The sequence below is a fragment of the Acinetobacter beijerinckii CIP 110307 genome, assembly GCF_000369005.1.
Classification (GTDB): domain Bacteria; phylum Pseudomonadota; class Gammaproteobacteria; order Pseudomonadales; family Moraxellaceae; genus Acinetobacter; species Acinetobacter beijerinckii.
Map to the genome: position 1 here is coordinate 1,545,006 of NZ_KB849765.1, position 57,671 is coordinate 1,602,676.

Annotated in this window: 53 protein-coding genes (2 of these 53 cut by a window edge); 25 read left to right on the plus strand and 28 right to left on the minus strand. The window is 38.8% G+C overall.

Going from position 1 to position 57,671, the window contains the following annotated elements:
• From F933_RS12835 to F933_RS12845, 3 genes are all read right to left on the minus strand, one after another.
• Positions 1–382: the 5' portion of an RIO1 family regulatory kinase/ATPase domain-containing protein gene (locus tag F933_RS12835; RefSeq protein ID WP_005055747.1), read on the minus strand. Its footprint begins 428 nt before the window's first position; 382 of the gene's 810 nt are visible here — the first part of the coding sequence; its start codon is at positions 380–382; the stop codon falls past the left edge of the window.
• A gap of 46 nt (positions 383–428) precedes the next feature.
• The gene (locus F933_RS12840; protein WP_005061767.1) at positions 429–1,145 is read right to left on the minus strand and encodes a phosphatase PAP2 family protein; all 717 of its coding nucleotides are present in this window, start codon (positions 1,143–1,145) and stop codon (positions 429–431) included.
• A gap of 115 nt (positions 1,146–1,260) precedes the next feature.
• Positions 1,261–2,448 carry an ammonium transporter gene (locus F933_RS12845; protein WP_005061768.1) on the minus strand — a complete coding sequence of 396 codons (1,188 nt, stop codon included), beginning with the start codon at positions 2,446–2,448 and terminating at the stop codon, positions 1,261–1,263.
• A 393-nt stretch (positions 2,449–2,841) separates the two neighbouring features.
• Here F933_RS12845 and F933_RS12850 point away from each other — a divergent pair, with 393 nt between their 5' ends.
• A complete protein-coding gene (locus tag F933_RS12850) occupies positions 2,842–3,861 on the plus strand; it encodes a hypothetical protein (RefSeq protein WP_005061772.1) in 1,020 nt (339 codons plus the stop codon).
• 53 nt (positions 3,862–3,914) lie between these two features.
• On the opposite strand, the gene F933_RS12855 is transcribed toward F933_RS12850, so the two are convergent.
• Both F933_RS12855 and F933_RS12860 read right to left on the minus strand, forming a co-directional pair.
• On the minus strand, positions 3,915–6,026 hold the full coding sequence (locus F933_RS12855; protein ID WP_005061773.1) for an ATP-dependent nuclease: 2,112 nt from the start codon (positions 6,024–6,026) through the stop codon (positions 3,915–3,917).
• A 97-nt stretch (positions 6,027–6,123) separates the two neighbouring features.
• On the minus strand, positions 6,124–9,024 hold the full coding sequence (locus tag F933_RS12860; RefSeq protein WP_034710870.1) for a valine--tRNA ligase: 2,901 nt from the start codon (positions 9,022–9,024) through the stop codon (positions 6,124–6,126).
• A 377-nt stretch (positions 9,025–9,401) separates the two neighbouring features.
• Between F933_RS12860 and F933_RS12865 the strand changes: the two genes are divergently transcribed.
• From F933_RS12865 to F933_RS12880, 4 genes are all read left to right on the plus strand, one after another.
• On the plus strand, positions 9,402–10,082 hold the full coding sequence (locus F933_RS12865) for a hypothetical protein (RefSeq protein ID WP_005061777.1): 681 nt from the start codon (positions 9,402–9,404) through the stop codon (positions 10,080–10,082).
• Positions 10,083–10,200: 118 nt separating this feature from the next.
• The gene (locus F933_RS12870; RefSeq protein ID WP_005061779.1) at positions 10,201–10,863 is read left to right on the plus strand and encodes a hypothetical protein; all 663 of its coding nucleotides are present in this window, start codon (positions 10,201–10,203) and stop codon (positions 10,861–10,863) included.
• Positions 10,864–10,876: 13 nt separating this feature from the next.
• Entirely contained in the window at positions 10,877–11,683 is an 807-nt protein-coding gene (locus F933_RS12875) for an SDR family NAD(P)-dependent oxidoreductase (protein ID WP_005061781.1), read from the plus strand.
• On the plus strand, positions 11,680–12,387 hold the full coding sequence (locus tag F933_RS12880; RefSeq protein ID WP_034710872.1) for a Dph6-related ATP pyrophosphatase: 708 nt from the start codon (positions 11,680–11,682) through the stop codon (positions 12,385–12,387). Before F933_RS12875 ends, F933_RS12880 begins: the two co-directional genes overlap by 4 nt.
• A 42-nt stretch (positions 12,388–12,429) precedes the next feature.
• Here the strand turns inward: F933_RS12880 and F933_RS12885 are convergent, their stop codons facing one another.
• The 8 genes from F933_RS12885 to sdsA all read right to left on the minus strand — a co-directional run bounded on the left by F933_RS12885 (position 12,430) and on the right by sdsA (position 23,078).
• Positions 12,430–12,870: a YbjQ family protein gene (locus F933_RS12885; RefSeq protein ID WP_005061783.1), complete on the minus strand. Its 441-nt coding sequence runs from the start codon at positions 12,868–12,870 to the stop codon at positions 12,430–12,432.
• A gap of 8 nt (positions 12,871–12,878) precedes the next feature.
• Positions 12,879–13,229 (minus strand): YbjQ family protein, encoded by a 351-nt coding sequence (locus F933_RS12890; protein WP_034711019.1) that lies wholly within the window; start codon positions 13,227–13,229, stop codon positions 12,879–12,881.
• A gap of 109 nt (positions 13,230–13,338) precedes the next feature.
• A complete protein-coding gene (adeK, locus tag F933_RS12895) occupies positions 13,339–14,796 on the minus strand; it encodes a multidrug efflux RND transporter AdeIJK outer membrane channel subunit AdeK (RefSeq protein ID WP_005061786.1) in 1,458 nt (485 codons plus the stop codon).
• A gap of 5 nt (positions 14,797–14,801) precedes the next feature.
• Positions 14,802–17,975 carry a multidrug efflux RND transporter permease subunit AdeJ gene (adeJ, locus tag F933_RS12900; RefSeq protein WP_005055713.1) on the minus strand — a complete coding sequence of 1,058 codons (3,174 nt, stop codon included), beginning with the start codon at positions 17,973–17,975 and terminating at the stop codon, positions 14,802–14,804.
• Positions 17,976–17,987: 12 nt separating this feature from the next.
• Positions 17,988–19,244, minus strand: coding sequence for an efflux RND transporter periplasmic adaptor subunit (locus tag F933_RS12905; protein ID WP_005061788.1), 1,257 nt, complete (start codon positions 19,242–19,244; stop codon positions 17,988–17,990).
• Positions 19,231–19,881: a phosphatase PAP2 family protein gene (locus F933_RS12910; protein ID WP_005061790.1), complete on the minus strand. Its 651-nt coding sequence runs from the start codon at positions 19,879–19,881 to the stop codon at positions 19,231–19,233. Before F933_RS12910 ends, F933_RS12905 begins: the two co-directional genes overlap by 14 nt.
• A 153-nt stretch (positions 19,882–20,034) precedes the next feature.
• A complete protein-coding gene (locus F933_RS12915; RefSeq protein ID WP_005061792.1) occupies positions 20,035–22,086 on the minus strand; it encodes a site-specific recombinase in 2,052 nt (683 codons plus the stop codon).
• A gap of 14 nt (positions 22,087–22,100) precedes the next feature.
• Positions 22,101–23,078, minus strand: a complete 978-nt coding sequence (gene sdsA, locus F933_RS12920; RefSeq protein ID WP_005061794.1) for an All-trans-nonaprenyl-diphosphate synthase — start codon at positions 23,076–23,078, stop codon at positions 22,101–22,103.
• Between the two features lie 447 nt (positions 23,079–23,525).
• Here sdsA and rplU point away from each other — a divergent pair, with 447 nt between their 5' ends.
• Both rplU and rpmA read left to right on the plus strand, forming a co-directional pair.
• A complete protein-coding gene (gene rplU, locus F933_RS12925) occupies positions 23,526–23,837 on the plus strand; it encodes a 50S ribosomal protein L21 (RefSeq protein ID WP_005055701.1) in 312 nt (103 codons plus the stop codon).
• 17 nt (positions 23,838–23,854) lie between these two features.
• Positions 23,855–24,109: a 50S ribosomal protein L27 gene (gene rpmA / locus F933_RS12930; protein WP_004640422.1), complete on the plus strand. Its 255-nt coding sequence runs from the start codon at positions 23,855–23,857 to the stop codon at positions 24,107–24,109.
• A 68-nt stretch (positions 24,110–24,177) separates the two neighbouring features.
• On the opposite strand, the gene F933_RS12935 is transcribed toward rpmA, so the two are convergent.
• Entirely contained in the window at positions 24,178–25,047 is an 870-nt protein-coding gene (locus tag F933_RS12935) for a pirin family protein (RefSeq protein WP_005061796.1), read from the minus strand.
• Between the two features lie 297 nt (positions 25,048–25,344).
• On the opposite strand from F933_RS12935, the gene lolA reads away from it, so the two are divergent.
• The 5 genes from lolA to F933_RS12960 all read left to right on the plus strand — a co-directional run bounded on the left by lolA (position 25,345) and on the right by F933_RS12960 (position 30,294).
• Complete coding sequence (gene lolA / locus F933_RS12940; RefSeq protein ID WP_005061799.1) at positions 25,345–26,043, plus strand: outer membrane lipoprotein periplasmic chaperone LolA; 699 nt, start codon at positions 25,345–25,347, stop codon at positions 26,041–26,043.
• 118 nt (positions 26,044–26,161) lie between these two features.
• Complete coding sequence (locus F933_RS12945; RefSeq protein ID WP_005061800.1) at positions 26,162–26,926, plus strand: RsiV family protein; 765 nt, start codon at positions 26,162–26,164, stop codon at positions 26,924–26,926.
• A gap of 116 nt (positions 26,927–27,042) precedes the next feature.
• Positions 27,043–28,314 carry a serine--tRNA ligase gene (serS, locus tag F933_RS12950; protein ID WP_005061802.1) on the plus strand — a complete coding sequence of 424 codons (1,272 nt, stop codon included), beginning with the start codon at positions 27,043–27,045 and terminating at the stop codon, positions 28,312–28,314.
• A 67-nt stretch (positions 28,315–28,381) separates the two neighbouring features.
• Entirely contained in the window at positions 28,382–29,755 is a 1,374-nt protein-coding gene (cysG, locus tag F933_RS12955) for a siroheme synthase CysG (RefSeq protein ID WP_005061804.1), read from the plus strand.
• Between the two features lie 65 nt (positions 29,756–29,820).
• On the plus strand, positions 29,821–30,294 hold the full coding sequence (locus F933_RS12960) for a tRNA (cytidine(34)-2'-O)-methyltransferase (protein WP_005061806.1): 474 nt from the start codon (positions 29,821–29,823) through the stop codon (positions 30,292–30,294).
• A gap of 36 nt (positions 30,295–30,330) precedes the next feature.
• Here F933_RS12960 and F933_RS12965 read toward each other — a convergent pair whose 3' ends face one another.
• Positions 30,331–30,720, minus strand: a complete 390-nt coding sequence (locus F933_RS12965) for a winged helix-turn-helix transcriptional regulator (protein WP_005061809.1) — start codon at positions 30,718–30,720, stop codon at positions 30,331–30,333.
• Positions 30,721–30,836: 116 nt separating this feature from the next.
• Here F933_RS12965 and F933_RS12970 point away from each other — a divergent pair, with 116 nt between their 5' ends.
• Positions 30,837–31,391, plus strand: coding sequence for a flavodoxin family protein (locus F933_RS12970; RefSeq protein ID WP_005061810.1), 555 nt, complete (start codon positions 30,837–30,839; stop codon positions 31,389–31,391).
• A 51-nt stretch (positions 31,392–31,442) separates the two neighbouring features.
• Here F933_RS12970 and F933_RS12975 read toward each other — a convergent pair whose 3' ends face one another.
• The 7 genes from F933_RS12975 to rpoD form a co-directional block, all read right to left on the minus strand.
• On the minus strand, positions 31,443–32,837 hold the full coding sequence (locus F933_RS12975; RefSeq protein WP_005055685.1) for an APC family permease: 1,395 nt from the start codon (positions 32,835–32,837) through the stop codon (positions 31,443–31,445).
• A gap of 266 nt (positions 32,838–33,103) precedes the next feature.
• Entirely contained in the window at positions 33,104–34,288 is a 1,185-nt protein-coding gene (locus tag F933_RS12980; protein ID WP_005055684.1) for an iron-containing alcohol dehydrogenase, read from the minus strand.
• Between the two features lies 1 nt (position 34,289).
• Entirely contained in the window at positions 34,290–34,823 is a 534-nt protein-coding gene (locus F933_RS12985) for a hypothetical protein (RefSeq protein WP_005055681.1), read from the minus strand.
• Positions 34,824–34,904: 81 nt separating this feature from the next.
• Complete coding sequence (gene lipB / locus F933_RS12990) at positions 34,905–35,561, minus strand: lipoyl(octanoyl) transferase LipB (RefSeq protein WP_005061812.1); 657 nt, start codon at positions 35,559–35,561, stop codon at positions 34,905–34,907.
• Entirely contained in the window at positions 35,548–36,261 is a 714-nt protein-coding gene (locus F933_RS12995; RefSeq protein WP_005061815.1) for a hypothetical protein, read from the minus strand. Before F933_RS12995 ends, lipB begins: the two co-directional genes overlap by 14 nt.
• Positions 36,262–36,417: 156 nt before the next feature.
• The gene (locus F933_RS13000) at positions 36,418–36,705 is read right to left on the minus strand and encodes a YbeD family protein (RefSeq protein WP_004664473.1); all 288 of its coding nucleotides are present in this window, start codon (positions 36,703–36,705) and stop codon (positions 36,418–36,420) included.
• Between the two features lie 129 nt (positions 36,706–36,834).
• Complete coding sequence (gene rpoD / locus F933_RS13005; RefSeq protein WP_005061816.1) at positions 36,835–38,712, minus strand: RNA polymerase sigma factor RpoD; 1,878 nt, start codon at positions 38,710–38,712, stop codon at positions 36,835–36,837.
• A 353-nt stretch (positions 38,713–39,065) separates the two neighbouring features.
• Here rpoD and F933_RS13010 point away from each other — a divergent pair, with 353 nt between their 5' ends.
• Together F933_RS13010 and F933_RS13015 are read left to right on the plus strand one after the other, a co-directional pair.
• Complete coding sequence (locus F933_RS13010) at positions 39,066–39,272, plus strand: PA3496 family putative envelope integrity protein (RefSeq protein ID WP_005055674.1); 207 nt, start codon at positions 39,066–39,068, stop codon at positions 39,270–39,272.
• Positions 39,273–39,343: 71 nt separating this feature from the next.
• Positions 39,344–39,868: a YecA/YgfB family protein gene (locus tag F933_RS13015; protein WP_005055671.1), complete on the plus strand. Its 525-nt coding sequence runs from the start codon at positions 39,344–39,346 to the stop codon at positions 39,866–39,868.
• 138 nt (positions 39,869–40,006) lie between these two features.
• Here F933_RS13015 and F933_RS13020 read toward each other — a convergent pair whose 3' ends face one another.
• The gene (locus F933_RS13020; protein ID WP_005061817.1) at positions 40,007–40,612 is read right to left on the minus strand and encodes a LysE family translocator; all 606 of its coding nucleotides are present in this window, start codon (positions 40,610–40,612) and stop codon (positions 40,007–40,009) included.
• A 102-nt stretch (positions 40,613–40,714) separates the two neighbouring features.
• Here F933_RS13020 and F933_RS13025 point away from each other — a divergent pair, with 102 nt between their 5' ends.
• Positions 40,715–41,614, plus strand: coding sequence for a LysR family transcriptional regulator (locus F933_RS13025; protein WP_005061818.1), 900 nt, complete (start codon positions 40,715–40,717; stop codon positions 41,612–41,614).
• 111 nt (positions 41,615–41,725) lie between these two features.
• Here the strand turns inward: F933_RS13025 and tmpT are convergent, their stop codons facing one another.
• The 3 genes from tmpT to trhO form a co-directional block, all read right to left on the minus strand.
• Complete coding sequence (tmpT, locus tag F933_RS13030; protein ID WP_005061820.1) at positions 41,726–42,364, minus strand: thiopurine S-methyltransferase; 639 nt, start codon at positions 42,362–42,364, stop codon at positions 41,726–41,728.
• A 46-nt stretch (positions 42,365–42,410) separates the two neighbouring features.
• Positions 42,411–43,028 (minus strand): DedA family protein, encoded by a 618-nt coding sequence (locus F933_RS13035; protein WP_005061822.1) that lies wholly within the window; start codon positions 43,026–43,028, stop codon positions 42,411–42,413.
• Positions 43,029–43,172: 144 nt separating this feature from the next.
• Positions 43,173–44,105, minus strand: a complete 933-nt coding sequence (trhO, locus tag F933_RS13040) for an oxygen-dependent tRNA uridine(34) hydroxylase TrhO (protein WP_005061826.1) — start codon at positions 44,103–44,105, stop codon at positions 43,173–43,175.
• A 110-nt stretch (positions 44,106–44,215) separates the two neighbouring features.
• Between trhO and F933_RS13045 the strand changes: the two genes are divergently transcribed.
• Positions 44,216–44,707, plus strand: coding sequence for a DUF1289 domain-containing protein (locus F933_RS13045; protein ID WP_005061829.1), 492 nt, complete (start codon positions 44,216–44,218; stop codon positions 44,705–44,707).
• On the opposite strand, the gene F933_RS13050 is transcribed toward F933_RS13045, so the two are convergent.
• Positions 44,704–45,360, minus strand: coding sequence for a DUF2306 domain-containing protein (locus F933_RS13050; RefSeq protein WP_005061833.1), 657 nt, complete (start codon positions 45,358–45,360; stop codon positions 44,704–44,706). The two genes, F933_RS13045 and F933_RS13050, sit on opposite strands and share 4 nt — an antisense overlap.
• A 70-nt stretch (positions 45,361–45,430) precedes the next feature.
• On the opposite strand from F933_RS13050, the gene F933_RS13055 reads away from it, so the two are divergent.
• The gene (locus tag F933_RS13055) at positions 45,431–46,096 is read left to right on the plus strand and encodes a YARHG domain-containing protein (RefSeq protein ID WP_005061835.1); all 666 of its coding nucleotides are present in this window, start codon (positions 45,431–45,433) and stop codon (positions 46,094–46,096) included.
• Positions 46,097–46,169: 73 nt separating this feature from the next.
• On the opposite strand, the gene gltA is transcribed toward F933_RS13055, so the two are convergent.
• On the minus strand, positions 46,170–47,444 hold the full coding sequence (gene gltA / locus F933_RS13060; protein WP_005061836.1) for a citrate synthase: 1,275 nt from the start codon (positions 47,442–47,444) through the stop codon (positions 46,170–46,172).
• 900 nt (positions 47,445–48,344) lie between these two features.
• Here gltA and sdhC point away from each other — a divergent pair.
• From sdhC to lpdA, 7 genes are all read left to right on the plus strand, one after another.
• Positions 48,345–48,746 (plus strand): succinate dehydrogenase, cytochrome b556 subunit, encoded by a 402-nt coding sequence (sdhC, locus tag F933_RS13065; protein ID WP_045505219.1) that lies wholly within the window; start codon positions 48,345–48,347, stop codon positions 48,744–48,746.
• Positions 48,746–49,111 carry a succinate dehydrogenase, hydrophobic membrane anchor protein gene (sdhD, locus tag F933_RS13070; protein WP_005055658.1) on the plus strand — a complete coding sequence of 122 codons (366 nt, stop codon included), beginning with the start codon at positions 48,746–48,748 and terminating at the stop codon, positions 49,109–49,111. Before sdhC ends, sdhD begins: the two co-directional genes overlap by 1 nt.
• Before the next feature lie 12 nt (positions 49,112–49,123).
• The gene (gene sdhA, locus F933_RS13075) at positions 49,124–51,019 is read left to right on the plus strand and encodes a succinate dehydrogenase flavoprotein subunit (protein ID WP_005055655.1); all 1,896 of its coding nucleotides are present in this window, start codon (positions 49,124–49,126) and stop codon (positions 51,017–51,019) included.
• A 14-nt stretch (positions 51,020–51,033) separates the two neighbouring features.
• Positions 51,034–51,744 carry a succinate dehydrogenase iron-sulfur subunit gene (locus F933_RS13080; RefSeq protein ID WP_004664446.1) on the plus strand — a complete coding sequence of 237 codons (711 nt, stop codon included), beginning with the start codon at positions 51,034–51,036 and terminating at the stop codon, positions 51,742–51,744.
• 696 nt (positions 51,745–52,440) lie between these two features.
• Positions 52,441–55,281: a 2-oxoglutarate dehydrogenase E1 component gene (locus F933_RS13085; RefSeq protein ID WP_005061839.1), complete on the plus strand. Its 2,841-nt coding sequence runs from the start codon at positions 52,441–52,443 to the stop codon at positions 55,279–55,281.
• Positions 55,281–56,489 (plus strand): 2-oxoglutarate dehydrogenase complex dihydrolipoyllysine-residue succinyltransferase, encoded by a 1,209-nt coding sequence (gene odhB / locus F933_RS13090; protein ID WP_005055651.1) that lies wholly within the window; start codon positions 55,281–55,283, stop codon positions 56,487–56,489. Before F933_RS13085 ends, odhB begins: the two co-directional genes overlap by 1 nt.
• Before the next feature lie 97 nt (positions 56,490–56,586).
• Positions 56,587–57,671: the 5' portion of a dihydrolipoyl dehydrogenase gene (lpdA, locus tag F933_RS13095; protein WP_005061841.1), read on the plus strand. The gene runs 349 nt beyond the window's last position; only the first 1,085 of its 1,434 coding nucleotides appear in the window; the start codon lies at positions 56,587–56,589; the stop codon falls past the right edge of the window.

The window sequence follows — 57,671 nt, forward strand, 5'->3', positions numbered from 1 at the left end:
TTGCTTCAGGATTATCTTTATAACTCCCTAGTAGTTGATCAAGTTGGCTGACGTGGCTGTTGCGTTGTACGCCAATATCTTCAAGCAGAATTCCTTGATCAGATATAGCCAAGACATTTGGAGTGGAAATCCCGAGTTGTTTTAGCTGATTGATACGGCGAAATTCACATTGAATTGCTTTTGAACCACCCTGATTAGGCACAGGCATAATTGCGCCTAAATTAAATATTTTCGCAAGCCATTTCAGTGGGGTATATAACCATAGACCATGACGTTCAGAAGCTTTCTTTAACCATACTTTACCAGTACTTAATTCATATGCTTGGATAGAATCGTGTTGTGTAGTAACTGTGGTTTCTAAAAATTTTTGAAAATCATCCATTCGTCGTCATCAGTCCTAAGTGATTTTACCCTTTTACAATTGAGGCTCACTTTACCACATTCGCAGGAATTGGGGGAAAGCAATTACGCTTGGCGAAGCGTAGATGATATTGATAGCTAAGGATATAAACAGCAAAATTGATTGCTAAACAAATCCAACCTGTCCATAGATTATGACTGATAAAATGAGCCCCACGCATCATTTGTGCCCATCCCATTGCGAAGCCTAAAATCAAGCTTGCGCATAAATAAAACCATGCTCGATTTTTATGATTTAAGCGGTAGACAAAGAAACCAGTGATGAGGGCAAAGCCTGTACTAGCATGTCCGCCTGGAAAGCAATGACCAGCCGTTGAGCTAAAATCCCAAACAAAACCAGTCGTCGTTTGCTGTGTCATATCCCAAGGACAAGCATGCGATGAATGAGCTTTCATGAGTCCAATGACACATGTACATAGCATACTGACCCAAAACATATAGCCATACTGCCAGCGCTTAGCTTTGATTTTTTCGACTTTAAAAGACAAAATCCATAGTGCAAAAAAACTGATATATACAGCAGTAATTAGTTGTTTGACATAAGTATGATTCAGTTTAGCTAAGTACCAATTATTCTTTAATGCGAAATCACCAAACGTTCCGACCCAAGGTTGAATGAGAGATAAGTCAATCGCTCCATCAACAGGGAACACCCAAACTAAGATAAAAAAACTTAGCAGTAAAATGCATGCAGTGATTACAAAAAAAGGTGTTTTCAACATCATAATATCTACGAGGTAAGGCGGAACAATATACTTTTTATTAAACTGTTTTATTCTTAAACATCGCTTAAAAAATAAAAAAAAGCGGCATCATAGCCGCTTGAAAAATAAATAAAAACTAGAACATCGACTCTTCAGAATTTGCTGAAATTTTATGAATTGAAAGATCCGCACCACGATATTCATCTTCTTGCGAAAGACGAATGCCCATAGTTGCCTTTAAAATGCCATAAACAATAAATCCACCTGCAAGCGCAATAAAAATGCCTAAGCCTGTACCAATAATTTGAGAAATAATCGATACACCACCTAAACCGCCAAGCGCTTGTTGACCAAAAATACCTGCTGCAATACCACCAAAAGCACCACATACTCCATGTAAGGGCCAAACACCAAGTACATCATCAACTTTGAGTTTATTTTGAGTATAAGTAAACAGATAAACAAACATCGCTCCAGCAGCGCTACCGATGACCAGTGCGCCAATTGGGTGCACAATATCGGAGCCAGCACAAATAGCAACTAAACCTGCAAGCGGACCATTATGTAAGAAGCCTGGGTCATTTTTACCCATAAAGTTTGCAGCTAAAGTTCCGCCAACCATTGCCATAAGCGAGTTAATGGCAACTAAGCCCGAAATTGCTTCAACACGTTGCGCACTCATGACATTAAAGCCAAACCAACCGACGATTAAGATCCATGAGCCTAAAGCGAGAAATGGAATTGAAGACGGTGGATGCGCACTAACACGTCCATCTTTTTTATATCGACCATTTCGAGCACCAAGCAAAATCACCGCAGCCAATGCGATCCAACCACCCATGGCATGTACAACCACTGAGCCTGCAAAGTCATGGAAACTTGCACCAAATGAGCTTTCAAGCCACTTTTGGAAACCATAGTTGCCATTCCAAATCATTCCTTCAAAGAAAGGATAGATCAGTGCTACCAACAGCAATGTTGCGATGGCTTGCGAACGCATTTTGGCACGCTCTGCAATACCACCTGAAACAATTGCGGGAATCGCAGCTGCAAAGGTCAGTAAAAAGAAACAACGCATTAAGTTGTAACCATGATCAGCAGCTAAGGCTTCTCCTGCATGGAAAAAATTTTGTCCATAGGCAATCCAATAGCCCACAAAGAAGTAGGCAATTGCTGAGATTGCAAAGTCAGTCAAAATTTTACTGAGTGCATTGACTTGGTTTTTATGGCGCACTGTGCCCAGTTCCAAGAATGCAAAGCCAGCGTGCATTGCCAATACGAGTACTGCACCGAGCAGTAAGAAAAATAGATCTACGTTTTGCATAGTGGTGCTCAAAAAAAGTGCTAAATTATATTTCAGTGCAAATATTTGATTCGTTTTCTGCACCAAAATAGATTTAGTAAATCTAAAAACTAGAGCAATCTTAAAAATGCTCATTTTGATATGATTTAATAAGCAAAAAACGCACCAATTTAGAAAATAAATTGTAATTTTGGTGAAAAGTGGTGCATTTCGAATAAAAATAGCGCAGTTTAAGCTTTAGATTGCATGAAATATTGAAACTGATTGATCAACTTACTTAGTCATCCAGATATAAACAGCATTATGAATCTTATTGATTTAGCAAAAATAACAAATTGCTTTATGCTCAATAGAAGTTTAATTCCTTCCTTATTTGATTATTGCTACACTTTTTCTTTTTCGGGTGGGTGAAGTATGTCCTTTGATCTCAAAGTCAGTTTAAAGCAAAGGGCTGAATCTTCCTCACAGCATAAAAAGCTGAATCGTCTGATTGATCAAATAGAACAGCAAAAAATCAGCCTTGCCACATGGCTAAATGCGCAAGCTGAGATTCAACAGCACACACGGCAAAAGCTGATGCCTGTGTATAGTGAGTTGCATGAAATCTTGTTTCAGCAATTGCAACAGCTCTGGAATTTGTTGCACAGCCATGAATTTTCTAAATCTGATATGCAACAACTCGATGAAAAAATTGCTCAGCTTGCCCAATTGTTAAAGCGTTCCAAAATGCTGAAGGATGAACAGTTAAAGCTGGTACAGCAGATTGATATCTTTTATCAGCAACATGCACAGCAATCATCGAAAAAGAATAAAAAAGTACAGTCTGCCAAGTTCGAACTTAATGAAAACTTTGATCAAAATATAGAATTAGATGAAGATGACTTTGAACAATATGCTGCTGAGCAGCAACAAGCTCGTGAACAAGCCAAACAGTTAAGACAGCAACAAAAGCGAGAACAAGCTGAGCAGATGGCAGCGCAATCGTTGAAAACCGTGTATTTAAAAATTGCTGCCATGATTCATCCTGACCGTGAGCAAGATGAAACCAAGAAAGAGGAAAAAACTGAATTGTTTCAACAGGCGAGTCAGGCATATGAACAGCAGGATTTGTTTTATTTACTCAAACTTCAATTACAGCTTGAACAAAATAAAGGTGTCGGGACGAAAGAGTTATCGGCGGAGCAAGTGAAGTTTTATAAACTGGCTTTGGATGCACAGAGTCAGCAGTTGGAAAGCCAAATTGAAGAAATTTTTGATTCTTTTCAGTTGGCTAAGAAAGTAAAGGCTGAGCATCTGCATATTAGTGATGTATATAAAGCCATAGATGCGGACTGTGCTGAGTTAAAGCAGCAATTGAAGTGGGAAAAAGAGCGTTTAAAGCATATGAAAAAGCTGAGTGGGGTAGAGAAGTTGTTGGAGCATGGGGTTTTGTAATTTTATCTCACTCCAACCTTCTTCCTGAGGGAGGGGTTGGAGTGAAAAGTATATTATGAGAAAATTTTATGCATCATTCTGCTTATTTCACAGTTTTCACCATTAAGGTAAAGTATTTTAGGTAGGTAATTAATATTACTTGTTTTTAATATTTCTAGTGCATTCAATGCTTTAGATGGTTTGTCTGTACCTGTATAACCTGAAGGATAGTAGCTTTCTATAGCTCCATTATTTAATACGAAATAACCAAGCTCATATAATCTATTTATTAGGTTTATTTTTTCGGGTAAATTACGAGTAATTTCCAGTTCTAAGGCTATTCTTCTTATATTATTTGTTTCAAATTCAAATAGTGATCTAATTTCATTAAATTCATCACTAGTTAATGTTCTTTGATCTTCAAATTTAAAAGTTAAATCTTTAAGTCTGTAGTATTTTTCAACCCAACTACGAGAGTCTCTTTGACTTTTAATATCACTACTCTTTAGCTGTGGTGCAATATTTTGTTCTACACAAATTTCATCTATTTTAGTAATAAAAGCTTCTCTAAGTTGCATTAATTCATCTTTAGAATCACCTAACTCAAGATGATTAAACCCATCAATAAGTACATCTCGATCTAGTAAGGAAAAGACTTCAATATCAAAATGCTGGTAAAAATTAATAAATCTTTTAATATTACTTTTTCCATTAATTCTTATGATTGGAATGTTCAGTTTATCAAAGCAATATGTATTGTTAATCAGTGGAGAAAGCCCTTTTAAAAATATTAAATCGGAATCTCCTTCAACCAATAGCACCTTCTTTGAAAAGAATGCAGGTGTACTATTCTCATAGCATATAATTTGGAAAGCATCTTTGTATGAACTGTTCTGGACAAAGTTAATTTCTTTAGCTTTAGAGCATGGAGGAGATGAGGAAAAGTCCTTATAAATTTTAATGAAACAAGTTGCTTTGGCTGTAGCAGAAAAAAAGTTTGGAGAATGCGTTGTGACGAATACTTGATCTTTTAAGGATAATTTTTCAAGAACATTATAGAGGATTCTCTGACCATTGGGGTGTAGGTACAACTCAGGCTCTTCAAAAAGAAAAATGTAGTCTGTATTCTGATTATCAGAATTAAGCTTTTCAACATAAGTTCTGAGTATAGAAAAAACTAAAGTACGTTTAACACCATCACCTTTATAATCAATAGTAGTTTTTATACCATCATCTATTAAAATTTGAGTGCTATTAAAAATTTGTTTTACTTCTGGATTAGGAATTTCTAGCTCTAATTTAATTTGTGAAAAACTTTCTTGAAAAATATTTTCTATTTCAGTTTCTAATAATTTAAGACTAGGTAATCGCTCATCAAGAGTACTTTCAATGCCATTCTCATCTTTGATAAGCTGACGATTTAGCATTTTATTGAGCTTTTCAAAAGAGTTTTTTATGTCTAAAAATTCAGGAGAATTTTCAATTTGTTTGAATAAAATTTTTATCAGTTTACCAAAACTTGTACTTTCTTTGGTTTTTGTTTCATCACTAAAATCTTTTACAGCGGGAATATAAATAGGTTCAGGAAACATGGGGGTAACTGTATTACTAAATCCAGTGGGTAAATTTTCCCAATCATACTGAAATTTATCTTCTGTTAGCTCTGAAATTAGCTCCTCAATTTTTTCTTTTGCACCTGTTTGCGTGGAAATTGAACTAGCTATATCTTGTGGCAATTGGTATGTATCTCTCATCAATGCTTTTATTTCTGTTGGTTTTTTACCTTTAAGTTCATTAGCTATCCAGTTAGCATTATAAATTGTATCGATAGGAACTTTTTTGTAGCAAAGTAGATCACTTGTGAAATCTAATTTATATTTTCTTCGAAAGCTGATTGTATTGTTTTCAATAATATGTTGAATTCTTGATCTATTTTCCTCATCTGATATTTTGTTTAAGTCATTTTCATTTAAATCACTAAAAGTTATATCAATAAAGATTTCTTTAGATTTATCATAGTAGTCAGATTCTGAAATTCTTGTGCCATTTAGAAATAAATTTATTGCCAAAAGAGCGGTTGATTTTCCAGCATTATTTTCACCTATTAAACAATTCATTTGCGATGGTGTTAAATCAATCTCTTTAAGACCCCGAAAGTTTTCGATGTGTATGTTTGAAATTCTCATTTATGAAATATCTATTTAATTCTAATAATTATATTTATAGATTATAGATGTAAAAAAAGCCACTCTAAGGTGACTTTTTTATGTCTAAATCGAAGTATTAAAGCGCAGCAATCTGCTCCATATTCGCTTTAATTTTCACTAACTGATCAGCAAACTCAGCCAATTTCGCTTTTTCACCTTCAACCACAGCCGCTGGTGCTTTCGCCACAAAACCTTCATTACCAAGTTTAGTCGCAATTTGGTCATGCTGCTTTTGTACTTTGTCCAAGTCCTTCTGCAAACGACCAAGTTCCGCTTTCGGATCAATCAAGCCTTTCATGGGAACAAATACAGATACATGACCAACGACAGATGACGATGACAATGGTGGTTGCTCAGCATCAGCCAAGAACGTAATACTTTCTACTTTTGCCAAAGCTTTAAATAAAGCTTCAATACGTGTGATCTGTGCTTTTTCAGCTTCAGTGGTGTTTTGAAGCAATACTGGCAATAAACGTGCATTACCTAAGCCCATTTCACCACGGATGTTACGTACTGCACCAATCAAGCCTTGTAACCACAACATATCAGCTTCGGCTTGTTCGTTTACACGCTCAGGATTCGCAACAGGATATTGCGCAAGCATAATACTTTCGCCTGAGATACCAAGTTTCGGTGCAAGCGTTTGCCAAATTTCTTCAGTTAAATACGGCATCAACGGATGTGCAAGACGTAAAGACGCTTCCATTACTGCAAGGAGTACACGACGCACTTCTGCTTTACGTTCAACTGATACATTTTCATCATTCAGAACTGGTTTAGTCAGTTCAACATACCAGTCACAATATTCATTCCAAATGAATTCGTAAATCGCTTGCGCGGCTAAATCTAAACGGTAAGTAGCAAAGGCTTGTTGTACCGCAGCTTCAGCTTTTTGCAGACGGCTTACGATCCACTGTTCAGGCAACTCCCAAAGGTCTTGACGAATTTCAGTACCAATCACTTGCTCTTCGCAGTTCATCATCACGAAACGGGTTGCGTTCCAGATTTTGTTAGCAAAGTTACGATAACCTTCAACACGCTTCATGTCGAATTTGATGTCACGACCTGTATTGGCAAGCGCACAGAACGTGAAACGAACTGCATCAGTGCCATAAGCTTGAATCCCTTCTGGGAATTCTTTACGCGTTGATTTTTCAATCTTCGCCGCTTGTTTTGGATTCATTAAGCCCGTAGTACGTTTTTGTACAAGCTCTTCAAGGTCAACACCGTCAATTAAATCCAATGGGTCAAGCACGTTGCCCTTAGACTTCGACATTTTCTGACCTTCGCCATCACGGACTAAGCCATGAACATAGACCGTTTTAAACGGTACTTGTGGCGTACCATCTTCATTCTTCATGAAGTGCATCGTAAACATAATCATACGAGCAACCCAGAAGAAGATGATGTCAAAACCAGTGACTAATACATCAGTAGGGTGGAATGTATTGAGGAAATAGTTTTCCGCATCTTTCTTGGCATCGCCAGTCCAACCCAAAGTTGAGAATGTCCACAGTGCAGAAGAGAACCAAGTATCGAGTACATCTTCGTCTTGGTTTAACACAACATCAGCAGGGATATTGTTTTTGGCACGAACTTCAGCTTCGTCACGACCGACATAGATGTTGCCTTCAGCATCGTACCAAGCTGGGATACGGTGACCCCACCAAAGTTGACGAGAGATACACCAGTCTTGGATGTTGTTCATCCACGCCATGTACATGTTGCTGTACTGTTCAGGTACAAATTTAATGTCACCATCTTTCACCGCTTTAATAGCAGGCTCAGCAAGCGGTGCAATTTTTACATACCATTGGTCTGTCAATAATGGTTCAACGATCACACCTGAACGGTCACCGCGAGGTGGTTTAAGTGTGTAAGGTTGAATTTGATCTAACCAGCCTTCAGCTTCAGCTTGTTCAACTAATTTCTTACGTGCAGCAAAACGCTCTAAACCAATATAGTCCGCAGGTGCAGGGAGGGTTTTAGAAATTTGCTCGCCTGCTTTGGCGATATATTCAAACTCAGCCAATACTTCTGCATTTTTGTTGAAGATATTGATGATTGGGAGTTCACAACGTTTACCGACTTCATAGTCGTTAAAGTCATGTGCAGGGGTGATTTTCACACAGCCTGTACCGAATTCTTTATCTACATATTCATCTTTAACGATAGGAACAGCACGACCTGTAATTGGCAGGATAATATTTTGACCAACGAGGTGCGTGTAGCGTTCATCATCCAGTGCCACAGCAACTGCGGTATCACCTAACAAAGTTTCAGGACGTGTAGTTGCCACAACGATGTGGTCTTTACCATCATGGGTACGTAGGTTTTTATCTTCAAAGAAATATTTGAAGTGCCACAATGAACCTGCTTCTTCTTTATCAGACTCAACTTCAAGGTCAGAAAGGGCTGTTTGTAGCTTCGGATCCCAGTTCACTAGGCGTTTGCCACGGTAGATCAAGCCATCTTCATGCAGTTTAACAAAAACTTCTTTTACTGCATTGGATAAACCTTCATCCATGGTGAAGCGTTCGCGCGACCAGTCCACTGATGAACCTAAACGACGAATTTGACGTGTAATCGTACCGCCAGATTGTTCTTTCCATTCCCAAACTTTTTCAATAAATTTTTCACGACCTAAATCATGACGGCTTACGCCTTGAGCGCCTAATTGACGTTCAACCACCATTTGCGTTGCAATACCCGCATGGTCTGTACCTGGTTGCCATAAGGTGTTTTTACCAGACATACGGTTGTAACGCGTTAATGCATCCATGATGGCATTGTTAAAGCCATGACCCATGTGCAAGCTACCCGTGACGTTCGGCGGCGGAATCATGATACAGAATGATTCACCTTGACCTGATGGTTTGAAATAACCTTGTTGTTCCCAGATTTGATACCACTTCTTTTCGATCTCAGTTGGATCGTAAGTTGTTGCGATATTTTGAGCAGATTGAGCGTCAGTCATAGTACAGAAGATCAAAATAGAATAAAAAATTGTATCTATTGTAGCAAAAAATCCTCGCTTCTGTAGGCGCATTTCGGCAACTCATATCGCTGTTTTATCAACATTAAAAAAATAATGTTTGAGCTGTACGATTTAGTCAGATTGTTTACATCTATATCGACATTATTGAGGCTGTTTCAGCTTTTATTTGGAATAATAAAAGCTCTATTCCATCTATTCAGAAGATTAAGTTTTTGATTCTTCGATAAAGCCGACGAAATGCGTTGGTTTTTTTTAACAAAAACGTTAGATTTGTGTGTATTGGATCACATAATAAAAATGTGAATGCATAAAACAACAATATAAAAATGCGAAAAAATTAAAAAAGGATGGTTCTGATGAGTTATTCAATTCTATTAAAAATTAATGAAGTGACACATGGACAATTTGAGTCGATTCGCCAACAACTCAATGCTGGAGCACACGAAAGCCAATCAAGGATTTTAGGAGAGGTGCTTTCAGAAATAGCCTGTGAAATTGTTGAGCAAGTTTTTTCAGTTTTACTGATTCAAAATCGCCAACCCAATCAATTGGCTCAAAAATATACACATGATTCTGAAAAAGTGATTCAACAAATTATCGGTGCAGTTCGCAAATATATGCCTTGGTCGATTGCTTTATTTGGCAATGACCGTTTATGTCCTTTTGCGAATTATTTTTCCGATATGATCAAATACCATGATGAGCAAGTCTATGTATCTTATCCGATCGATCGAAATTTAGTTCAGCAAGCACATGCACTTGTATCGCAATTAAAGAATAATGAAATCAGTGACATGGTTGAAGTGTTTCAGACTTTAATTCAAATTATTGATTTAGGCGTGACCAATCTCATCCGTGAACCAAAAAAATGTCTTAATTTCAATAGAGTAGTGGATAAAACCCTCAATGGTGTAATTAATATGACCGCACAGCTTAGCTATAAGCGTTTGGAAAAAATGGGAAACCAAGTTGACCCAAATGCCGCTTCAGATTGCGTTAATCACTTTTTGGCATTTATGCATGTTGATACGGAATAGATTGTGATAAATTCGGCGTGTACACAGCCAAAAATGATAGAAAAATAGATTCATGGATATATAAGGGCTTACATACAAGCCCTTATTTTTTTGGAATCTTAAAAATAGGGTTATTAGAATGAACACCGCCGTTTTTTTAAATATTCAGCCAGATACTTACGCAAGATTTGCACATATTCGCTCACAACTACTACAGGGCAGTAAAGAAAGCCAAGCCAATGCATTAGGAAGTGTATTGTCTGAAATGTCTTGTGAAGTCATTGAACAAGTCTTTATGGTTTTATTACAAGAAAATCAGCATTATTCTCAAACAGGTGAATCTGAAAAAGTCATCAATCAAATTTTGGAAGCGATTCGTAAATACATGCCTTGGTCGGTTTCATTTTTTTGTAATGATCGTCTTGTGCCTTTAGTTGAATATTTATCTAAAACTTTTCAAATCGAAGATGAAACGGTTTATATGACTTACCCGATTGAGCAACACCTCGCTCAGAAAGTCAAAACTTCGAGTCAAAAATTGGCAGAGGGCGATAGTAGTGAAATTCAGAATGCGTTAAAACTTTTGACTGAAGTAATTGATATTGGTGTAACTCATCTGATTCGAGAACCTAAAAAGTGTTTAAAATTCAATTTTGTAGTCGATAAAACCTTAAATGGTGTGATTAATATGACCACCCATCTTGGTTATAAGCGTTTAGAAAAACTAGGGACTCAACTTGATCAGAAAGTAGCTGCAACCTACGTTGATTATTTCTTGAATTTTATGCGCCAACAAGCTTAGCGAGGAAATTGATATGACGAAGCTCAAAAGTCTTGAAAATAAAGTCGTCTGGATTACAGGGGCTTCTTCTGGTTTAGGCAAAGCTTTGGCACGAGAATGTGCTCTGCAAGGTGCGCAAGTGGTTTTGACTTCACGTCGTTATGACGAATTGGAAGCTGTCCGTTTCGGTTTACTCAAACCTGAGCAGCACCTGTCGATTGCTGCGGATATTACCGATGAAGCCCAAGTTCGGCATGCCTATGAACAGGTCTTGGCTTGCAAGGGTCGTATTGATTGGTTGATGAATAATGCGGGTTTGAGTCAACGTGCGCTGATTCAAGATACGACCATGCAGACCGAACGAGCGATTATGGAAGTCGATTACTTTTCACAGGTCTTTTTCACCAAAACCGTATTGCCGACATTGTTGAAGCAAAAATCAGGTCGAGTTGTGTTTGTATCCAGTGTCGCAGGGTTATTAGGGACACAATATCGTGCCAGTTATTCTGCCGCTAAAGCAGCCATTCACATGTGGGCAAATAGTTTGCGTGCTGAAGTTTCAAAAGATGGTGTCAATGTTTCCGTCGTATTCCCTGGTTTTGTCAAAACCAATGTTTCATTTAATGCTTTAAATGGTGAAGGTAAACCACAAGGGCATCAAGATGAAGCCATTGAAAATGGTTTGGATGCTGATCAATTCGCAGAACGCGTGGTTCAATCATTGATGGCAGGGGATGAATATATTGTTGTTGGTGGGAAAAAAGAACAATTAGGTGTCTTGGTCTCTCGTTTATCTCCAAGTTTGTTGTATAAAATGATTCGCAAAATGAAAGTGAAATAAGTGTGAACAATCCTAAGAAAGCCGTTTTTAATTGGAGCGGTGGCAAAGATTCAGCATTAGCCCTGTATAAGGTCTTACAGCAACATGAGTTTGAGGTGGTCGCGTTATTAACCACGGTGAATGAAGAAACGGAATTGTCATCTATGCATGCGATTCCATTTTCCTTGTTAATGAAACAAGCTGAAAGTATTGGGATTCCACTTTATCCTGTATTTTTACCCAAAAATCTTCCTGCATATGAGCAACGCATGTCAGATGCTGCTCATCATTTTAAAGCGCTAGGTGTCGAGCATTTTATCTTTGGTGATATTTACCTGAGTGATGTACGCAAATATCGAGAAGACCGTTTACATCCTTTGGGTATAGAAGTGGTTGAGCCGATATGGAACCTGAACTCGAATGAAGTGATGCAGAACTTTTTGGATTCGGGAATTAAAACCAAAATTATTGTGACCGATGCAAGTAAATTAGACGAGTCTTTTATCGGACAAGATATTAATGCTGCTTTGCTTGAGAGAATGCCAAGTGAAGTCGATGTCTGTGGTGAAAATGGTGAGTACCATACCTTTGCTTATGCGGGTGCTTTATTTAAAAATCCAGTACAGTTTGAAATTATTGAGACTCGAAAAATGTCTTATGATTTTAAATTAGATAATGGTGAAGAGAAAACTTATCACTATTGGCAAGCGATTTTTGCTGAGTAGCGGGGTTGTCCTGATGCAATATATTCAACAGGACATAAATCTTTAAGATTGATGAAAGATCGCCGTACCATAAGCAAATACTTCAACCATTCCACCTTGCATACCCAGTTCTGTGGTGCTGAGTCGAACGCCCATAATATGGTTTGCGCCTATTCGATCTGCTTCTTGCTTGAGTCGAAGCATGGCTTCACGACGTGCCCGTTCCACAATGCTTTCGTAGCTCACTAGACGACCACCAAAGAAATTTCGAATGGTTGCCAGTACATATTTAAAATAATCATGTGAGATCACCACATTACTACTGATCATTTGTCCATTTGAATTGGTTTCGACAAAGCGATTGGTATCGATACGAATATGAGCATATTGTTTTTCTTTTTCATCAAGTTCGCGTAAGTGTTTTTGTTCGATATGACGACCAAAACCCCAACCGACTGAAAATAGAATAAGAAAAATGACAATTTGAAAAATTAATCCATCCATTGTATTTCCTAAGAGTTAAATGGATCAGGTAGTTTAGGTGTAACAGGTTGAACAACTACCGCTGTGCCGTATACAAAAAGCTCAGATGCACCTTGAGCAATATTCGATGTCGAAAAGCGAATACCTACAATTGCATTCGCACCTAAACCACGTGCCTTGTCGATCATGCGTTGGGTTGCTTCTTGGCGAGATTCTTCTAGGAGTTCTGTATAACCTGTCAATTCACCACCGACGATATTTTTTAAACCCGCCATAAGATCACGCCCAACGTGTTTACTACGGACAGTGCTGCCATAAACCACATCAAGTTGACGTGAGATTGTGTGACCGGGTACAGACTCTAAACTGCTTAGTAACATAGTTTTTTCTAAATCATTGAAATTATCTTCTTGAAGATAAGAAATATTCGCAATACTTGCAATAAAAAAGCCCACCGAAGTGAGCTTTTTTATCTATCAATTATTTCAATTATTGAGCAGCACGGACTTCAGCACTTGACGGTTGTTGTATTACCGTTTCGCTACTGTTTGCTTTTAAGCCACCACCGAGCGTCTTATAAAGTTCAACTTGATTGTTTAAGTTAGCTTGTTGTAATAACAATAAACCTTGCTCAGCAGAGTATGCAGAACGTTGTGCATCTAATACGGTTAAATAGCTATCAATACCAGCACGGAAGCGAGCATTTGAAAGTTTATAAGTAGTATTGGTCGCTTCAACTAAACGAGTTTGAGCTGTTAAACGGTCACCAATATTTGCACGCGTTGCTAATGCATCATTCACTTCACGGAAAGCAGACTGTATAGACTTTTCATAGTTAGACAATGCAATTTTCTGATCGGTTTCTGAGATTTTGACATTGGCTTTACGAGTGCCCCAGTCAAAAATTGGCATATCGATACTTGGGCCGATAGACCAAATTCCATTACCTGATTTAAATAAATCACTTAAATCAGTAGATGCATATCCCGCTGTGCCTGTAAGGCTAATGGTTGGAAATAATTGTGCTTTAGCCGTACCAATATTTGCACCAGCAGCACTAAGTTGATATTCCGCAACTTTTACATCTGGACGATTATTTAACAAATCACTCGGTAAGCCTGCTGAGAAGACCATTTTTTGGGTGATTCGAGGCACTTGTTGTTGTGGTAATAGATTTTGTGGAACTTGTTGCCCCACTAATAAATTCAACAAGTTTTGCGCTTGGGCAATTTGTGTTTTGTAGTTCGCTACATCATTACGAGCTGTTTCAACAGAAATTTGTGCTTGACGCAATGGAATCTCGCTGTCAATGCCGACATCAAAACGCTTTTTATTCAGATTATACGAATCTTGTTGTGCTTTAAGCGTTTGATCCGCAAGCTTGAGTTGTGCATTAGCAAATGAATAGTTCAGCCAAGCTTGAGTTACTTCACTGATTAAACTAATTTGCGTTGCATCACGTGAGCTTTGTGTACCCAAGTAATTATCTAATGCAGCATCTTTTAAACTACGCACACGTCCCCAAAAGTCTAACTCATAAGAGGTTAGACCCAAACCCACTCTGTAGGTTGATGATGGGTTCGTGTCAAGAGAAGAGCTAACTTGACGTATTGCGCTACCGCTTGCACCAATTGTAGGTAATTGATTATTTTCTGAAATTCGGTACTGTTGTTGCGCTTTTTGAATGTTCAAAGCTGCAGTACGCAAATCACGGTTATTGGCAAGAGCCAAATCAATCACTTGTAACAGACGTTGGTCAGCGAAGAAGTCTTTGTAACCTTGTTCTGCGATAGATGTACCAGAAGCATTGCTATAAGAGGCATAGCTTTCAGGAGTGCCAGTGCTCACAACAGGCTCTGGCCCGCGCATGCTTTGGCAAGCTGCCAAAGAAAACGCAAGTGCAGAGATTGCCAAGCCACGACTAGAAATAGACCATACAGTTTGCATCACGATCAATGCTCCTGAGTATTTAAAGTTTTAGGTTTGTACTTAAAGATACTACGAATCCATACGAAGAATACAGGGATAAAGAAGATACCTAAAAGCGTGGAAGAAATTACGCCACCGAGTACACCATAACCAACAGAATGTTGACTACCAGCACCTGCGCCACTTGCTAATGCGAGTGGTAATACACCAAAACCGAAGGCAAGTGTGGTCATGATAATCGGACGTAGACGCATTTTTGCAGCATGTAACGTTGCTTCAAATAGTTCTTCGCCTTTTTCTTGCAATTCTTTAGCAAACTCTACAATTAAAATCGCATTTTTTGCAGAAAGACCAATTACAGCTACGATTGCGACTTGGAAATAGATGTTAAAGGATAAGTTTGGATCACCTTTAATCACCATGCCTAACCATGTCATTGTGAATGCACCAACGATACCTAAAGGTACAACCAGCAATACCGAAATTGGAATTGCCCAGCTTTCATAAAGCGCAGAAAGACATAGGAATACGATTAATAATGAAAGAATTAATAATGGAACCGTTTGGTTACCAGAATCACGTTCTTCTAAAGATAAACCTGTCCATTCATAGTCGAAACCTTGTAAGCCCATAGATGGTAACTTACCAATGATTTCTTCCATTGCTAACATGGCATCACCCGAACTCACACCAGGAGCAGGAGTACCTTGAATATTTACAGATGATACGCCGTTGTAACGCTCAAGACGTGGTGAACCATAGGTCCATTCACCTTTAGCAAATGCTGAGAATGGAACCATTTCACCTTTGCTGTTACGTACATACCATTTGTTTAAGTCTTCAGGCATCATGCGGGTATCTGCTTCACCTTGAACATAAACTTTCTTCACACGACCACGATCAACGAAGTCATTGATATAAGAACCACCCCAAGCCATGCTCATGGTGCTATTAATATCAGCAATACTTACACCCATTGCACCAGCTTGCGCTTGATCAACTGTGATTTTGTATTGTGGTGTGTCTTCTTGACCATTTGGACGTACACCTGCAAGACGTTTGTCTTGTGATGCCATACCCAAAATTGCGTTACGTGCAGCAATTAGCTTGTCATGACCTTGACCACTTACATCTTTCAACTGAATGTCAAAACCAGATGAAACACCTAATTCAGGCATAGCAGGCAATTGTAAAGGCATGATGTAAGATGCATCTTTTACAATCATGTTTAATGCCATACCACGTTGAATAATGGCACCAATTTGCGATTCAGGTGTTGTACGTTCGCTCCAGTCTTTCAGTTTAATAAAGGCAAGCCCCGCATTTTGACCAACCCCTGTAAATGAGAAACCAGATACGGTAAAGATCGACTCTACGTGTTCTTTTTCTTTATTTAAGAAGTAGTCCGTCATGGTGGTGATGACTTTATCAGTACGTTCAAGACTTGCGCTAGGTGGTAATTGAACCAGTGTCATAACCACGCCTTGATCTTCTTCTGGTAAGAAAGAAGAAGGCAGCATTTTGTATAAACCAACTAACGCAGCAATAACGACGATATAAATCACCCCAGAGAAAAATTTATGATGGGTCATACGATTGACACCACCTTGATATTTCTCTGACAGCTTTTCAAAGCCATTATTAAAACCACGGAAGAAACGTGCAAAGATGCCGTTGCTTTGTTCTTTGTTCGGATCGTGCTGTTTTAGCAAGGTTGCACAAAGGGCAGGGGTAAAGGTCAATGCAACAATTAATGATAAAATCATTGCGGTTACTAAGGTGATCGAGAACTGACGGTAAATTACACCCGTTGTACCACCAAAGAATGCCATCGGTACGAATACCGCAGTCAATACGCTGGTAATACCGATTAACGCACCTGAGATCTGACCCATCGACTTTTCAGTAGCTGGTACAGGTTCAAGATGCTCTTCTTGCATGACACGTTCGACGTTTTCAACCACAACGATCGCATCATCGACTAGAAGACCAATGGCAAGAACCATCGCAAACATCGTGAGCGTATTGATTGAGAAGCCGAAGATGTTAATCACGGCAAATGTACCCAATACCACTACAGGAACAGCAAGTGTCGGAATAATTGTCGCGCGCCAATTCTGCAAGAATAAGAACATTACGATGAACACGAGGACAACTGCTTCAATCAGCGTATGTACTACACTTTCAATCGAAAGCTTCACAAATGGCGTCGTATCGTAAGCAAGCTTATCTTTCAAACCGTTTGGATAGTTCACACGTAATTCAGACAAGCGCTTTTCAACTGCGGCAGCTGTATCTAGCGCATTTGCACCAGTCGCCAGCTTGATTGCCACACCACCCGCAGGATTACCGTTAAACTTAGAATCAAACTGATAGTTGTCTGAGCCTAATTCAACACGAGCAACATCACTTAAACGAACTTGTGCACCATCTGCTGAGTTCTTTAAGAAAATATTTTTAAATTGCTCTGGGGTTTGCAACATGCTTTGAGCATTCACCGTTGCATTCAGCACTTGCCCTGTCGTTGCTGGAGCACCACCGAGCTGACCTACAGCAACCTGCGCATTTTGAGCACGAATCGCTGCTGCAACATCTGAAGGTGTTAAATTGAAACTGCTGAGTTTAGCAGGATCAAGCCAAATACGCATTGCATATGAGCCACCAAAGACAGTGACTTCACCCACACCTGCAACACGACTCAGCGGTTCAGAAATGTTTGAGTTTACATAGTCTTTAATATCAGATGCAGAAAGCGACCCATCAGGCGAATAAAATGCAACAACTTGCATAAAGCTCGCGCCTGATTTGGTTACTCTTACCCCTTGACGTTGTACGTCTTCTGGTAAAAGTGCTGTCGCAGATTGTAATTTATTTTGAACTTGAACTTGAGCGATATCAGGATCAATACCTTGTTCAAAGTTCAAATTAATAGATGCCTGACCATTACCAGCACTGTTTGACGAAATGTAACGTAAACCATCCAAACCATTCATTTGTTGTTCAATGATTTGGGTTACCGTATTTTCAACAGTCTGTGCCGAAGCACCAGGATAAGTTGCAGAAATTGTCACCGTGGGGGGAGCAATTGTCGGGTATTGTGCAACAGGCATTTTTGTTAGCGTAAGAATACCCGCCAACATAATGACCAGTGCAATCACCCATGCAAAAATTGGGCGATGGATAAAAAATTGAGCCATGCAATCTACCCCTTACACTTGTGAAGTAGCTTTTTGTTCAGCTTTTGATGAGTCAGGCTGCTTTTGTTCATTTGCTTTAGGTACAGCATTTTGACCCTGTTGTTGTTTAGCTTGAGGTTGATAAGGTTTGGTAGTGACTTCTTGCCCCTCTTTTACCTTAGCAACACCATCCACAACCACTTTGTCACCTGCTTTTAAACCCTCAGTCACGATCCAATCTTGACCTTGAACACCAGCGGTCGTGATAGGACGAGTTTCAACCGTACCTTTAGCATTTACAATCAGAGCAATTGCTTGTCCTGTTGGTAAGCGAGTGATCGCAGCTTGAGGAATCAGGTAAGCGTTTGGTAAAACTGCTTGAGATATTTTTGCTGTCGCATACATACCTGGCAGTAATAAGTGATTTGGATTTGGGAAAACTGCACGTAAAGTCACAGTACCTGTTTCAGGGTTAACACTTGCACCCGCGAACGCCAATTGACCTTCGATTGGATAGTCTGAACCATCTTCGAGTGTAATTTTGACACGCGTGTTATTACTATTGTTTAAGTTACCTTTGCTCAACTGTTGACGCAGACGTAACATCTCAGCACTTGATTGATTAATATCTACATAAATCGGATCAAGTTGTTGAATAGTCACTAAAGGATCAGCTTGATTCGCAGTCACTAATGCGCCAGAAGTCACTGATGAGCGACTAGACTGACCAGAAATAGGAGCACGTACAGTTGAATAACCTAAATTAATCTCAGCATTCTTTAAAGCTGCTTGAGATGCTGCTACATCAGCTTCAGCCAATTGAACTTGAGCATTGATATCATCATACTCTTGTTTAGAAACAGCATTGGTACTCACAAGTTGACGATAACGACCTTCTTTAACACGAAGTGCGTTTAAGTTTGCTTGCTGACGTAATAGTGCTGCACGTGCATTATCTGCTGTTGCACGATTGGTATTCGCATCAATTTGATAAAGTGCTTGACCTGCTTCAACATAACTGCCTTCAGCAAATAAACGCTTTAAAATAACACCGCCCGTTTGAGGGCGAACTTCTGAAATTTGATAAGCAGAAGTTCGACCAGAAAGTTCGACATTCTGTTCAACACTTTGCGGTTGAGCGACGATGACACCGACTTCAGGAGGTGGCATTTTTTGAGCAGCAGCAGCTTGCTCAGCATTTTTAGGGTCTTTGCTACAACCAACAAGCGCAATGCTTGTTGCTAATGCGCAAGCAGTCAGGGCAGGTGCCCAAAGCTTAGCCGACATCATTATTCCACCTCAGTTTAGATTTTTTATCTAAAAACAAATTATTGCTGAAATTGCTTTGATACAGCCAAAACCAAAGCAAGGAAGTCAAAATCAACCCAATTCCCCAACCTGCGAAAACATCAGTTGGAAAGTGTACCCCTGCGTAAACTCTAGATATCCCCATGAATAAAAACCATAAAGTAGATACTAAAATGATGCTGATGCGATATTTATGTTGTTGAGACAACAATATCGCTAAACTCGCAAGGGTTGCAGCATAAAGGCTATGGGCACTTGGGAAGGATGCACCATAACTATGAACCAAGTGATAAAATTCCAAAGGTCTTGGTCGATCAACGCCCCATTTCAGAAGCCAACCAATCGCAATACTTCCACTTATACTCAAAGCAATAAAAATCACATTCTTATAGTTTTTAATCCACGTTTGATAAATACACAAAAATGTAGTTAAAAATAATAAAAATGGCATTCCACCTAGTCGAGCAAGTAGAACTGTCACATGGTTAGGCATGAATGAACGGTGTTCAAAAAAAGCTTGAACACTAAAACGATCAAAAGCTAATGTATTCGGGGAAAATAACCCGAACACACCTATTCCAAAAAAAAAGCAACCAATACAAAGCAGTAGGTACGGCATGCGAACCTCAATTAAATGCTTAACCATTGTTTAGGGTTGTCGAATGGTATAAAGTGTACTTGCGAGTACACTTTTGGTCAAGTCTTGAAATTTTATGATAATTTCATTTTCATCTTTTTATAAGATGTAGTAAAAAAACATAACAAAATTTGATTAGTGTCTCACTTTTGAACCTGTTGTACTTTGCTCTTCAACTTCAATTGGCTGTTTAGGTGGCCAAAAGAAGTCACTTGGGCGAGTAAGGAAGTGGGTCATCACCAATTTAGCCAAAGGTTTCCATTGAGCAAAGCGAACCCGACGAGCACGAAGCGCGACAATAATTGTCAACGTGAAACTGACGAATAAGTTGGTTAGGCCAATCAGCATAACCCCTAAAAATGACACAATGATTAATGCAAGATCCGGGCTGCCAATCGTCATCAAACCCTGAATGAAGTTTGCAGAAGCGAATGCAATATGGCGAATATCTAAAGGTAAACCTAAAATAAATCCGATGGTTCCCATGCTGCCGAGCATAATACCAAATAGAAAATTACCCGCCAAAGCGCCTAAATTCGTTTCAATATAAGTCGCAAACTTATCTAAGCGTTGCTGTCCCATTAAACGTTTTAAGCGATGATGTTGTTTCAGTCGAGGTCCAACTTTGCGATAAATGGCTAAGTTATCAAAATATCCTGCAAGTAAGCCTGATAAAAATAAGCATACTCCCGCAATAGCAGCGTGCGGCACAGCTAATGAGGTAAATGGGTTTAAACTATGCAAAACTGCAGCCGATTTATTATGATTCAGTAGCGGCTCACCTAAATTATATTGCCACAAAAAGGTGATGAGCGCGGCTGTTGGTATCGCAATTGAAATATTTCCTAAGATTGCAATAAATTGAGTACGAATGATATTAATAATCAAAGCAGCCAGTTCAGCAATTTGAGCTGTTTTACTGCCTTTTTGTTGTTGTACCGTAGATGCAAGTGCTGCCGCTGTCATTGCTGGCTGTTTTGTTGCGACAGTAAAGTGGAGGATATGAATGAGCATAAAACCCAATGCATAGTTCATGCTATATAGAAATGCATGTCCGAAAGGCGCTAAAACTAATCGAGCCGTTAATATTTTCAGCGTTGCCATGGTGGCAATAATAGCGCCCGCACCAGCCGCAGCTTTGTACATACCAAAAAAGCCAGCTTTATCGGTACTTACATAATGTTCACCCGTTTTACTGGCATTTTCAGTCACTTGCAGCGCAATTAACTCACTGGTTGAACTCAGTAAATGACGAACACTCTTTTCGTCATAATGTGCTTTGGTCACATCAATCAGTAGTTCACCCAATGCAACATATCTCACTTCATCTTTACTTGCGAGTAAACTCAACAGAAGTTCAATACGATCAATCGCTTGTTCAAGCAGTGACAATAGATAAGTTAAGCTAATGCTCACCCCAATTCTTCGCGTTGCTCTACGAATTTTCAATACCGCTTCTCGGCATTGATCAAGCATTACAAAAGCTTGTGAAGCATCAGGTGGCGGCATGACAACCACGGCATCTTGGTCATCTATTTGTTTTTTATATTTTTCAATAAATTCGACAATTTCTCGGTTTTGTACCAAGAACGGAGATTCGTATTCGGTGATCTCTGGTTGTGCATTAATAAATTCTGGATATAAGCCAATTCCACTGATGCGATAAGATAAAACAGTGATCGCTTTGATGAGCTCATTTTTAGAAATTTGCTTTTCGATTGTATTACTTTGACTTTCACTAATTAAACTAAATAATGAAATCCAATCTTGTTTTTCAATAAGATCAAGCCATTCATAATCATTTTCTTGGTGAAAAATTTTTCCGACTAATGTACGGAGCTGTTGTCCATCTTCAACCAAAGGAAGGAAATGAGCGCCTAAACGTTGGCTTAGCTGATTCCAAAAACCATCTAAAGATAAGATTCCACTGTCTGCATACAAACTGAGCTGTTTATATTGGCTAATGAGTTTGAGTAAAAAGTTTTGCAATAAAATGGCAGAGGTGGGGGTAAGTAATAGCGTACGAATAAATGTATGAATACGCTGTTTGACTTCCTCAGCATCATTCGGATTTTTAGGTCGTAAACGATTGACCAACTCAATAATTAGATTTTCATCAAGAACAGTTTGAGTCTGATCAAGCTGTTCCTGCATTTTTAAAAATAAATCAGATAAATTTAAATGCATGGGCACTCAGAAAGTTATTGTAGTCGATGTAACGCCATTAAAGTCAGATTCATTAGTGCTTGACGATATTCATTATCTGGCAGAGCTTTTAAAGCCTCTAAAGCGGCATCCGTTTCCTGTTGAGCACGTTTTTGACAATAGTCTAAACCACCCGAATTGTGCACAATTTCAATGACTCTATCCAAATGTTCAACACCACCAGTGGCAATACTACGACGAATAATCGCATGATCCTCACCAATAGAATGAGCCAACGCTGAAATTAACGGCAAAGTAGGTTTACCTTCCATTAAATCATCACCAATATTTTTACCTAACGTTTCAGCATCAGAAGTGTAATCTAAAATATCGTCAATAATTTGAAAGGCATTTCCAAAATGTCCTGCATAACGACGCAGAGGCTCTCGGTATTCTTCTGTACCCGCTAAAATTGCTGCACCTTCAGTTGCAAGTTCAAACAGGCGAGACGTTTTACCATGAATAATCCGAAGATAGGTTTCTTCGGTGGTATCCGGTTGATGCTGTGCTTGAAGTTGTAAAACTTCACCCTCAGCAATTTCACATGTTCCAGTGGAAAACACTTTTAACAGACTAATACTATTTAAGTCGACCAATAAATCAAATGAACGCGCAATCAGAAAGTCACCAACCAGTACCGCAGTTTGATTATTCCATGTTGCATTCGCTGTAGGGCGACCACGTCTCAAGTTTGATTCATCGACAACATCATCATGTACTAAAGTTGCAGTATGCAGCATTTCTATGATCGCAGCCAAATGTTGGGCTTGTAGCATATTTTCCACGCCACACGCTCGAGCTGCAAGCAAACACATGATTGGACGCATACGCTTTCCGCCAGCTTCAACAACATGTTTACTCACTGACATTACTAAGCCGACTTTAGAGCTAATTCCTTCATTGATCAGATGATCCATCGCAGCAAAATCTGTCGCAACAGGGGAGAGAATGTCTTGCTTAAAATCGATAACCATATGAAGAAAAACCTCTTACAGGTGGGCAATGCGCTAAGTGTATCAATTAATATGTTGCTAAACAGTTATACAGCTGCGTATTAGGTCATTTAAAACATAATGATGAGTTTTTTGATCTTAATTTAGACAGAAAAAAGCAATTTTCTACTAAACTTCATTACTTTAATGATGACTTTATAAAAACACAGTTTGTTCTTGTCGCAATTTGTTTTTAAAAATGTATTGTAAATCACTGAAAGAATCAATCAAAACCAGCTAGATTAAATCTAATTGATTTTACTAAAAAATATAAATGCTGAGCTTAGATATGTTCATTTGTGCAAAATCACTTGTTGTTTGATCAATTTTCACTTAAAATTTGTCCCCTTGTATAACCCCAGTGGCGATCGTCTTAAGTTCGGTATATCCCTTTATCGACACGACGACACGGGCATGTTGGAGTACATTATGTACGCAGTAATCCAAAGCGGTGGTAAACAGCACCGTGTTGTTGAGGGTGAAACCCTTAAAGTAGAATTATTGAAAGCTGAAACTGGCGCGACTATTACGTTTGATGACGTATTAATGGTTGTTAATGGCGAAAGCATTCAAATCGGTGCTCCAGTAGTAGCTGGCGCAAAAGTAACTGCAGAAGTAGTTGGCCATGGTCGTCACGACAAAATCCGCATCATCAAAATGCGTCGTCGTAAACACTACCGTAAGCAACAAGGTCACCGTCAATGGTTTACCGAGTTGAAAATTACTGGTATCGCAGGCTAACTCAGGAGTAAATAGACATGGCAACTAAAAAAGCCGGTGGATCGACGAAGAACGGTCGTGATTCGAATCCTAAGATGTTAGGTGTTAAAGTTTACGGTGGTCAAACTGTAACTGCTGGTAACATCATCGTTCGTCAACGTGGTACAGAATTCCACGCTGGTGCAAATGTTGGTATGGGTCGTGACCATACTTTATTTGCTACTGCTGACGGCGTAGTAAAATTTGAAGTGAAAGGTCAATTTGGCCGTCGCTATGTAACTGTTGAAGCTTAAGTTTTAATAGTTCGAGAAAACCCGCGTTAAGCGGGTTTTTTTTATATGTCTAAATTTTGAATTGTGTTTTAGTTTGATGGTTTTCCAAAATTTTCCGTTTTTAAGTCTTCGTATGCCTGTAAAATTTCTTCATAGTTGTTCATGACAAAAAATCCATGTCCGTTAATCGGCTCATGCAGTGGTTTTGCAGATAAAAATAATAAATCGCAATTTTCTAAAGCTGTAATTGCAACATCGTTGCCAAAACTAGACATAACCGCCATAGCCTGTTCTTCCAGAATATCTTCATCAGCAGAAAATTGAAGCTTGCCACGGCGCAAATAAATCAGAGTACTATCTCCGTGTTGAGCTGGCAGAATCAGTTGGCTTCCTTTAGACAAATGAACGTCAAGTACATTCATCGGGCTAAAAGTCTGAGCAATACCTTCAATCGTCTGAAACTCACCTGCCACAATACGAACATAACCTGCATTATTTTCGAGTAAGACTTTTGGAATATTGCTATTCGATAAACTTTGATAGTGTGGTGCAGACATTTTATCTTTTGCGGGCAGATTGACCCACAATTGCACCATTTCAAAGTAACCACCACCCTCGCGAAAAGCAGGGCTAAAATGTTCTGTATGCTGAATGCCAGAAGCAGCGGTCATCCATTGCACATCACCTTCTTGAATGACACCGCCGTTGCCAATAGAATCTTGATGTTCTAATTCACCTGAAAAAACGAAAGTGACTGTTTCAAAACCACGATGTGGATGTTGATCTACCCCTTTCTTATTGCTTTTCGGTGCTAAACGACCTGGTCCGAGATGATCCAAGAGTAGAAAAGGAGACGTGGTATTACCAAGTTCCTGATAAGAAAATACAGAAAGTGCAGGATAGAAGTCACCAATTGCAAATCGAGTATCATTGCGGTGAATAAAGGCAAGGCTTTTCATTCGTTATACTTCTAAATAGAGCTTGTACTAGACTAACAAAATCTAATTTTTCGTCTAGCATGTTGTTGATAAACAGTTTCTCATTTTAGATATAATCATTAAAATTGTATTCTTCTTTGATCTTTATCGCTAAGCGCTTTTATTATTACAATCTCTACATAAAGGCTGTAACTTCATACATAATGCAGAACTTTGCGACACGAATTACACAAAACCGATGATTTTCTTCATTTTTTAAATGATCAAAAACAGTAAGATGTCGTCATGACAGTAGAAATCTGATAGAAGGTTCATTTTATGAATTTCGTAAAAAAAATCGCTTATGCAACAACTTTAAGTGTGGCTACACTTGCTCCTGTTGTGAGTAGTCAGGTATTTGCTGCACCCGTGGCTGCATCGACTCAGCAGGCGACGAATAGTTTGGTCCAACAATTATCAGGCTTACAAAGATTCACAGCAGATTTTGAACAAAGCACAAAAGTAGCTGCAAGTAACAAGGCAGTTCAGAAAAAAGGTTTAACTGCTCAACATATGAATCAGACTTTTAAAGGTTCAATGAAAGTTGAACGACCTGGAAAGTTTTATTGGGAAACCACGAGTCCTGCAAAACAAACGATTGTTACCACAGGTAAAGTGGTATGGATTTATGATCCTGATTTACAACAAGCAGTACGTCAAAGCTTGGATGATCAAATTGCCAATACGCCTGCATTATTATTATCAGGCAATACCAATCAGATTATGCAGTCTTATCGTGTGACCCAACCTGACCGTACCAAGCTGTATTACACCTTGTATCCAAAACAGGAAGATGGTGCATTTCAAAGCTTAACGATTAGTTTTGGAGCGAACAAGGCCCCTAATTTAATGGTCTTAGCGGACTCATTAGGTCAGACGACTTATGTACGTTTCAGTAATATTAAAGTGAATCAACCAATTCCAGCATCGGTATTTAATTTCACGCCGCCGAAAGGCACTGATATTATTGATCAGTAATTCTTTACCTATTCAAAAAGCCGCACATGTTGCGGCTTTTCTGTGAAAGTTGGATACATTTCTTAATTTCATCTCAGGACAAGGCTTTGTATAGTGAAGAAAAACATCAGAGACTTGCATGACGATGAATACTTCACAACTATTAAAAATTATTCCACTGATCCCAATTCTGACAGTTGTTGTATTGGCGGGTTGTCAACCAAAACAAGATACTGCTGCGACAACTGAAAAAGTGGATATTCCATTGATTCATGCAAAAGTGGTGACAGTTAAAATTCCAAAACAAAAAGTCTGTTTGGAGGATGGCTGTACTAGTTATGATTTGCAAACAGTTGAAACCAATCAGAAATGGATTGATGAATATTTCGTGAATCGTATGAAAAAGGCAGAGCCGAATGCGTTTTCCAATATCGCAGATCAAAAAGTAAAAGTACCAGCAGATGAACCCTCACTGAGTGAAAGCAGTACTTATGTTCGTTTTGTTGGGCAAAATTATAACTTAGCGACTTTTGCGATTCAGAGTTATTCCTATTCTGCTGGCGCTGCACATGGCATGTCACATCAAGAATTTGTGAATTTTGACTTAAGCAATAAAAAACACATTACGGTCAGTGAGTTGCTTAAACCTGATATGAATACCAAACTACGTGATGAACTTTATGCCTCTAATCAGAACTGGTTAGAAGATCACAGCATTAAAAAAGATGATCTACAGGTAAGCGACAATTATTATTATGGTGTCAATGGGATTGTATTTGTTTACCCACTTTATGAGTTAGCGTCTTATGCGGAAGGGATGAGCGAATTGACACTACCGTACTATGCGGCCAAGCAGTTTGTGAAAGCAGAATATTTACCGAGCTTACCTAAAGATCCTAATTAGTTTAACTCAGCGCCTACATCTTAGCTGTAGGTGCTGAGACTTTATTGCCAATCACTGTATTTTTTTAGGTTAAAGCCTTACACTATAGCCAGTTTTTTCTCTATTCATGATTGATTATGATCGACCCAAAATTACTCAGAAATAATATTGAAGCGGTAAATGCTGCTTTAGCAAAACGTGGTATTCAGCTAAATGTGCAAGAGTGGGCTGATTTAGAAGTTCGCCGTAAAGATTTACAATCCAAAGCTGAAAATTTACAAGCAGAGCGTAATGCTGGTGCTAAACAAGTGGGTCAAATCAAAAAGTCGGGTGGAGATGCTTCCGAAATTATGGCACGTATGTCTGCCATTGGTGATGAGATCAAGGCAGCAGAAGTGGCTTTGGCTGAGTTGCAAACGGAGCTTGAACAAAAGTCTTTAGCTATTCCAAACTTACCTGATGAGTCTGTTCCAGAAGGTAAAGATGAAAGTGATAATCTAGAAATTTTAACGTGGGGCACACCGCGCAAATTTGATTTCGAAATTAAAGATCATACTGATCTTGGCGAATGGATGGGCGGTCTTGAGTTTGAAACGGCAACAAAATTAACAGGTTCGCGTTTCAGTGTGTTGAAAGGGCCTTTAGCTCGTTTGCAACGTGCTTTAACCCAATTTATGCTTGATACACATACGCTTAAAAATGGTTATACCGAGGCTTATGTTCCTTACTTAGTCAATGCAGATACTTTACGTGGTACTGGTCAATTACCTAAGTTTGAAGAAGACTTATTCAAGCTACAAGGTGAAAAAGAGTATTACTTGATTCCAACAGCCGAAGTGCCGATTACGAACTTTGTGCGTGACGAAATTATTGATGCTGATCGTTTGCCGTTGAAATATTCTGCACATACACCATGTTTCCGTAGTGAGGCAGGTTCTTATGGGCGTGATACTCGTGGTTTGATTCGTCAACATCAATTCGATAAGGTCGAAATGGTGCAAATTGTCAAACCTGAGCACTCTATGCAGGCACTTGAAGAATTAACTGCACATGCAGAGGGCATTTTACAGGCGCTTGGTTTGCCATATCGTAAGATTTTGCTATGTGGTGGTGATATGGGCTTCGGTGCAGTCAAAACTTACGACTTAGAAGTTTGGGTGCCGAGCCAAAACACTTATCGTGAAATTTCAAGCTGCTCAAATATGGGTGATTTCCAAGCGCGTCGTATGAAAGCACGTTATCGTGTAGACCAGAAGAAGATCGAATTGGTGCATACATTGAATGGTTCAGGTCTTGCGGTGGGTCGTACCTTGCTTGCGGTGATGGAAAACTATCAACGTGCTGATGGTTCAATCGAGATCCCAGAAGTTTTACGTCCATATATGGGCGGTATTAGCTACATCGATTAAACATTGCATCGATTTTGTGCATAGTTTTTGCTTTAGTTCAATCAGATCGAAAATATAGAGGCGTGATGTGGAAATTTTCCCAATCTCTTTAAAGTTGCAGCAGCAACGTTGTCTGATTGTGGGTGGTGGGCATATTGCCTACCGTAAAGCGAACTTGCTTGTTAAAGCTGGTGCAATTGTTGATGTGATTGCACCAGATATCATCCCTGAATTACGCCAACTTATTGAGCAATCAAAAGGGCAATATATTCAAGCCTCTTTTTCTGACACTGTTTTGACAACGGCTTATCGTTTAGTAATTGCTGCAACAGATCAACCTGCCGTCAATAAAGCGGTATTTGAACAGTGTGAACAGCGCAATCTGTTGGTCAACAGTGTTGATGATATTCCACATTGTCGATTCATGGTGCCAGCGATTATTGATCGTTCACCTTTGGTGATTTCAGTTGCTTCCAATGGCGCATCGCCTGTTTTATCTAGACAGCTACGCACTCAGATCGAAACCATTGTGCCGCACGGCATGGGTAAATTGGCTGAATTTTCGGGGCTATGGCGTAAGCAAGTGAAAGCCAAAATTGTCAATCCTGATGAGCGTCGTATCTTCTGGGAAAATTTGTACGCCAGTCCTCTGAAAGAACAGGTTTTCAATGACAATATTGATGTGGCGAATGATCTGATTGAGCAGGCTTTAACTGAATGGACAGCACCGAAAGGTGAAGTGTATTTGGTCGGGGCGGGTCCAGGTGATCCTGAGCTTTTGACCTTAAAAGCATTACGTCTGATGCAGCAAGCGGATGTGGTGATTTATGATCGCTTAGTGTCTGCGCCTATCTTAGATTTGTGTCGTCGTGATGCCGAAAAGATTTATGTTGGTAAAGCCCGTTCTAATCACTCGGTTCCACAAGATGGTATCAATGCTTTATTGGTTGAATATGCACAGCAAGGTAAACGTGTTTGTCGCTTAAAAGGCGGCGATCCTTTTATCTTTGGACGTGGTGGAGAGGAAATTCAAGAGTTGGTGGAAGCCAATGTGACTTTTCAAGTTGTTCCCGGTATTACCGCTGCTTCAGGTTGTTCGGCTTATGCAGGGATTCCATTAACCCATCGTGATTATGCACAAAGTGTACGCTTCTTGACAGGGCATTTAAAAGAAGGCTCACCTGAGTTACCTTGGAATGAACTAGTCTATGAAAACCAAACTTTAGTCCTTTATATGGGATTGGTCGGCTTGGAGCGTATTTGTGAACAATTAATTGCACACGGCCAACGTCCAACCATGCCTGTTGCATTGATCTCTAAAGGTACAACACCTGAACAAAAAGTTGTTGTTGGAACCTTAGCTGATATAGCCACCAAAGTGTCTGAACATCATATCGTAGCACCGACTTTAACTATTATTGGTGAAGTGGTGAGTCTACGTGAGCAGTTAAAATGGCAATAACATTCTCCCTACACTTCCTTTAAAAAAGGGAGGTTAGGAGGGATTATTAAAAGTAGAGAAAATTTGTGATTCATGTTGTCCTATACGAACCTGAGATTCCAGCGAATACAGGTAATATCATTCGTTTATGTGCTAATACAGGTGCACAATTACACCTAGTCAAACCTTTAGGTTTTGAACTCGATGATAAAAAGTTAAAACGCGCTGGTTTGGACTATCACGAATGGGCAAGAGTGTTGATATGGGACAATATTGAATTGTGTCTTGCTGATCTAAAGTCTAAAGGTGTTGAGCATGTATTTCCACTCACTACCAAAGGTACAGCAACACCGCATACAGTAGACCTCAACCGTCCAGTTGCCTTGTTGATGGGCCCTGAAACACGTGGTCTACCTGAGCAAGTGCGTTTGATGTTCCCACAAGATCAGTGGATTCGTCTACCTATGGCTGAAAATTCAAGAAGTTTGAATCTTTCCAATGCGACAGCCGTAATCGTATATGAAGCATGGAGACAGCAGGGTTTTAAGGCTTTAGTTTAAATTTAATATTGAACAACTAAAACGGCTTAAAGTGATCTACTTTAAGTCGTTTTCTTGTTTTGAGGCTGAGTCAAACTTATGCTGAGCTGATATTACTTTTTCAATATTACTTTCAGCCCAATCTTTTAATTGAAACGCCATTTTGGCAACTTCATATCCTAAAGATGTTAATGAATAATCAACACGTATCGGAGATGTATTCTGGACTTGTCTTTCGATAAAACCATCGCGTTCCAGCATTTTTAGCTTTTGGGAAAGGACTTTAGGTGAAATACCTTGAATGCTCTTTTTTAGTAAATTGAAGTGCTGAGTTTCTCTAGCTAATACATTAATAATCAGTAAAACCCATTTATCTGCAATTTTTTCAAAAAATAAACGAGCAGGGCAATGTTGTTGATAAATATTATATTTTAATGCCTGATTCATTTAAATACTCTCATTTTCTTGGCTGATACTACCCAGTTACCATTAGGTAACTAATTGACACCTAGTTTCTAAAATATATCATTAAATCGAACTTTTTAAAAATTTTGGATATTCTCATGACACAAATTGCAGTTGTTTACTTCTCAGGTTATGGCCACACCAAAGTGGTTGCTGAAACTTTTGCGGGTGCGATTGACGCATCATTAATTGAAATTGATCAGAATGGTGAAATTACGGAACAGGATTGGCAAACACTCAATACTGCACAAGGAATTGTGTTTGGGGCACCAACCTATATGGCAGCGACACCTTGGCAGTTTAAGAAATTTGCGGATGCTTCCTCAAAAATTTGGTTTACTCGTGGTTGGCAAGATAAAGTTTTTGCTGGTTTTACCAACAGTGCTAGCTTGAATGGTGATAAGCAAGTCACTTTGATCCAATTACAAACCTTGGCATCTCAGCATGGTGGTATTTGGGTTAGCTTAGGTTTATTGCCAGCCAATACCAAAGATGCGAAACGTGAAGATGTAAATAACTTAGGGGGTTCTGTTGGTCTGTTGGTTCAGTCGCCATCAGATGCGAGTACGGATGAGATTCCTACAGGGGATTTGGAGACAGCCAAACTTTATGCGAAACGTGTGCAATCTATTGTTGAAAAACTACATGGATAATTTGTAAAAATAAAAAAGGCGCATTGAGCGCCTTTTTTGAATTGTGAAGTTCTATCGGTCATCAAACTCATTATGTTGAGGGGCATTGTATTTAAAGCCTTTGGTTTTATAACCAAGGTATAAAATACCGAACATTGCCCACCATAAACCATATTTTAATGCGGTGTCTTCAATTTCAAGCCACATCGCAAACACGCTGATAAATCCTAAGAGAGGAATAATCACAAAGCTTAGAATATCTTTGAACGTTTTGGTGCGACCGTCACGTAGAGCATAACGTGAAATCACCGACAGGTTCACAAAGGTGAAGGCAATCAGGGCACCAAAGCTGATCATAGAAATCACAACATCCAGACTCATAAAGCCTGCACTCAATGCAACCAATCCTACAATCAGGATGTTGTATGAAGGTGTAAAGGTTTTAGGACTAATATGACCAAAGATTTTCTTATTGATAACCCCGTCACGGCCCATAACATACATCAAACGAGACACACCTGCATGCGCAGAAATCCCAGATGCCATGACTGTCACAATCGCAAAAGCAAGTACGTAAGATTGGAACAATGAACCACCAACCAATAATAGAATATCTGGTTGAGTCGCTGCGACATCTTGGAAATAGCTTTTTGGATCATTAGGAAAATAGATTTGCATGAAGTAAGTGCTGATAATGAAAATCACACCAGCAAATAAAGCTGTTAAGAATATTGCTTTCGGCAAAGTCTTTTCAGTGTCTTTGGTTTCTTCAGCAAGAGAGCTGAGTGAATCAAAGCCTGTAAATGAGAAACACAGTAAGGTTGCGCCTGTAACTAATGCACCAACTGAGGTGAGTTCATTCCAGAAAGGTTCTAAGCTCCAAAGCTGATAACGCGTTTCTGCGGTAATTACACCTTCGGCGTTATAACCCATTTGTAATTTGCTATAAACTAAATATGTAAATACAGCAATTACAATCAGTTGGACTAAAACAATCAGACTGTTAAAGTTCGCAACAAAACGTGCGCCACGTAGATTAATCCCTGTCATAAATGCAGTTAGGACAATCACCCAAACCCAATGATTCACATCTGGAAACAACGCTTCAAGATAAATGACGGCCAAAATAATATTGACCATTGGCGAAAGCAAATAATCTAGCCATGAAGACCATCCCACCATAAAACCAACGTTTGGATGGATAGATTTTTGCGCATAGGTGTAAGCCGATCCTGATGATGGGTAACGGCGAATCATGTGACCATAACTGATCGATGTGAATAAAATTGCAACTAAGGCAACAATATAAGAAGTCGGAACATGATGATGACTTTCTTCAGATACTAACCCAAAAGTATCAAACAACGTCATGGGTTGAATATAGGCTAAGCCAATAATAATAATGTGCCAGAGACCTAGCGTTTTTTGCAGCTTAGCTACCGATGGAGTCCCAGAGATATTTGTCAACGGCGTTATCCTCGTAATCGTTGATCAAGGATCAGCTATGGTTTAAGGATCATTTGAGACGAAATGATCCCCCCTACAGGAATAAGAAGTGCGCCAATTTATCTCAAATCCCTATAAATTGTCAGCACTTTTATGTTTTTTTTAGCAATTTTTTTGCCAATTTGCGAGACAAACCGATGAATAAAGATTCACCTAAAATATAAAATCCCCAATATCGAATAGGTATTGGGGATTTTTGCTTGTAAAAAATTAATTAAATAAATGAATTACCAAGCTTTTTGTAAAATTGCACGAATATCCTGCAAGTTTGCTTCTTTCGGATTATAAATGATTGAACCATCATTTAATGCCTTTTCTGCAACTTCATCTAATTGTGCTTCTGTCACTTTACCAGTTTCACGTAAAGTACGTGGTAACTTGGTTAAGCTGAATAAACGATCACGCATGGTTAAAATCGTTGCAATTGCTTTATCGGCGCGCAGATTGGCAGGTGTTTGTGCGTAAATATCCGCACCAGCAAGTGGCAGTAATAACTCACCAATTTTATCGCCATTGATCTCTTTGTTGTATTCAAGCACATAAGGTAGAAATAAGTTCATGCAAAGTCCGTGGGGGAGATGCGCAACAGCACCTAAAGCATGACCGAGTGAATGAACTAAACCAACCATTGAGTTAGAAAATGCGATACCCGCCATAGTTGATGCTTGAGCAAGCTCTAAACGACCTTGGGCATCACTTGGGTTATCTAAAACTTTAAATAAATTTTCGCTAATTTTCTTGATGCCCGCACTTGCATAAGCATCACTCAGTGGATTTGCAGCTAAGCATGTATATGCTTCAACACAGTGCGTCAGTGCATCCATACCCGTCATTGCAGTAAGATGAGGCGGCAATGTCATGGTCATGCGTGGATCAAGAATCGCTGCATGAGGCATAAGATAATAAGATGCGAACGCTAACTTCACATTGCGTTGAACGTCAGATACAACAGCAACCATGGTCACTTCTGAACCTGTACCTGATGTGGTTGGAATCACAAAAAATGGTTTTAGTGGCTTCGGCAGATTATGCGCACCAGAGTACTGAAGTAAATCATCGCCACCCTCTGAAACCAAAATATTGGTTGCTTTTGAGGTATCAATGACTGAACCACCACCAATTGCAATGATTGCATCACAATTTTGCTTACGATAAGTTTCGGCAGCTAAGCGGACCACTTCTAAGCTTGAGTCTGGCGGAACATCGTCAAAAATTGCACCGATGACAGCATCTGTTGTGCTAAATGCAGCTTCAATTGGGCTTAATAATCCATTTGCACGCACGCCTTTATCTGTAATGATCATTGGGCGTTTTGCGCCTAAAGTAGCAAGTTCAAAAGGGATGTGCTCTAACGCAGCATTACCAGCAATTACTTTTACAGGACAGAAAAATTCGTAATAAGGCTTAGCCATGTTATGCACTCCGTTTAAAGTAAGATTGTGCGACTTTAAGATAGATATTTTTTGCACCAGAGAATTTTTGTTTCAATGTTAATTCTGCTGGATAACGTTTTACAGCAAGTGAGGCGATCAGTTTAGGTAAGATTAATGCTTCCATCTTATTTAAACAGCGTACGAGACGAATAGCACTCGATACATCTCCATCAGCAATCATGCGATCATTTGCGAAAGCTTGTGCTGTACTCTCTTGAAAAGAGAAAACTAAAAATGCATGGGTTAAATGCTTAAATGTGATGGTTAGATCAGGCTTACCTTTATAATTTGGTAAAAGTTCTAATTGCTTTTCTTCTGTTACTTTTGCAACAAATGCAGGTCCATTTGGGAAAACATTCATTGAAAGCACAAAACCAACAGGAAATTTAGACACTTCCTCTTGTACTTCATTATCCACTTGGCTTGCCATTACTAAACCACGACCAACAACATCCATCATGAGTTTTACGTAGGCAAATTGCAAAGTGGGCTTCACTGCTTTGGTCGAAATCACTTGCGTATCCCTTGTTAAAATTATGCAAAAGCAAATTTAGAGTATTTACTCTAATTTATTTCTTTGTAATTGAAAAGTAGTTTATTCAGATTTGACTACGAGGTCATGAAAGTAATCTGTATTTTTTAAATACTGGATAATATCTTGACAGAGCTGCTCAAAACTTGGGTAGTCACTTAATAGGTCTTGTAAGCGTACCATTTCTAAACCAGTGTATCCACACGGATTAATCGTTTGAAAACCTGTTAAATCACAATCGATATTTAAAGCTAAGCCATGGTAGCTACGTCCACGACGAATTTTAAAACCTAGAGAGCCAATTTTTCGACCATCTACATACACGCCAGGTGCATCTGGTTTTGCGTAAGCTTCGATGTGGTACATTTTAAGCAAATCAATCATTGCTTGTTCAGCAAAGCTCACCAAAGTACGCACATGCCATTTCAAACGATTTAAATCTAATAAGAAATAAGCAACTAGTTGTCCTTTGCCGTGCCAAGTTACTTGTCCACCACGATCTGTATGTACAATAGGTAAGTGAGTTTGAATCAGGATGTGTTCAGCTTTACCAGCCTGACCTTGAGTGAGAACATCTTGATGTTGCAATAACCAAATTTCATCAGGCGTAGTTTCATCACGATTCGCTGTAAACTCCTTCATTGCTTCAAAGCGAATCGTGTAATCCTCTAGATCATGAAAACAGCGAACGATTAAGCTGGGTTTATCAAGGTTCGTCACAGTAAACTTCCTTTGACTGAATAAATACTTTTGTACGGAAAATCTGTTCTAACTGATCGTTACTCGATTGATGGGGATTAGCACAGTTTGACCATTCACGAATCAGTTGAATTTGAGCATATTGAACAGCCTCATTACTTTGTAGTTTAGAGTAAAAGTCTTGAGTACGTTTTGCTAAAAATTGAGGATCATTGCCTAATTTTAACTGTTCTTTATTTTCTCGTTGCATTGATAATTTTGCATTATTCACTAATTGAGATTTATTGTGAGTATTTAATGATTTTGCAATGGATAAACATTGTGTTCCATAGGTTGGTATTAACAGTTTCTGAGGTTGTGAAAAGGCTAGAGCAGTTAAATAGTGATGTTTATATTCCTGATCAAGATAACCTAGTAAACGATCTTTTAATTGTTCAAATTCTTTCAGTGGAATAGGCTGTAAGCTTTTTAATTCTTTCTTTGTTAATTCATATTCTTTACGAATCAGATCCACATTGATTTCTGCAATTTGACTCGGTTTAAAAGCATAGGATTTACTATTCAATAGCGTTGTATGACGCTGTTGCATCATTTTAACGGTATCGCTTAATTGTTTTTCAGAGTATTTGCCAGCATCGTAAACACCTTTAAACTCGCATAGCTCATCTTGCCATATAAAATTTGCTGTTTTTGCATAGCAAAAACTTGATGCTAAAATCATGCTTATGGAGACTAAAAATCTTATTTTCATCCGTTATTTCACAAAATGCTTTAACAATAATCGTAAATATATTTAATTTTATCAGTAGTTTGTATGGTCATGTATTTTTATAAGCTAAAAAAATCCAAAATACTTTCGCATTTTGGATTCCTCTTTTTAAAGCGCTGTCTTAATTAAAGGACAAGCTGCAAGATCTGCATATAAAGCATGAACTTGCTCCAACTCTTCAAAGCGTAATTGCGCAGTTAAAGAATGGTATTTACCTGTACGTGATGGCTGAACTTTAACAGTACCTCCATCAAATTCTGGGAAGTGCTTCTGCAAAATATCAACAACAGCTACTCGAAGTTCATCCCCTGCATTACCAATCAATTTGATTGGATAGTCCATCGGGAAAACCCAAAGATGTTCTTGCAATTCACGAGAAGGAGTGCGGTCTAACATGAGCAACCTCTTAATTTGAAACGCCTGCATCAGTGCAGGCGCTTTTTGATCTAATAACTAGATGGGGATGAAATATTTAGTTTCAAGTTCTGAAAGGTGGCTCTCACCATCACTCAAAATTTCCCAATATTAGTCATTTTCCAAGAATGAACGTAAGTGTTCTGAGCGAGAAGGGTGGCGAAGTTTACGTAATGCTTTCGCTTCAATCTGACGAATACGCTCACGTGTTACATCAAATTGTTTACCTACTTCTTCTAAAGTATGGTCGGTTGGCATATCGATACCAAAACGCATTTTCAATACTTTAGCTTCACGTTCAGTTAAGTTTTCAAGCACTTCGCGAGTTGCTTCTTTTAAGCCTTCTGAAGTAGCAGCATCGATTGGAGATGTGATGTTGCCATCTTCAATGAAGTCACCAAGATGCGAGTCTTCATCATCACCGATCGGTGTTTCCATCGAAATCGGTTCTTTAGCGATTTTAAGCACTTTACGAACTTTTACTTCATCCATTTCTAAGCGTTCACCTAACTCTTCAGGTGTAGGCTCACGTCCCATCTCTTGAAGAAGTTGACGTGAAACACGATTGATTTTGTTGATTGTTTCAATCATGTGCACTGGGATACGAATGGTACGTGCTTGGTCTGCAATCGAACGCGTAATTGCCTGACGAATCCACCAAGTTGCATAGGTCGAGAATTTATAACCACGACGATATTCAAACTTGTCTACAGCTTTCATCAAACCAATGTTACCTTCCTGAATAAGATCAAGGAATTGTAAACCACGGTTTGTATATTTTTTCGCAATCGAAATTACCAAACGTAAGTTGGCTTCAACCATTTCTTTCTTAGCGCGACGAGCTTTCGCTTCGCCTACAGCCATACGTTTAGAAATATCTTTAATTTCTTTAACGTTTAGATCTAGTTCTTTTTCGATGTCAGCAATCTTTTGTTGGAATGCTAATACATCTGGGCGAACTTTTTCTAAATGTGCTTTTGTTTCGGCAGGTGCTTTTGCAATTTGCTCATCTAACCAAGCAGGGTTTGATTCTTGCTCAGGGAAAGTCATACGGAAAGTTGTACGATCCATGCGACCACGACGAACTGCATAGCGCATGATTTCACGTTCATTAGTACGAATTTGATCATGAGTGCCGCGAATCATTTCTGAAATAATGTCAAATAGACGCGGTGTAAATTTGAACATCATGAACACAGTTGCTAATGATTCAAGCGCAACTTTTGCTTCTTCGCTATTACGACCATGTTTACTGATAATTGCTTTAGTATCATTCCAAGCATTTTCTAGCTCAGTAAAACGAGCCTTAGCAATTTCTGGATCTGGACCTGATTCACCTTCAGAATCATCATCACCTTCAGATTCTTCGTCTTCATCTTCATCGTCAAGTTTTACTTCTTTTGCCGTTGCTGGAGTGCCAGCTTCTTCAATTTCAGCTTCTTCAAGAACTTCTGGAATTTCTTCATCAGATTCTGGATCTAAATAACCAGAAAGAATATCAGCAAGACGACGCTCGCCAGTTAAAAAATCATTATATTCTTTTAAAACGACTTCAACAGCATTTGGCCAGTAAGCGATTGAGTGTAAAACGTCACGTATACCTTCTTCGATACGTTTCGCAATACTAATTTCGCCTTCACGTGTGAGAAGTTCAACAGTTCCCATTTCACGCATATACATACGAACTGGATCAGTGGTACGACCAGGCTCACTTTCAACTGATGCTAATACTGCTGCCGCTTCTTCTTCTGCAACTTCATCAGCTGCTTCAGTTGATTCACCGAACATGGTGTCATCAGTTTCAGGCGCACGTTCATGCACAGGAATCCCGACATCTTGAAGCATTTGAATAATGTCTTCAATTTGCTCACTTTCTGTAATTGAGTCTGGGAGATGATCGTTAACCTCAGCGTAAGTTAAGTAACCTTGTTCTTTGCCTCGGCTAATCAGAGCCGCTACTTGCGAAGTAGGGGAATTCATATCGCTCATCTTTGCTTACTCTTTTGTTGAATCTGTGGCGGTGAAAAACCGTGCATGATAGCACAATTCACTCAGAATGTTTTGGATTTGATCCGTTAACTTTAAATAAAAAAATATGTTTGATTTCATGCTAGTTTCTAAAATATGGGGCTAGATCAATTTTTTTCAAGTATTAAGTCATGTCAAAAATATTTTTTCGATCTAAATACTATTAGACTATAAATACACAAAAAAACTGCCGAAAAAAAGTACAAAACAAGGTTTTATAGTAAAAAAAACAAATAAAACTTGACACGGATGGCTAAGACCGATAAATAGCGGCTAGACCCAATTACATTTTTCATAATATAGAGGTAGTGTTAGTGTCTTCTACAGATTTTGAATTAGATGATGATAACTACGGTGAGGATGATGTTAGTTTTGATGAATCATCAGGAAAAATCAGTGCCAAAGAATCATTAGAAAAGCGCCGTTTGATTGATGATTTATTAGCTCAACGTCGTTTGGAGCGTGAATTAAAAGATTTTGACTATGATTTCGACGATGATGATCTTGGTGATGAAGACTAAGCAAAATTGCTGAGACTTTGGGCTTTAAGATGTTATGCTGTTGCCGATGTTTTTTTGAAATTGGATAAAGAATGAGTACGTTAGATTTAGACTTATTGAGTAACTATCTTGACGGTGACCAAAACGAACATGGTCTAGATTTTGCGGCAACTCATGGCTTTCTATGTGCGATAGCTGTAGGGCCAAAATTTGATCGTTGGTTAGATGAACTGTTCGATAATAACCAAAAGAAAATTCCGAATGAAGTCATTGAACAAATCAAACTTTGGTTAGAATCACTACGACAAGATTTAGCCAATGAAAATGGGATCGAGTTTCCATTTGAAATTGAAGAAGCCGATGTGGAATCTAGCTTAGGTGATTGGAGTGTTGGTTTTGTTGATGCGATGTTCTTAAATGAAGATGCATGGTTTGCGCCTGAATTTGAAGAGCAATTGATTGACTTAACTTTACCGATTATGGTCTTTAGCGGTATTGATGAAGAAGACCCTCAAATGGAGTCTTTCCGTCGTAATGGTCAATTGATGGATGAATTAGCTGAAGAAATTCCAGATAATTTAAATGAACTTTATTTAATGTATCACACGCCATCTTAAATCAATATTCTGTATTATTAAGATCTAGATTTTGGTATATAGCATATTTAAAAGATTAAATAAAAAAACGTCCTTGAAGGACGTTTTTTTATTACTGTTGTTGTGATTTGTATCGAAGAAATATTTATATAAAGGTTGCTAAAGATTCGTAAGAAATAAACTAAGACCTAAAGCACCTAGAATAATACCAATAATACGATTTATATTGCGTTGTTGAGCGAGAATTTTATTTCGGATTACTGGACTTGAGCAAAAAAGTGCAATTAAACAGAACCATAAAAGATGCATGCCTGATATGTAAATACCATAAGCAAACAGTTTTGTTAAGCTATTTTCTGATGTCATAATTTGAGAATAAATACTCATTACAAAGAGAGTAGTTTTAGGATTTAAGCTATTGGTCAAAAAACCATGTTGAAAGGTTTTCCAATGCGTCGTTTCAGTATTATCTTCATTTAATATAATTGGACGCTGGATATAGGTTTTATAACCGATATATATTAAATAACTTGCGCCTATGTATTGAATAAGCTGAATTAAATTTGGAATATGATTTTTTAGAAAGCTTAATCCAATTAGGCTATAACTAATATGTACCCAAACACCGCAGGCAATTCCAAAGGCTGTGTATATTCCTAAACGGCGTCCATATAGGTAACTATTGCGAGTAATCAGTGCAAAATCTGCACCTGGGCTTATTACTGCTAGTATCGTAACCAGCGCCACAGCAATTATTTCATTCACTCATTTATTCCAAATATCGGTATTACAAGAATTTCTATATTTTTCATATCTTTGTTATAGTTTAAATCGAAATTAATTCTCTAATACATATGAGTTTTTGGAATGATTGAGCGTTTATCTCTGAATTCACTAAAGTTTTTTTATTATGTTGCTCGTTTTGAAAGTATGACGATTGCATCAAAAAAGTTATTTGTGACTCAAGGTGCAGTCAGTAAGCAGCTCAGAAATTTAGAAGATAGTTTGGGTTTTAATCTATTTAGTCGAGAAACACGAAAATTAAGTCTAACCACAGAGGGTGAGATTTTATTTGAGTGTTGTCAGCAAATATTCCAACAGCTAGATCAATGTTTATTAGATTTAAAAGATCAGTCTAAAAATAGCCAAAATTTAGTTCTTTCATGTGAGCCAACCATTGCTATGAAATGGCTCATCCCACGACTGAATAAGTTTAAAAATCTTTATCCTGAATTTGATGTGACGCTGTTAACGGGTGGTGGGGCAGTAAATTTTCACGATCGAAAAGTGGATTTGGCGTTAAGGCGTAATGATTTTGATTGGGGTGATGGAATTTACAGTGAAAAAATTGCCGATGAAACTATGCTATGTGTGGCGGCAAAAAATGCCCAACTAACCCATCGGCAAATTTTCATTTCTGCATCTAGACCAAAACTTTGGCAGCAATTTAAGCAACAAAACATTGAGTTGCTCAAAGATTATAAAAAAACATCACTTGAACATTTTTATCTGTGTATTGAGGCAAGTTTGGCGGGTTTAGGCGCAACAGTGGTTTCTGCATATATGGTCGAAAAGGAAGTGAAATTTCAAATGTTTGATTTAATTAGTTCAGGATATCAAGATGAATCTTCTTATTTTTTACTATCTGCTGAACCATTTGAAAATGATGTGAGAAAGCTCTTATTCAGAGATTGGTTAAGAATTGAAATGCAGGCAAGCCAATTAAGGTCTTCATCACTTAAGCCAAAGCACGACTCTGATTGCTAGATGTGTCGTATACAATCACTTAATAGAATGAGAAAGATCGATCAAAAGGTATTTTGATTCAGTGCCTTAAATCTTTTAATAATAAAGTAGACGATAAAAATGCTTTAAAACTTAGATAGAAAGTTTTGTAAGATGCCACACATGTTCATAGGCAATAACTTTACCCTTTAAGTTTTCTGGGCTTGAGGCAAGTAAATCAATATCGTAGTCTCGAGCATAATGTTGAATTAATTCATATTCAGCAACAGAAAAAGGTGGTCCTGCTAATAACATTTGATCATATTCAAGACTAATCAAAAGTTGTGGGGCTTGATCAGTAATTTTTGAAAGATGTTGGGTATATTGTTTACGCATTTGTTCAGGCAGTGCAATAAGTGCAGCCCGATCATAAATTGCATCGACTTGATCGAGTTGTGCTGATGTTAATGCAAAAAAATCACCAACAAATAAATCAATTTGAGAGTGATGGTAATGGATTAATGTTCCTACTTGATGCTCTTCAAATGTAAGACCTAGATCTACTATAAGATCTTGAATGGCAATCGGACTCAGATCAATTCCAATGACATGATAGCCTTGCTCTAAAAGCCAAGCTATATCATGGCTTTTTCCGCAAAGGGGAACAAATACGGTTGCGCCTTTCACTAAATTTAAACACGAAAAATATTTTATGAGTAAGCTATGAGGTTGATCTTGATGAAAGCCGATATGATTGGATTTCCATTTATCATGCCAAAAATCATGTTGCATTAATCAATCCTCACTTTTTACGCTTAAATAATAGATGTTCAATACGTTAGTCTTTTCTTTTGGCTAGATAATACTTTTTTGCTAAACGCCAGCAGACGTAAACTGCCACTATAAGCAGAATGATATAGCCAATACGTTGAGTGATCGCAGCCATTAACGCTTGGTTTTCACTAAAATGATATCCTACATAAGCTAAAAAACTTGTCCAAATAATTGTTCCTGCAGCGCTATAAGTCATGAATTTGCTGAAAGGCATTCGACTCATGCCTGCTGGAATACTAATTAGGGAGCGGACTGCGGGGACCATACGTCCAAAAAAAACGACGCGATGGCCATGTTTTTCAAACCAAGTTAAAGATTTTTCAAAATCGGTAACGCTTATTCTTAAATACTTTCCATATTTTTCGATGAATAAATATAAATGTTGCTGCGGAATTTTACGACCAATCCAATACAGAAGCATTGCAGCTAAAAGTGAGCCAGCACTACCAGCTATTATGACACCAATGAGAGTTAGATCACCTTTTGAAGCGGTATAACCCGCAGATGGCATGATAATTTCGGATGGAATAGGCGGGAAGACATTATCAAGAAACATAAGGAATGCGATTCCCAAATATCCTAATTTTTCCATAATTGATAAGACCCAATCTTCAAGTCCCATAGTACCTTTGATATTCGTTTTTAAATTGTATTGAAGATTAATTGTTGTTAGTCAAACTCTCAATAGTGGATTGGTTAACTTTTTAATATATAAAAAAGCCTTAGTAAAAACTAAGGCTGTTTGTTACTTATAATTGATCTTGATTTAAAGGCGCTTGCGTTTTGCTGCAGTAATCTGCGATTGACGCATACGGAAGCCTTCTTTTTGCTTCTCAGTTGTTTTATCTATACAAAAAACACAAGAAACACCATGTTCATAACTTGGAAGTTCGGCCTCTGCAGAAGTTAAAGGCCAACCACATGCATGACACTTGATATTTTCACCTTCTTCAACACCGTGTGTAACCGCAGTACGGCCATCAAAGACGAAGCATTCACCTTCCCACATGCTTTCTTCAGCAGGTGTTTCTTCTAAGTATTTTAAAATACCGCCTTTGAGATGATAAACCTCATTAAAACCTTCTTGTAGCAGCAAAGACGTTGATTTTTCACAGCGAATTCCGCCTGTGCAGAACATTGCAATTTTTTTGTCTTTATGTTGTTCAAGATTTTGCTTTACATATTCAGGGAATTCACGAAAAGACTCAGTTTTAGGGTCGATTGCGCCTTTAAATGTACCAGCTTTATATTCGTAGTCATTGCGAGTATCAATCAAAATAACATCATCGCGTGCAATTAGATCATTCCATTCTTTTGGATCAAGATAGTGACCGACTAAATCACGTGGTTTGACTTCTACGCCTAAAGTTACGATTTCTTTTTTTAGTTTAATTTTCATTTTACGGAATGGTTTTTCAGAGCTTTCAGACTCTTTATATTCCATTGCGTTAAAGCCTTCATTCAGGAGAAATTGATGGATTGTATCAATCGCAGCGCGATCACCAGCAACAGTTCCATTAATTCCTTCTGATGCAACAATAAGAGTTCCACATAAATTGATGCTATTCACTAAATCTAAAAGACGCTGTTGCAGATCTGCTGCATCTTGAACTTCTTTAAACTGATATAGTGCCGCAACAACCCAATTATTGGTCGCTTGCTGTTCTACAGGTGCAAGCTGTTCTACAGTAGCGTTCATGGATAACTCCAAATGTATTAAGATAGAAAATTAAGGCGCATATTTTAGCGCGAAATTTGAAAATAAGCGAGAAAACCATAAAGTAAATATGGTTTTATGAGGAGTTGGTTTTGAGTAACGATCGTCGAATTCCATCATTAACCCCATGTGCAGGGCGTTGTTCTACGGTGTTTGGTGATCTAGTCTGTCGAGGTTGTCGTCGCTTTAATCACGAGGTGATTCAATGGAATACTTATACAGCAGAGCATCGTTTGGCTGTATGGACCAGATTAGATGCGCAGTTGGATCAAATCCTTATTCCGTTATTACCGCACGCGAATTTAATGCATATCGAGGGTTTTATTCAAAATAAGCGTGTTCGAGTGTTAGACAGTGCGAGTAAAGGGCGTAAGCTCTATCATGCTTTAAAAATTTGTGAAAAAAATAAACACTTGGCACATGACAGTGGGCTTGGGATTAATGATTCACAAGTCAAACCCATTTGGGATGAGTTTGAACGGCGAGTGCTTGCGTTGGCAAAGGCGAGTTATGAGTTAGCATGGTTACGTGCAGATGGAATTAGCAATAATTTGTTGCGTGCATTAGAAGAAGATGAAATTTAAATATTTTTCTTCTTAATACTCAATCTGGAAATAATGATTTCAGCAATTAATAGATTGATCGTCCAACCTAACCATGATTCAAGCTGATAAATATGTATGGGCGTTAGCCAATCCCAATAAGGTTGAACTTCATAAAGTGCTAACTTCCATGTTCTGAGACTAAGCGCAGATAAAGCTAAGGCAAAGCTACGAATCATCCAGTTGCGATGCTTGCTCCATTGCCGCTGAAAAGCATAATAGAGCGCTAATAAGCTGCTCAGTCCCCATAATAAACCAAGTGACACAAAAGCGATTTGTGTACTTAATCCTCCATTGGCTGAAAGTGCCAAGATAAAACCGCTAGGTAGAGCTAAACCAAGGGTGATAAAAATATACAGCCAACCTGCATAACGATGTAGGTGAGGGAGCTTTCTACGAATGTCTTTGGAAAACTGAGTAAAACCAGCCAATAAAACGAGGCTACTGGTGATTACATGAATCTGGAAAGCCAAGCGCCAAGGCTGGGTGTGGACGACATCCTGCTTTAAAACTAAAAAATGATTGCTGTCAGACCATGGAAAATATTGCATACATATCTTCAGCATCAACCAACTCAAATAAATAAACACCATGACAGTAATCAATTGAGTGAGTTGATTGAGAATTTTCCACATAAATATTGATCACTGTTATGATATGGAATGAAAATAATTTGAATAATGTCTATTAAATGAGAATAGCGAAATGAATAAGCTCAAACAAATATTAATTTTCAGTACAACTTTCGCCTGTAGTGCGCTTAGTGTAGCTCAAATTCCTCAAATATCTGCTTCATGGACAGGCTTATATAACGATGAGCAAAAAATCTCATTATTTTTTCAGCAAAAAGGCACTGATATCACGGGTTATAGTCTATTGAATGGAAAGCAAACTCATTTCAAAGGTAAAATTCAGCAGACTGATTTGAATTATACTTTATCCTTGAATGAAATAGGTCAAGGCGCAGATGTTGGGAAATTTATTTTAGATTATAAAAACAATACGATGCCGATTGATGCACAATGGTTGTCTGCTGCAAAAACGGTGAAACCGAAATTTTTTAGTTTAAGCTCGCAACAATGTAAATATGCGAAAGGGCAAGGGGAATTTCCTGATGCTTCATCACGCTTATTAAAAGATGCAGACTTACAAGTACCTTTGGGGCAGTTGCAATATATGCGGAACGAGATCTATGCGCGTCATGGCTATGCTTTTCAGAATAAAAAATGGGCAATAACCTTTTCTCAAAATGATTGGTATATGCCTTGTTACACCAATGTGGATACTCGTCTAACTAAGATCGAAAAAGAAAATGTGAAGCGTATTAAGTTAGTAGAGCCTTATGCAAAAGATTTGGATTGGGGGCGTTAACTGATTTGATTTAGTGAATCAATAAAAAAGCTGCCAATTGGCAGCTTTTTTAACATTAACTTTTCAACAAAAATTAACGTTTGATATCGCGTTGAGTCGAGCCTGTGTAAAGCTGACGTGGACGACCGATCTTGTAAGGACCGCTGTGCATTTCTAACCAGTGGCTGATCCAACCAACTGTACGTGCAAGCGCGAAGATTACCGTAAACATACCTGTTGGGATACCAATCGCTTTTAAGATGATACCTGAGTAGAAGTCTACGTTCGGATAAAGTTTACGTTCAACAAAGTACGGGTCGTTAAGCGCAATACGCTCAAGTTCCATTGCAAGTTGCAATTGTGGATCGTTGATACCTAGTGCAGCAAGTACTTCGTCACAAGTTTCTTTCATGACTTTCGCACGTGGATCGAAGTTTTTATACACACGGTGACCGAAGCCCATGAGTTTAACTTCTTTACGCTTCACTTTTTCCATGAATTCAGCAACGTTTTCTACGCTACCAATTTCATCTAACATTTTAAGTACAGCTTCGTTTGCACCACCGTGAGCAGGTCCCCAAAGTGCTGAGATACCAGCAGAGATACATGCATATGGGTTTGCGCCAGTCGAACCAGCAAGACGAACTGTAGAAGTAGAAGCATTTTGTTCGTGGTCAGCATGAAGCGTGAAGATACGATCCATTGCTTTAGCAAGAACAGGATTTACTTTGTAATCACGGTCAGCAGGTGTAGCAAACATCATGTGTAAGAAGTTTTCTGCATAACCTAAGTCATTACGTGGGTAAATGAATGGTTGACCTACAGTGTACTTGTAGCTCCACGCTGCAAGTGTAGGAATTTTCGCGATTAAACGAATTGCTGTGATTTCACGATGGTTTACATCTTCGATGTCTAAACCGTTGTGATAGAACGCAGATAATGCACCAACAACACCAACCATGATCGCCATAGGATGGGCATCACGACGGAAACCATTGAAGAAACGACTTACTTGGTCGTGAACCATCGTATGGTTACGTACTTTTGCGTCGAATTCTGCTTTTTGTTCAGCATTTGGAAGCTCGCCATTTAATAATAAGTAGCAAGTTTCTAAATAGTCTGCTTGAGTCGCTAATTGATCAATTGGATAACCACGGTGTAATAACACACCTTTGTCACCATCAATGAATGTGATCTTAGATTCGCAAGCAGCTGTCGCCATAAAACCAGGATCGAAAGTAAAGTGACCAGATGCTAAAACATCTTTAACGTCAATTACATCTGGGCCCAATGTGCCGCTGTAAATTGGTAATTCAATTTCTTTGCCATCAAGCTGTAATACGGCTTTTTTGCCAGTTGCTGCAGACATTCAATAGATCTCCTGTCCTGGTGAATGATTATCTGACTCGAAATACTAATCTTGTCATGTGCGAATCAGACGTTGTCAAAATTTGCTATAAGATTAGTGGCTACTAAAATTTTGTCAATTATACTTAGGGATAAAAAATGACGTTGCTACAGTCAATTAGTCATTCCATATCGAAGAAAAAATTGAGTAAAATCACAGCATCGGTCGAGTATAATATGTCAAATCATGTTTTAGGTGCATAAAAAAAATGAAGCACCAGTACAATTGTAAGTAAATTTTTATGCTTGCAAACTTTTGGTGCTTATAAAATAAATACTTATCTAGGATTAAAAAACTATGTATCTCATGGCCTACAGTTAAATAATAGGTCAAAAAACCGAAGATATTATTGAAAATTAAATTATAAACGACCTAATCTAGTGCGACTAATTGTTTAAAAAAAAATCAATTTACTTTTATAAAAGTAATGAAAATATAGATTACTGAATTTTTATATTTTATATATAAATGAGGGGTATTATTTTCAACAATAATTATAATCACTCCTTTTATGGGCTATTTATCAATAAAATCATCTTCATTTGTAAGATTTTAGAAATAATTATTGCTATTTATAGCGCAAGAGATGGAAAGTGCTGATTAAATTTTATTCTTAAATAACAGTGGGATGAATTTAAATTAATTCATACAGGGGGGCGTTTCATGCTTTAATTGATGTAAATGATTCTTATTTATTTGTTTTTTAGACTAAAGCTAAAACTGATTGTTTGTATTTTGATATTTCACGTTTTATAATTCGGTGTCGTTATATAGGTTGGGCATGCACTATGCTTGCCTAACAATGCCAGCTTTCCTTTGAATTAATTCAAACAAACTCCGGATGGAGTTTCTACCTACAGGATGCCCGCTGTGAAAAGCAACAGACCTGTCAATTTGTCCATGGGTCAGGTATTAGCGGTAAATTTACGCTCACCCGTGGCTATTGCATCAATTCTACACCGTTTATCAGGTGTAATCGTTTTCTTATTAGTCGCTGTTCTTTTGTGGATTTTAGATAAATCTTTATCTTCACCAGAAGGATTTGACTACGTTAAAAATGTCGTTTTCGGAAATATCATTGTACGTTTTGTCGTATGGGTATTTGTAGCTGGCTTAATTTTCCATTTCATTGCTGGTATCAAGCATTTACTTGCTGATATTGGTTTTGCGGAAGAATTACAAAGTGGTCGTATTGCAGCTACAGTTTCATTGATCTTGTCTGCGATTGGTATCGTCGCAGCATTCGTATGGATTATGTTCTGATGAAAAGTGCTACAGGTTTAACAGGTTCAGGTTCTCGCGATTGGTATATCCAACGTGTCAGTGCTGTAGTGTTAGCTGCATATACTGTGGTGATCTTCGGTTGGATCTTATGTAATAGCGGATTCGGCTACGAACAGTGGGCTGGCTTTATGTTAACTCTGCCAATGAAGATTTTCTCTTTATTAGCAGTATTATCGCTCGTTGCACATGCTTGGATTGGTATGTGGCAAGTCTTTACAGATTATGTAACGACTCGTCAAATGGGTCCTTCAGCTTCAGGTTTACGCCTTGTACTGACATCTGCTGTTATTATTTCAGTGTTCGTGTACGCAATCTGGGGTATCCAGATTTTCTGGGCAAATTGATAGGAAGAGATCATGGGCGCAATTAACCCTAAAGAAGATTATTCAAATATTCAAAACCTCACTTTCGATGCAGTTATTGTCGGTGGTGGTGGTTCAGGTATGCGTGCTTCTTACCAACTTGCTCAAGCTGGTTTAAAAGTTGCTGTATTGACCAAAGTATTCCCAACACGTTCACACACTGTTGCTGCCCAAGGTGGTATTGGTGCGTCGTTAGGAAATATGCAAGAAGATAATTGGCATTATCACTTCTATGACACGGTTAAAGGTTCGGATTGGTTAGGCGATCAGGACGCAATCGAGTTTATGACGCGTGAAGCACCAAAAGTTGTTTATGAACTTGAACACTTAGGTATGCCTTTTGACCGTAACGAAGATGGGACAATCTATCAACGTCCTTTCGGTGGTCACTCTGCAAACTACGGTGAGAAAGCGGTTCCACGTGCATGTGCTGCTGCCGATCGTACAGGTCATGCTTTGCTTCATACTTTATATCAAAGCAACGTAAAAATGGGTACTCAGTTTTACGTAGAATGGATTGCATTAGACCTCATCCGTAATGAAGCGGGTGATGTGCTTGGTGTAACTGCTATTGACCAAGAAACAGGTAATATCGCAGTATTCCAAGCGAAAGCAACATTGTTTGCTACTGGTGGTGCTGGTCGTGTTTATCGCGCATCAACCAATGCATATATCAACACGGGTGACGGTCTTGGTATGGCTGCTCGTGCAGGTATTCCATTACAAGATATGGAATTCTGGCAATTCCACCCAACGGGTGTTGCTGGCGCAGGCGTATTGTTGACTGAAGGTTGTCGTGGTGAAGGTGGTATCCTTCGTAACAAAGACGGCGAACCATTCATGGAACGTTATGCACCAACTTTAAAAGATTTGGCTCCACGTGACTTCGTATCACGTTCTATGGACCAAGAAATTAAAGAAGGTCGTGGTTGTGGTCCTAAAGCGGATTATATCTTATTAGATATGACTCACTTGGGTGCTGAAACGATTATGAAGCGTCTTCCATCTGTATTTGAGATTGGTAAGAAATTCGCAAACGTTGACTGTACTAAAGAGCCAATTCCTGTGGTACCAACAATCCATTATCAAATGGGTGGTATTCCAACCAATATTCATGGTCAAGTGGTTGTGCCTCATGGTGTGGAAGAGGGTGAATTCTCTGCGCATTATGATAAAGACACGAAAGAATATACCTATAAAGGTACACGTGATTATGTGAAACCAGTAAAAGGTTTCTATGCAATTGGTGAATGTTCTTGTGTATCTGTACATGGTGCAAACCGCTTAGGTACAAACTCATTGCTTGACCTTGTAGTATTTGGTAAAGCAGCGGGCGAGCACATCATTGATTACGTAACTAAACATCATGGCGATGATTATCAGCCGCTTCCGACTGATGTATTGGTAAATACATTAGATCGTATTCGTAAGCTGGATGATTCAACCACGGGTGAAAATGCACAAGAAGTTGCTGATGCAATCCGTGACATCGTACAAGATCACGCAGGTGTATTCCGTACTCAAGCATTGCTTGACAAGGGTGTAAAAGAAATTCTTGCGATTGAACCACGTGTTCGTAATATTCATTTAAAAGACAAATCTAAAGTATTTAACACAGCACGTGTTGAAGCATTAGAAGTTGAAAACTTATATGAAGTTGCGAAGGCGACACTAATTTCTGCTGCTGCACGTAAAGAATGTCGTGGTGCACATACAGTTGTTGACTATGAGTTAGCACCTGATCACCCAACTTATTCTTACGGTCGTCGTGATGATGAGTGGATGAAACATACTTTGTGGTATTCATCAGATAACCGTCTTGAATATAAGCCAGTACGTTTCAGCCCATTAACGGTTGAAGCAATTGAACCTAAACCACGTACATTCTAATCGGGAGAACAAAGATGAGTAGAGGCACTCGTACATTCGAAATCTACCGCTATGATCCTGATAAGGATAAAGCGCCGTACATGCAAACTTTCAAACTTGAGTTGACCGATAAGCACCGTATGTTGCTTGATGCGTTACTTGCGTTGAAAGTACAAGATGAATCATTAACATTCCGCCGCTCTTGCCGTGAAGGTATTTGTGGTTCGGATGGTGTGAACATCAATGGTAAAAATGGTTTAGCGTGCTTGTGGAACTTGAACGATTTACCAGAGAAAATTGTGATTCGTCCTTTACCTGGCTTACCAGTTGTAAAAGATTTGGTTGTAGATATGAATCAATTCTACGATCAATATGACAAAATCCAACCGTTCTTGATTAACAATCAGCCAGCGCCAGCGAAAGAGCGTTTACAGTCTCAAGCAGAACGTGAACACTTAGATGGTCTGTATGAATGTATTCTTTGTGCATGTTGTTCGACTTCATGTCCATCATTCTGGTGGAACCCTGATAAGTTCCTTGGACCGTCTGCATTATTAAATGCATACCGTTTCATTATTGATTCTCGTGATACAGCAACACAAGAGCGTTTGGCTCGTTTAGACGATCCATTCTCTTTGTTCCGTTGTAAAGGAATCATGAACTGTGTATCAGTTTGCCCTAAAGGTTTAAACCCAACAAAAGCAATTGGTCACATCCGTAATATGTTGTTGGATCAAGCTGGTTAATCAGAATGTTCTAACAAAAAAAACGGGAGCTTTGAAAGAAGCTCCCGTTTTTTATTTTTAAAATTAAACTGTGTGAATTTGAGTTTTTGTTTATTGGTTTTTCTACTAAATAAATTCAAAAAATAAATAAAAACATGATCCTGTTCTGTTTTTAAGCACTCTGCATAGTGTTTGTGCAAAAATTGTAGCGAATGTTTAACTTTGGTCTATAAAGATGCAACTATTATAAAAAGGGCGGTATATTAGAATATAATTAGTGACGTGTATTTAGCTGCTTTATGGATGGTATGTGTCAAAAAAATCAATCCAAGCTGAATAACATGTTAGGATTCTGCCACAACTGAAAGCGAAAAATGAGCATATTCTAAAAGTTATCTGAAAAGTGCAACTTTGAGATTTATGCAAATTATTCTACGAAAGTCAATTTAGAAAAGTTAAAAAATTATTTAATTTTTCTAAAATGATTTGCAAAAAATTGCTCGATTTTATCGAGTATAAGGATGAGTTATGTGCTTTGAATTGAAAGCACATAGCTCATTTATTACATCAAAAGGAATACTCCTGATGTGTAGTGATATGTCTCAAGGTTGGATGATCTTGGGTAGTAATGTCATGTTACCAATTTGACATTATGAATCATGGGTGTGCTTAAAAGGCAACCTGTATTATTTTTTGCAATAGGAAATGGGTCCAAAAATGCAAGAAGTTGCTGACGCATTGCGTCTTGACACTGAACTTTCCGCTGATAGTGCAGCGTATATCGAAGAGCTCTACGAACAGTACCTAACATCTCCAACCTCAGTGTCAGAGGATTGGCGTGAATATTTCGACAAATACCCTAAAGGTGATCAACCACACGGCAGTGTGCGCGAGCAATTCCTCCTCTTAGGTCGTAATTCAAGCCGAATTCAACCTGTTGTTCAAAGCACTGTAAGCACAGAGCATGAGCGTCGTCAAATTGGTGTATTACAACTCATCGCTGCCTACCGCAATCGTGGTCATCAAAAAGCGAAACTTGATCCATTAGGTCTTGCAAAACGCGAAGACGTTCCTGATCTTGATTTATCCGCGCACAACTTAACCAAGTCTGACTTAGATACCGTATTTAATACGGGTAATCTTGCGATTGGTAAAGCAGAAGCAACATTGTCAGAAATGATTGAGGCAATGGAAGCGACATACTGTGGTTCTATTGGTGCAGAGTATATGCACATTGTAGATACCAAAGAAAAACGTTGGATTCAACAACGTTTGGAAGGTGTTCGCGGTAAATATAATTTAAATGCTGATCAGAAAAAAGGCGTCTTAGAGCGTTTGACAGCGGCTGAAGGTTTAGAAAAATACCTTGGTAATAAATTTGTTGGTGCTAAACGTTTTGGTGTGGAAGGCGGTGAGTCTTTTATTCCAATGGTCAACGAACTTATTCAACGTGCAGGTAGTGTAGGTTGTAAAGAAGTCGTCATTGGTATGCCACACCGTGGACGTCTCAATTTACTTGTAAATATTATGGGTAAAAACCCAGCTGATCTTTTTGGTGAATTTGAAGGTAAAAGTATTCACAAAAAAGGTTCGGGTGACGTTAAGTACCATCAAGGTTTTTCTTCAAATGTCATGACCTCGGGTGGCGAAGTTCATCTTGCTTTGGCATTTAACCCATCACATTTAGAAATCGTTGGTCCTGTAGTTGAAGGATCTGTACGTGCTCGTCAAGTTCGTCGTAAAGATATTGGTGGTGACGATGTACTTCCGCTAATTGTTCACGGTGATGCTGCGTTTGCAGGTCAAGGTGTGAACATGGAAACCTTCCAAATGTCACAAACACGTGGCTACACGGTGGGTGGTACAGTTCATATTATTGTGAATAACCAAGTTGGTTTTACCACATCTGATCCACGCGATACGCGTTCTACAGAATACTGTACTGATGTTGCTAAAATGATTCAGGCACCAATTTTCCATGTGAATGGTGATGATCCTGAAGCAGTTATTTTTGCAACTCAAATTGCACATGATTTCCGTCATGAATTCCGTAAAGATGTGATTCTTGATTTGTTCTGTTATCGCCGTCGTGGTCATAACGAAGCAGATGAGCCATCTGCAACACAACCATTGATGTATCAAGTCATCAATAAAAAAGCAACAACGCGTACTTTGTATGCGGATCAATTGGTACAAGAAAAAGTACTTGATCGTGCGACTGCTGATCAAATGGTAGAAGACTATCGTTCTGATTTAGAAGCAGGTAACCATGTTGCTAATGCTTTGGTTCGTGAACCAAACAAAAAGATGTTCGTGGACTGGTCCCCATATCTAGGTCATGAATATACTGATATTTGGGATACAAGCTTCAACATCGATCGTTTAAAAGAACTTGGCAAAACAATGAATACATTACCTGAAGGTTTCGTATTACAACGCCAAGTACAAAAAGTGATTGATGATCGTGTAAAAATGCAAACGGGCGAAATGCCACTCAACTGGGGTGCTGCTGAAACTTTAGCTTATGCAACACTTTTAGATGATGGTTTCCTTGTGCGTATTACAGGTGAAGATGTTGGTCGTGGAACATTCTCTCATCGTCATGCAAAATTACATAACCAAGTTGATGGTTCTGTATATATTCCTCTTTGTCACATTAAAGAAAATCAGCCTCGTACAGCGGTTTATGATTCTTTATTGTCAGAAGAAGCCGTACTTGCATTTGAATATGGTTATGCAACAACTTTGCCTAAAAGCTTAATTGTTTGGGAAGCGCAATTTGGTGACTTCGCAAACTGTGCGCAAGTTGTGATTGACCAGTTTATTGCGTCTGGTGAAACCAAGTGGGAACGTGTATGCGGTCTTACAATGTTATTGCCACATGGTTATGAAGGTCAGGGTCCTGAACATTCATCTGCACGTTTAGAGCGTTTCTTGCAACTTTGTGCTGAAGATAATATGCAAGTCATGACACCAACGACACCTGCGCAAATTTTCCATGCACTACGTCGTCAAGCTGTTCGTCCTATTCGTAAGCCACTGATTGTAATGTCGCCTAAGTCGCTATTACGTCATAAACTTGCAACTTCAACTTTAGATGAGTTGGCAAACGGTTCATTCCAAACTGTGATTGATGAAATTGATAACATCAATAAAGCTGACGTAACGCGTTTAGTTCTTTGTGGTGGTAAAGTTTATTACGATTTACTCGAAAAACGTCGTGAACTTGGATTAGATAATACTGCGATTGTTCGTATTGAGCAATTATATCCATATCCAGAACAGCGTTTAGCTGAAGTAATGGAAAGCTATCCAAACATTCAAGAACTTGTTTGGGCGCAAGAAGAACCGAAGAACCAAGGCGCTTGGTTATTCATCGTTCCTCGCTTATATGAAGACGTTCTAAAATCTGGTAAACAAATTCGCATTAGCTATGCTGGTCGTGAAGCATCAGCCGCACCTGCTTGTGGCTCGCCATACTTGCATGCAAAACAACAAGCTCAGCTCGTCAATGACGCACTTGCAATTGAAGCTGAACAATCAGGAGATTCTAAATAATGGCAACCGAAATTAAAGCACCGGTATTTCCAGAGTCAGTTGCTGACGGTACGATCGCAACTTGGCACAAAAAAGTAGGTGAACCTGTATCACGTGATGAAGTGATCTGTGACATTGAAACCGATAAAGTTGTTTTAGAAGTGGTTGCTCCTGCTGATGGTAGCTTAGTTGCGATCATTAAAGGTGAAGGCGACACAGTTCTTTCTGATGAAGTGATTGCTCAGTTTGAAGCAGGCGCAGTATCTGGCGCTGCTGATACTCAAGCAGTACAAAGTTCAGCTCCAGCTCAAGTTGAACAAGCTGTTGCTAAAACAGAAGCAGGTGCAGCTCCAGTTGTACCAGTTCAAGATCAAGCTCCTGCTGTTCGCAAAGCATTATCTGAAACAGGTATCAATGCTGCTGACGTACAAGGTACAGGTCGTGGTGGTCGCATCACTAAAGAAGATGTTGCTGGTCATCAAGCTAAACCTGCTGCATCAGCTCAACCATTAAGCGTTGCTGTTGGTGAGCGTATTGAGAAACGTGTTCCAATGACACGTTTACGTAAGCGTGTAGCTGAGCGTTTATTGGCTGCAACACAACAAACTGCAATGTTAACTACGTTTAACGAAGTGAACATGAAGCCAATCATGGAAATGCGTAAGCAATATAAAGATGCTTTCGAAAAACGTCATGGTGCGCGTTTAGGCTTTATGTCTTTCTTTGTTAAAGCTGCGACTGAAGCACTAAAACGCTACCCAGCAGTGAATGGTTCTATTGATGGTGATGACATCGTTTATCACGGTTTCTATGACATCGGTGTTGCTGTATCGAGTGAACGTGGTTTAGTTGTTCCTGTACTTCGTGATACTGACCGTATGAACTATGCAGAAGTTGAAAACGGTATTCGTGACTATGCTTATAAAGCACGTGACGGTAAATTAGGTATCGAAGACATGACTGGCGGTACGTTCACGATTACTAATGGTGGTACGTTCGGTTCATTGCTTTCAACGCCGATTTTGAATACACCACAAACAGCTATTTTGGGTATGCATAAAATCCAAGAGCGTCCAATGGCGGTAAATGGTCAAGTTGAAATCTTGCCAATGATGTACTTAGCACTTTCTTATGACCACCGTTTGATCGATGGTAAAGAAGCTGTAGGTTTCTTAGTAACAATCAAAGAGTTGTTAGAAGAACCAGCTAAACTCATTCTTGATCTTTAATACATTAATTATAAATCTTCCCTAACCCCTCTTTAGTAAAGAGGGGAAGCCCCTTTTTGAAAGAAGGGGATTTAAGGGGGATTAATTGGAGATAAAAATGTCTCAACAGTTTGATCTTGTTGTTATTGGCGGTGGACCTGGTGGTTATGAAGCGGCGATTCGTGCAGCTCAACTTGGTTTCAAAGTCGCTTGTATCGAAAAACGTATTCACAATGGTAAGCCATCTTTAGGTGGTACATGTTTAAACGTTGGTTGTATTCCTTCTAAAGCATTGCTTGACTCTTCTCACCGTTACGAAGCAACCCTTCACGAACTTGCTGAACACGGTATTACCACAGGTGAAGTTAAATTTGATTTAGATACTTTGTTAGCTCGTAAAGACAAAGTTGTTGATCAGTTGACTGGTGGTGTTGCTCAATTACTGAAAGGTAATGGTATTGAGTGGTTACAAGGTACTGGTAAATTACTTGCTGGTAAAAAAGTAGAGTTCACGCCTTTTGAGGGTGAAGTTCAAGTTTTAGAACCTAAGTATGTGATTCTTGCGACTGGTTCTGTACCTGTAAATATTCCAGTAGCTCCTGTTGATGAAGACTTAATCGTTGATTCGACTGGCGCATTGAAATTCTCAGAAGTTCCTAAGCGTCTTGGGGTTATCGGTGCAGGTGTTATTGGTTTAGAGCTTGGTTCGGTATGGCGCCGTCTTGGTTCAGAAGTTGTTGTGTTTGAAGCATTAGATGCATTCTTACCAATGGCTGATAAAGCATTGGCGAAGGAATATCAAAAAATCTTGAAGAAACAAGGTTTAGATATTCGTATCGGTGCGAAAGTTTCTGGTGCTGAAACCAATGGTCAAGAAGTAACAGTTAAATACAACCAAGCTGGCGAAGACAAAGAACAAGTTTTTGACAAGTTAATCGTTTGTGTTGGTCGTAAAGCATATGCAGAAGGTTTATTGGCTGAAGATTCAGGCATTAAATTGACTGAGCGTGGTTTGGTTGATGTCAATGATCAATGTCAAACATCTGTAGAAGGTGTTTACGCGATTGGTGACTTGGTACGCGGTCCAATGCTTGCACATAAAGCAATGGAAGAGGGCGTAATGGCTGTTGAACGTATTCACGGTCACGCAGCTCAAGTGAACTATGACACGATCATCAGTGTTATTTATACACACCCAGAAGC

Coding starts and splice junctions, on each gene's coding strand:
- F933_RS12865 (WP_005061777.1), top strand. CDS start 9,402: ATGAGTTATTCAATTCTATTAAAAATTAATGAAGTGACACATGGACAA.
- F933_RS13025 (WP_005061818.1), top strand. CDS start 40,715: ATGATTGAGCGTTTATCTCTGAATTCACTAAAGTTTTTTTATTATGTT.
- rpoD (WP_005061816.1), bottom strand. CDS start 38,712: ATGAGCGATATGAATTCCCCTACTTCGCAAGTAGCGGCTCTGATTAGC.
- F933_RS12870 (WP_005061779.1), top strand. CDS start 10,201: ATGAACACCGCCGTTTTTTTAAATATTCAGCCAGATACTTACGCAAGA.
- serS (WP_005061802.1), top strand. CDS start 27,043: ATGATCGACCCAAAATTACTCAGAAATAATATTGAAGCGGTAAATGCT.
- rpmA (WP_004640422.1), top strand. CDS start 23,855: ATGGCAACTAAAAAAGCCGGTGGATCGACGAAGAACGGTCGTGATTCG.
- F933_RS13085 (WP_005061839.1), top strand. CDS start 52,441: ATGCAAGAAGTTGCTGACGCATTGCGTCTTGACACTGAACTTTCCGCT.
- adeJ (WP_005055713.1), bottom strand. CDS start 17,975: ATGGCTCAATTTTTTATCCATCGCCCAATTTTTGCATGGGTGATTGCA.
- F933_RS12885 (WP_005061783.1), bottom strand. CDS start 12,870: ATGGATGGATTAATTTTTCAAATTGTCATTTTTCTTATTCTATTTTCA.
- F933_RS13035 (WP_005061822.1), bottom strand. CDS start 43,028: ATGGGACTTGAAGATTGGGTCTTATCAATTATGGAAAAATTAGGATAT.
- F933_RS12965 (WP_005061809.1), bottom strand. CDS start 30,720: ATGAATCAGGCATTAAAATATAATATTTATCAACAACATTGCCCTGCT.
- F933_RS12875 (WP_005061781.1), top strand. CDS start 10,877: ATGACGAAGCTCAAAAGTCTTGAAAATAAAGTCGTCTGGATTACAGGG.
- F933_RS12995 (WP_005061815.1), bottom strand. CDS start 36,261: ATGATTTTAGCATCAAGTTTTTGCTATGCAAAAACAGCAAATTTTATA.
- F933_RS12970 (WP_005061810.1), top strand. CDS start 30,837: ATGACACAAATTGCAGTTGTTTACTTCTCAGGTTATGGCCACACCAAA.
- F933_RS13050 (WP_005061833.1), bottom strand. CDS start 45,360: ATGTGGAAAATTCTCAATCAACTCACTCAATTGATTACTGTCATGGTG.
- F933_RS12935 (WP_005061796.1), bottom strand. CDS start 25,047: ATGAAAAGCCTTGCCTTTATTCACCGCAATGATACTCGATTTGCAATT.
- trhO (WP_005061826.1), bottom strand. CDS start 44,105: ATGAACGCTACTGTAGAACAGCTTGCACCTGTAGAACAGCAAGCGACC.
- F933_RS12845 (WP_005061768.1), bottom strand. CDS start 2,448: ATGCAAAACGTAGATCTATTTTTCTTACTGCTCGGTGCAGTACTCGTA.
- lolA (WP_005061799.1), top strand. CDS start 25,345: ATGAATTTCGTAAAAAAAATCGCTTATGCAACAACTTTAAGTGTGGCT.
- F933_RS13000 (WP_004664473.1), bottom strand. CDS start 36,705: ATGTTAGACCGCACTCCTTCTCGTGAATTGCAAGAACATCTTTGGGTT.
- tmpT (WP_005061820.1), bottom strand. CDS start 42,364: ATGCAACATGATTTTTGGCATGATAAATGGAAATCCAATCATATCGGC.
- F933_RS13080 (WP_004664446.1), top strand. CDS start 51,034: ATGAGTAGAGGCACTCGTACATTCGAAATCTACCGCTATGATCCTGAT.
- F933_RS13055 (WP_005061835.1), top strand. CDS start 45,431: ATGAATAAGCTCAAACAAATATTAATTTTCAGTACAACTTTCGCCTGT.
- F933_RS12850 (WP_005061772.1), top strand. CDS start 2,842: ATGTCCTTTGATCTCAAAGTCAGTTTAAAGCAAAGGGCTGAATCTTCC.
- sdhC (WP_045505219.1), top strand. CDS start 48,345: ATGCCCGCTGTGAAAAGCAACAGACCTGTCAATTTGTCCATGGGTCAG.
- F933_RS12915 (WP_005061792.1), bottom strand. CDS start 22,086: ATGCATTTAAATTTATCTGATTTATTTTTAAAAATGCAGGAACAGCTT.
- rplU (WP_005055701.1), top strand. CDS start 23,526: ATGTACGCAGTAATCCAAAGCGGTGGTAAACAGCACCGTGTTGTTGAG.
- sdhA (WP_005055655.1), top strand. CDS start 49,124: ATGGGCGCAATTAACCCTAAAGAAGATTATTCAAATATTCAAAACCTC.
- sdhD (WP_005055658.1), top strand. CDS start 48,746: ATGAAAAGTGCTACAGGTTTAACAGGTTCAGGTTCTCGCGATTGGTAT.
- F933_RS12860 (WP_034710870.1), bottom strand. CDS start 9,024: ATGACTGACGCTCAATCTGCTCAAAATATCGCAACAACTTACGATCCA.
- F933_RS12855 (WP_005061773.1), bottom strand. CDS start 6,026: ATGAGAATTTCAAACATACACATCGAAAACTTTCGGGGTCTTAAAGAG.
- adeK (WP_005061786.1), bottom strand. CDS start 14,796: ATGCAAACTGTATGGTCTATTTCTAGTCGTGGCTTGGCAATCTCTGCA.
- F933_RS12840 (WP_005061767.1), bottom strand. CDS start 1,145: ATGATGTTGAAAACACCTTTTTTTGTAATCACTGCATGCATTTTACTG.
- gltA (WP_005061836.1), bottom strand. CDS start 47,444: ATGTCTGCAGCAACTGGCAAAAAAGCCGTATTACAGCTTGATGGCAAA.
- sdsA (WP_005061794.1), bottom strand. CDS start 23,078: ATGGTTATCGATTTTAAGCAAGACATTCTCTCCCCTGTTGCGACAGAT.
- F933_RS12945 (WP_005061800.1), top strand. CDS start 26,162: ATGACGATGAATACTTCACAACTATTAAAAATTATTCCACTGATCCCA.
- odhB (WP_005055651.1), top strand. CDS start 55,281: ATGGCAACCGAAATTAAAGCACCGGTATTTCCAGAGTCAGTTGCTGAC.
- F933_RS12980 (WP_005055684.1), bottom strand. CDS start 34,288: ATGGCTAAGCCTTATTACGAATTTTTCTGTCCTGTAAAAGTAATTGCT.
- F933_RS12910 (WP_005061790.1), bottom strand. CDS start 19,881: ATGCCGTACCTACTGCTTTGTATTGGTTGCTTTTTTTTTGGAATAGGT.
- F933_RS13015 (WP_005055671.1), top strand. CDS start 39,344: ATGAGTACGTTAGATTTAGACTTATTGAGTAACTATCTTGACGGTGAC.
- F933_RS12890 (WP_034711019.1), bottom strand. CDS start 13,229: ATGTTACTAAGCAGTTTAGAGTCTGTACCCGGTCACACAATCTCACGT.
- F933_RS12905 (WP_005061788.1), bottom strand. CDS start 19,244: ATGATGTCGGCTAAGCTTTGGGCACCTGCCCTGACTGCTTGCGCATTA.